The organism is Bordetella tumbae (assembly GCF_965139195.1).
Taxonomy (GTDB): Bacteria; Pseudomonadota; Gammaproteobacteria; order Burkholderiales; family Burkholderiaceae_B; genus Bordetella_A; species Bordetella_A tumbae.
Genome location: NZ_CBCSJH010000040.1, coordinates 4,727 through 47,531, shown reverse-complemented (window position 1 = coordinate 47,531; position 42,805 = coordinate 4,727). Strand labels below are relative to the sequence as shown.

The 42,805-nt window shown below is 60.5% G+C and carries 37 protein-coding genes and 3 tRNA genes; 22 read left to right on the top strand and 18 right to left on the bottom strand.

What is annotated here, in order from left to right:
• Positions 1 to 433: 433 nt before the first annotated feature.
• Together alr and ACNA0J_RS25690 are read left to right on the top strand one after the other, a co-directional pair.
• Positions 434 to 1,564: an alanine racemase gene (gene alr / locus ACNA0J_RS25695; RefSeq protein ID WP_415821735.1), complete on the top strand. Its 1,131-nt coding sequence runs from the start codon at positions 434 to 436 to the stop codon at positions 1,562 to 1,564.
• A 22-nt stretch (positions 1,565 to 1,586) separates the two neighbouring features.
• Positions 1,587 to 2,303 (top strand): SDR family oxidoreductase, encoded by a 717-nt coding sequence (locus tag ACNA0J_RS25690; protein ID WP_415821734.1) that lies wholly within the window; start codon positions 1,587 to 1,589, stop codon positions 2,301 to 2,303.
• A 5-nt stretch (positions 2,304 to 2,308) separates the two neighbouring features.
• Here the strand turns inward: ACNA0J_RS25690 and ACNA0J_RS25685 are convergent, their stop codons facing one another.
• From ACNA0J_RS25685 to ACNA0J_RS25675, 3 genes are all read right to left on the bottom strand, one after another.
• Positions 2,309 to 2,977: a hypothetical protein gene (locus ACNA0J_RS25685; protein WP_415821733.1), complete on the bottom strand. Its 669-nt coding sequence runs from the start codon at positions 2,975 to 2,977 to the stop codon at positions 2,309 to 2,311.
• A complete protein-coding gene (locus tag ACNA0J_RS25680; protein WP_415821732.1) occupies positions 2,974 to 3,528 on the bottom strand; it encodes an RNA polymerase sigma factor in 555 nt (184 codons plus the stop codon). The genes ACNA0J_RS25685 and ACNA0J_RS25680 overlap by 4 nt, the downstream gene beginning before the upstream one ends.
• Positions 3,529 to 3,727: 199 nt before the next feature.
• Positions 3,728 to 5,575, bottom strand: coding sequence for a vWA domain-containing protein (locus ACNA0J_RS25675; protein WP_415821731.1), 1,848 nt, complete (start codon positions 5,573 to 5,575; stop codon positions 3,728 to 3,730).
• Between the two features lie 203 nt (positions 5,576 to 5,778).
• Here ACNA0J_RS25675 and radA point away from each other — a divergent pair, with 203 nt between their 5' ends.
• The 3 genes from radA (at position 5,779) to ACNA0J_RS25660 (ending at position 8,438) form a co-directional block, all read left to right on the top strand.
• Positions 5,779 to 7,140 carry a DNA repair protein RadA gene (radA, locus tag ACNA0J_RS25670; protein ID WP_415821730.1) on the top strand — a complete coding sequence of 454 codons (1,362 nt, stop codon included), beginning with the start codon at positions 5,779 to 5,781 and terminating at the stop codon, positions 7,138 to 7,140.
• Between the two features lie 3 nt (positions 7,141 to 7,143).
• Complete coding sequence (locus ACNA0J_RS25665) at positions 7,144 to 7,923, top strand: sulfite exporter TauE/SafE family protein (RefSeq protein ID WP_415821729.1); 780 nt, start codon at positions 7,144 to 7,146, stop codon at positions 7,921 to 7,923.
• Positions 7,924 to 8,060: 137 nt separating this feature from the next.
• A complete protein-coding gene (locus tag ACNA0J_RS25660) occupies positions 8,061 to 8,438 on the top strand; it encodes a hypothetical protein (RefSeq protein WP_415821728.1) in 378 nt (125 codons plus the stop codon).
• A 43-nt stretch (positions 8,439 to 8,481) separates the two neighbouring features.
• Here ACNA0J_RS25660 and ACNA0J_RS25655 read toward each other — a convergent pair whose 3' ends face one another.
• The 6 genes from ACNA0J_RS25655 to radC all read right to left on the bottom strand — a co-directional run bounded on the left by ACNA0J_RS25655 (position 8,482) and on the right by radC (position 14,457).
• On the bottom strand, positions 8,482 to 9,903 hold the full coding sequence (locus ACNA0J_RS25655; RefSeq protein WP_415821727.1) for an MATE family efflux transporter: 1,422 nt from the start codon (positions 9,901 to 9,903) through the stop codon (positions 8,482 to 8,484).
• On the bottom strand, positions 9,900 to 11,630 hold the full coding sequence (locus ACNA0J_RS25650; RefSeq protein ID WP_415821726.1) for an ArnT family glycosyltransferase: 1,731 nt from the start codon (positions 11,628 to 11,630) through the stop codon (positions 9,900 to 9,902). Before ACNA0J_RS25650 ends, ACNA0J_RS25655 begins: the two co-directional genes overlap by 4 nt.
• A gap of 118 nt (positions 11,631 to 11,748) precedes the next feature.
• A complete protein-coding gene (locus ACNA0J_RS25645) occupies positions 11,749 to 12,015 on the bottom strand; it encodes a type B 50S ribosomal protein L31 (RefSeq protein ID WP_094822190.1) in 267 nt (88 codons plus the stop codon).
• A 148-nt stretch (positions 12,016 to 12,163) separates the two neighbouring features.
• A complete protein-coding gene (kynA, locus tag ACNA0J_RS25640) occupies positions 12,164 to 13,012 on the bottom strand; it encodes a tryptophan 2,3-dioxygenase (RefSeq protein WP_415821725.1) in 849 nt (282 codons plus the stop codon).
• A 57-nt stretch (positions 13,013 to 13,069) separates the two neighbouring features.
• The gene (gene kynB / locus ACNA0J_RS25635; protein ID WP_415821724.1) at positions 13,070 to 13,699 is read right to left on the bottom strand and encodes an arylformamidase; all 630 of its coding nucleotides are present in this window, start codon (positions 13,697 to 13,699) and stop codon (positions 13,070 to 13,072) included.
• Positions 13,700 to 13,779: 80 nt separating this feature from the next.
• Entirely contained in the window at positions 13,780 to 14,457 is a 678-nt protein-coding gene (gene radC / locus ACNA0J_RS25630; protein ID WP_415821738.1) for a RadC family protein, read from the bottom strand.
• A gap of 183 nt (positions 14,458 to 14,640) precedes the next feature.
• Between radC and ACNA0J_RS25625 the strand changes: the two genes are divergently transcribed.
• Genes ACNA0J_RS25625 through maiA form a run of 3 tightly spaced genes read left to right on the top strand, consistent with a single transcriptional unit; the run spans position 14,641 to position 16,774 of the window.
• Positions 14,641 to 15,120 (top strand): FKBP-type peptidyl-prolyl cis-trans isomerase, encoded by a 480-nt coding sequence (locus ACNA0J_RS25625; RefSeq protein WP_094822186.1) that lies wholly within the window; start codon positions 14,641 to 14,643, stop codon positions 15,118 to 15,120.
• A complete protein-coding gene (gene ispH, locus ACNA0J_RS25620; RefSeq protein WP_415821723.1) occupies positions 15,120 to 16,106 on the top strand; it encodes a 4-hydroxy-3-methylbut-2-enyl diphosphate reductase in 987 nt (328 codons plus the stop codon). Before ACNA0J_RS25625 ends, ispH begins: the two co-directional genes overlap by 1 nt.
• Before the next feature lie 23 nt (positions 16,107 to 16,129).
• Entirely contained in the window at positions 16,130 to 16,774 is a 645-nt protein-coding gene (gene maiA / locus ACNA0J_RS25615; RefSeq protein ID WP_415821722.1) for a maleylacetoacetate isomerase, read from the top strand.
• 27 nt (positions 16,775 to 16,801) lie between these two features.
• Here maiA and ACNA0J_RS25610 read toward each other — a convergent pair whose 3' ends face one another.
• The 4 genes from ACNA0J_RS25610 to ACNA0J_RS25595 form a co-directional block, all read right to left on the bottom strand.
• On the bottom strand, positions 16,802 to 17,101 hold the full coding sequence (locus ACNA0J_RS25610; RefSeq protein WP_415821721.1) for a putative quinol monooxygenase: 300 nt from the start codon (positions 17,099 to 17,101) through the stop codon (positions 16,802 to 16,804).
• A gap of 11 nt (positions 17,102 to 17,112) precedes the next feature.
• Positions 17,113 to 18,102: a Bug family tripartite tricarboxylate transporter substrate binding protein gene (locus tag ACNA0J_RS25605; protein WP_415821720.1), complete on the bottom strand. Its 990-nt coding sequence runs from the start codon at positions 18,100 to 18,102 to the stop codon at positions 17,113 to 17,115.
• Between the two features lie 99 nt (positions 18,103 to 18,201).
• Positions 18,202 to 19,287 (bottom strand): isocitrate/isopropylmalate dehydrogenase family protein, encoded by a 1,086-nt coding sequence (locus ACNA0J_RS25600; protein ID WP_415821719.1) that lies wholly within the window; start codon positions 19,285 to 19,287, stop codon positions 18,202 to 18,204.
• Between the two features lie 7 nt (positions 19,288 to 19,294).
• Entirely contained in the window at positions 19,295 to 19,972 is a 678-nt protein-coding gene (locus ACNA0J_RS25595; protein ID WP_415821718.1) for a GntR family transcriptional regulator, read from the bottom strand.
• 199 nt (positions 19,973 to 20,171) lie between these two features.
• Here ACNA0J_RS25595 and ACNA0J_RS25590 point away from each other — a divergent pair, with 199 nt between their 5' ends.
• The gene (locus ACNA0J_RS25590) at positions 20,172 to 21,104 is read left to right on the top strand and encodes a hypothetical protein (protein WP_415821717.1); all 933 of its coding nucleotides are present in this window, start codon (positions 20,172 to 20,174) and stop codon (positions 21,102 to 21,104) included.
• 53 nt (positions 21,105 to 21,157) lie between these two features.
• Here the strand turns inward: ACNA0J_RS25590 and ACNA0J_RS25585 are convergent.
• Positions 21,158 to 21,233 (bottom strand) — tRNA-Thr (locus tag ACNA0J_RS25585).
• 196 nt (positions 21,234 to 21,429) lie between these two features.
• Here ACNA0J_RS25585 and ACNA0J_RS25580 point away from each other — a divergent pair.
• The 3 genes from ACNA0J_RS25580 (at position 21,430) to ACNA0J_RS25570 (ending at position 23,105) form a co-directional block, all read left to right on the top strand.
• Positions 21,430 to 22,011 (top strand): YceI family protein, encoded by a 582-nt coding sequence (locus ACNA0J_RS25580; RefSeq protein ID WP_415821716.1) that lies wholly within the window; start codon positions 21,430 to 21,432, stop codon positions 22,009 to 22,011.
• A 228-nt stretch (positions 22,012 to 22,239) separates the two neighbouring features.
• A tRNA-Asn gene (locus ACNA0J_RS25575) sits at positions 22,240 to 22,315 on the top strand.
• Positions 22,316 to 22,688: 373 nt separating this feature from the next.
• Positions 22,689 to 23,105 (top strand): GreA/GreB family elongation factor, encoded by a 417-nt coding sequence (locus ACNA0J_RS25570; RefSeq protein WP_415821715.1) that lies wholly within the window; start codon positions 22,689 to 22,691, stop codon positions 23,103 to 23,105.
• A gap of 9 nt (positions 23,106 to 23,114) precedes the next feature.
• Here the strand turns inward: ACNA0J_RS25570 and ACNA0J_RS25565 are convergent, their stop codons facing one another.
• From ACNA0J_RS25565 to ACNA0J_RS25555, 3 genes are all read right to left on the bottom strand, one after another.
• A complete protein-coding gene (locus ACNA0J_RS25565; RefSeq protein ID WP_415821714.1) occupies positions 23,115 to 23,690 on the bottom strand; it encodes an N-acetyltransferase in 576 nt (191 codons plus the stop codon).
• Positions 23,691 to 23,697: 7 nt separating this feature from the next.
• Positions 23,698 to 24,570, bottom strand: coding sequence for a bactofilin family protein (locus tag ACNA0J_RS25560; RefSeq protein ID WP_415821713.1), 873 nt, complete (start codon positions 24,568 to 24,570; stop codon positions 23,698 to 23,700).
• A gap of 457 nt (positions 24,571 to 25,027) precedes the next feature.
• Positions 25,028 to 27,145: a bifunctional 2',3'-cyclic-nucleotide 2'-phosphodiesterase/3'-nucleotidase gene (locus tag ACNA0J_RS25555; RefSeq protein ID WP_415821712.1), complete on the bottom strand. Its 2,118-nt coding sequence runs from the start codon at positions 27,143 to 27,145 to the stop codon at positions 25,028 to 25,030.
• Between the two features lie 155 nt (positions 27,146 to 27,300).
• On the opposite strand from ACNA0J_RS25555, the gene ACNA0J_RS25550 reads away from it, so the two are divergent.
• Both ACNA0J_RS25550 and ACNA0J_RS25545 read left to right on the top strand, forming a co-directional pair.
• Positions 27,301 to 28,329 (top strand): CobW family GTP-binding protein, encoded by a 1,029-nt coding sequence (locus ACNA0J_RS25550; protein WP_415821711.1) that lies wholly within the window; start codon positions 27,301 to 27,303, stop codon positions 28,327 to 28,329.
• 56 nt (positions 28,330 to 28,385) lie between these two features.
• Positions 28,386 to 28,925, top strand: a complete 540-nt coding sequence (locus ACNA0J_RS25545; RefSeq protein WP_415821710.1) for an SMI1/KNR4 family protein — start codon at positions 28,386 to 28,388, stop codon at positions 28,923 to 28,925.
• A 950-nt stretch (positions 28,926 to 29,875) separates the two neighbouring features.
• Here ACNA0J_RS25545 and ACNA0J_RS25540 read toward each other — a convergent pair.
• Positions 29,876 to 29,952: transfer RNA gene (locus ACNA0J_RS25540), tRNA-Met, on the bottom strand.
• Positions 29,953 to 30,029: 77 nt separating this feature from the next.
• On the opposite strand from ACNA0J_RS25540, the gene scpB reads away from it, so the two are divergent.
• From scpB to typA, 8 genes are all read left to right on the top strand, one after another.
• A complete protein-coding gene (scpB, locus tag ACNA0J_RS25535) occupies positions 30,030 to 31,163 on the top strand; it encodes an SMC-Scp complex subunit ScpB (protein WP_415821709.1) in 1,134 nt (377 codons plus the stop codon).
• Positions 31,164 to 32,152: 989 nt separating this feature from the next.
• On the top strand, positions 32,153 to 34,021 hold the full coding sequence (gene rluB, locus ACNA0J_RS25530) for a 23S rRNA pseudouridine(2605) synthase RluB (protein ID WP_415821737.1): 1,869 nt from the start codon (positions 32,153 to 32,155) through the stop codon (positions 34,019 to 34,021).
• A gap of 306 nt (positions 34,022 to 34,327) precedes the next feature.
• Positions 34,328 to 34,834 (top strand): ribosome maturation factor RimP, encoded by a 507-nt coding sequence (gene rimP / locus ACNA0J_RS25525; RefSeq protein ID WP_415821708.1) that lies wholly within the window; start codon positions 34,328 to 34,330, stop codon positions 34,832 to 34,834.
• Positions 34,831 to 36,309, top strand: a complete 1,479-nt coding sequence (gene nusA, locus ACNA0J_RS25520) for a transcription termination factor NusA (protein ID WP_415821707.1) — start codon at positions 34,831 to 34,833, stop codon at positions 36,307 to 36,309. The genes rimP and nusA overlap by 4 nt, the downstream gene beginning before the upstream one ends.
• A gap of 81 nt (positions 36,310 to 36,390) precedes the next feature.
• Positions 36,391 to 39,516, top strand: a complete 3,126-nt coding sequence (infB, locus tag ACNA0J_RS25515; RefSeq protein ID WP_415821706.1) for a translation initiation factor IF-2 — start codon at positions 36,391 to 36,393, stop codon at positions 39,514 to 39,516.
• 29 nt (positions 39,517 to 39,545) lie between these two features.
• Complete coding sequence (rbfA, locus tag ACNA0J_RS25510) at positions 39,546 to 39,947, top strand: 30S ribosome-binding factor RbfA (protein WP_094822168.1); 402 nt, start codon at positions 39,546 to 39,548, stop codon at positions 39,945 to 39,947.
• Positions 39,948 to 39,987: 40 nt separating this feature from the next.
• Positions 39,988 to 40,740 (top strand): tRNA pseudouridine(55) synthase TruB, encoded by a 753-nt coding sequence (truB, locus tag ACNA0J_RS25505; RefSeq protein WP_415821705.1) that lies wholly within the window; start codon positions 39,988 to 39,990, stop codon positions 40,738 to 40,740.
• The gene (gene typA, locus ACNA0J_RS25500) at positions 40,737 to 42,557 is read left to right on the top strand and encodes a translational GTPase TypA (protein WP_415821704.1); all 1,821 of its coding nucleotides are present in this window, start codon (positions 40,737 to 40,739) and stop codon (positions 42,555 to 42,557) included. Before truB ends, typA begins: the two co-directional genes overlap by 4 nt.
• Positions 42,558 to 42,805: the final 248 nt, after the last annotated feature.

Sequence of the window (42,805 nt, the reverse complement as noted above, 5' to 3'; positions counted from 1 at the left end):
CCGGGCCGTTGAGCACGGATTTAGTCCGCGCAGCGGACCGAGGCCCCTGGTCACGGGCCGAGTCCGTGCGATAGGCCCGGCGCCACGCCCAGGCACGCGGCAGGGACGCCTCCATAGAGACAATCAAGAGCAGCAGACGCCGCCAACACCAACAGCGATAAAAAAAGCCCCCACGCTGCGCCTTCGGCCTGCTGGGCCCCGAGGGGGGGGCGTTTTTATCTTGGGGCGGCCCGGCGATAAAAAAATGCCACTCAGAGTTTGACTGACTGGCATTGCCCCTTGGGGGAAGCAAGCCTGAAGGCGCGGCGTTGCGGGATTTCCCCGGACGGGATATCGGCCGGTAACAGCCCAGACATATTGGTAATAGTAAGTCGGACTTCTCTGATCCGTAGCACCGCAGATCAGTTAGACTAAGCGCCACAGGAAATTACAGATGCCACGCCCGATACACGCCACCGTTTCCGTTTCTGCGCTCAGCCATAACCTGGACGTCGTACGCCGTCGTCTCGATCAGGCCGCGCAGACCGTTGGCGGCCGAGCGCCGTCGATCTGGGCGGTGATCAAAGCCAACGCCTATGGCCACGGCATCGATGCGGCCTTGGCCGGGTTTTCTGCCGCCCAAGGCTTGGCCATGCTGGACCTGGCCGAGGCGGTGCGTTGCCGCGAGGCGGGGTGGGGCGGCCCGATTTTGCTGCTTGAGGGTTTTTTCCAGCCCGCCGATCTCGAACTGGTCGATCGTTATCACCTGACCACGACCGTGCATACGCGCGAGCAGCTCGACATGCTGGCGCAGGCCCGATTGTCGCGGCGGGTCGATATCATGCTCAAGCTCAACAGCGGCATGAACCGCCTGGGGTTTGCGCCCGATGCGTACAGCAGCGCTTATATGCGGGCGAAGCAGTTACGCGAGCAAGGCGTGCTGGGCAGCATCGGCAAAATGATGCATTTCGCGTGCGCGGATGGCCCACAGGGTGTGGCGGGTCCGTTGCAGGTTTTTGAGGCTGTCACGCAAGGGCTGGGCAACGGCCCCGTCAGTCTCTGCAATTCAGCCGCGACGCTACGATATCCCGAGATTGCCGTGACGCGTGGTGACGAAGCCCATTGGGTCCGTCCCGGTATCTGTCTGTACGGTGCCTCTCCGTTTGACGACCAAAGCGCAGAGGCGCTTGGCCTGCTGCCTGCGATGTCGTTGCGCTCGGAGATCATCGGAATACAGGATTTGTCCGTCGGCGACGAGGTCGGATACGGTGCGACCTTTCGCGCCGATCGGCCGATGCGTATCGGCGTCGTCGCTTGTGGTTATGCGGATGGCTATCCCCGGCATGCCGGTACGGGTACGCCTATTGTGGTCGGCGGAGCGCGCACGCGTCTGGTCGGGCGCGTATCGATGGATATGCTGGCGGTCGATCTGACCAGTGTCCCGGCTGTCGGGGTCGGCACGCCCGTGTCGCTGTGGGGCCAGGATGGTCCGCACGTCGACGAGGTTGCCCAGGCGGCTGGCACCATCGGGTACGAATTATTGTGTGCGTTGGCACCGCGCGTGCCTGTCAAACGCACTCCTTGATCATTGTTTAGCGAGGCTTCCCATGAAAGATAAATGCGTGCTGGTTACCGGCGCCACGAAAGGTATTGGCTGGGCGTTGACCCAACGGCTGGCTGATCAGGGATGTCATGTCGTGGGGATCGCGCGTAACACGGATCACATTGATTTTCCAGGTTATCTCTACGCCTGCGACCTCGCTGACGCCGGTCGTACCGAGGAGGTCCTGCGCGAGATCCGCGAGAAATTTCCTGTCGATGCCATCGTCAACAATGTCGGCGTCGTACGGCCCCAGCCTTTGGGCGAGATTGACCTGGCGTCGCTGTACAGCGTGATGGATTTGAACGTTCGCGTGGCCGTGCAGGTCACGCAGACCTTTGTCGAGTCGATGAAGGTGCGCCGCACCGGACGTATCGTCAACGTGACGAGCCGAGCCATTCATGGATCTCTGGACCGCACCAGCTATTCGGCCGCCAAGAGCGCGTTGATCGGCTGCACCCGTACCTGGGCACTCGAATTGGCCGAGTACGGCGTAACCGTCAATGCCGTGGCTCCGGGGCCGGTCGAGACGGAGCTGTTCCGTCTCGCGCAACCCGCGGGCAGCGAAGGCGAGCGGCGCGCGTTGGCATCCATTCCGATGAAACGGCTGGGCACGCCTTCCGAGGTGGCTGCAGCCATCGCATTCCTGCTGTCGGATGATGCGGGATTCATCACCGGTCAGGTTCTGGGCGTGGACGGCGGCGGCAGTCTGGCAGGACGTTGAAGCGGCTACGGCTGTTTAGGCAATAGCCGCTGCAAATCGGCCGGTAACGTTACATCGGGCATATCGCGCCGCAGGTCTCGCAAGGCCTGTAGCGCTTTTTCGCGCTCGCCTTGTTGCAGCAGCGCTCTGATATGCGCGATACGCGGCGCGGCGTCGTCCGGCGCTGCCGTGACCTCGGCCGCAGCAGATTGATCGGCTGACGGCGCAGGAGCAGGCGCCACGGCCATCGGTGCCGATCTCTGTTTCAGTGTTGCCGCCTCCGGGTTGGCCGGTGTCCTGCGGTCTATTTGATTTGTGAACGCTGCGGATTCGTGAGGGCGTGAGGGAGCTGGCGGGGCGGACGCTGGCGCGCTGCGTTGCAGGGTTTCCGGTGGGGTTGCCAGCTGCTTATCGACCGGCGGCACCTCGGACAGACGAGCCCTATCCGGATGATTCAGATCCGTCAAAAAAAACAGGCCTGTGACCAGCACGACTGTCGCCGCGACGCCCCAGCCCGGATGCCAGCGGCGGCGCGGCTGTTGCACGTTGCGGTCGGCTGCCGCGGCGCGAGCCGCCACCTGTCGCACGGCTGCATCCAGCTTTTCGCTGGGCTCCGTGCTCGGCAGCGAGCGATAGAGCGCGCGCAGATCCTGATCGTCGTCTTCGTCGTGTGGGGGCAGGGGATGTGACGTCATGCGTCTAACTCCTCGCGAATACGTTGCGTGGCATAACGTATTCGCGATTTCACCGTCTCGCGCGGCGCGCCGGTCACGTCGGCGATTTCGTCCAGGCTGAGATCGTGTTCCAGTCGTAGCAGTATGGCATGGCGCTGCTCGTCGGGCAGGCGCTCGATCGCCAGTTGCAGTCGCCGCCGCATCTGAAAGTCGGACAATTGACGCTCCGGTTGCTCGTGCTCGTTGGCGGCCAGCGTCGCTAGCGCGGCGTCGCTTTCCTCTGGGCTGGCGTGCACAGGTTGTCGGCGATGCGTATCGACGGCCAGGTTGTGCGCGATTTGCAGCAGCCACGTGGTGAACTTGGCGCGGGGTTGCCACCGTGCCCGGGCGTCTACCACCCGGCTCCAGGTCTCCTGAAACAGGTCGTCCGCTGTATGCGGGTTGCGCGTGCTGCGCAGCAAATAACGATATAGGCCCGCCCGGTGACGGGCATACAAGGTCTCGAACGCCGACAAGTCGCCGGCGCCGTAGGCCTGCATCAAGGTTTCGTCATCCGCGCCCGAGGTGTCCATGGCGGGCGAGTGTATCCGTTTGGCCGCTTGCGGCCAACTTGGGACGCGAGGCCGGTCTGGTTGCAGGCAGCACGCGGGGTTTATCTGCATGGCTCATGTTCCAGCTTGGCGGCGGGTCCGAGGCCCGCTGCGACGGCAGGTCCGAATGCGGGTGACCTGCCGCCGCACAGACCGGCGGATGGCGAGTCCGTCGTGTTCCTCACGGCGTCGCCGGTGTACCCAGGCCCGACGCCAACTCGACCAGCGCGGCCAATTCAGCATTCAATCCGTAAGGATCGTCACCGCGTGCGCTGCGCGCGAGTGCGGCGATTTGCGTCGTGGTATAGCCGTCCAGATACTTGCCGCCTCGCAACCATTGCGCAAAGGCCGCCGCCGCAGCAGCCCGGCGCATGCCCTCCGAGCCGAAGGCATTTGCGCCACTCGGTGATTCTGTCGAAGGCGCGCTGGCGATCTTGATATCGTCACGTTTGACTGCCTGTTCGATCAATTTGCTGTCCGAGGCGCCCGGCAATTTATAGCGCACTCGCACAAAAGCCAACTCTTGACTCGAGTCCGACGCAGGCGTGGGTTTGCCGTAGCGCAAGGGGTCCAGCCTGGCTCCTTCAGCGCCAACCGGGGTGATCTCGTATAGCGCGGTCACGTTCGCACCTGCCCCGATATCGCCGGCATCGACACGATCGTTATTGAAGTCCTCTCGCGCCAATGCGCGTTTCTCATAGCCGATCAACCGGTATTCGGCTACCACGGCAGGATTGAATTCCACCTGGATTTTGACGTCCTGGGCGATGGTGAGCAGCGTGGATGACAATTCCGTCGCCAGGACCTTGCGCGCCTCGCGCAGGCTATCCAGGTAGTGATAGCTGCCGTTGCCGGCGTCGGCCAATTGCACGGCCAGCGCATCGTTGAAATTGCCGCCGCCTACCCCCAGCGTCGTCAGGGCGATCCCGCTTTGGCGCTGGCGCGAGATTTTTTCTTTCAGCGTTTCCAGATCGACCGTGCCGACATTGAAGTCCCCATCACTGGCCAGCAGAATGCGATTGACGCCACCTTTGACAAAGCCCTTTGCCGCTTGGGCATAAGCCAAGTCCAACCCCTCGCCGCCATTCGTCGATCCGGACGCTTGCAGTCCGTCGATGGCTGCGCGAATGCGGGCCTTTTGATCACCGGGTGTCGAGTCCAGGGTCATCGACGCCTGGCCTGCATAGGTGACGATTGCCACGCGATCCTGAGGGCGCAGTTCCGCTACGAGCTGTTTGAGCGCCCCCTTCAATAGCGGCAATTTGTCGCGAGAGCTCATCGAGCCGGAGGTATCGATCAGGAACACCAGATTGGCCGCGGGGATGTCCGCAGGGGCTACTTGATAACCCTGGACGCCGATTTTCAATAGCTGACGTTTCGGATTCCACGGCGCCGCAGCGACTTCGGTGGCAATGTTGAACGGCGTCTCCTTGTTCGTTGGCGCTGCGTAGTCATAGTCAAAATAATTGATGAATTCTTCCGCGCGCACTACGGCGGCCGGCGGCAGCTGTCCGCCATTCAACAAGCGCCGGACATTTGTATAGGCCCCTGTATCGACATCGACGCCAAATGTGGAAATGGGTTGTTCCTGAGCCGCGATGACCGGGTTGTCCTGGTAACGCGCATAGTTTTCACGATCCTCGATCTGCTGGGGATACGGTTCGTGTGCGGTGAAAAATGCCTGGTCCACCTTGCGCGAACCCAAGTAGGCCGGGGCGGCCGATTCGCTTTGGAGCGCTGAGGTTGGGGCCGGGCGAGCCCGCCGTGCATCCTCTGTATGGCGCGATAGTGTGGAGTTGCCCGTGTCCTGCTGCATTTTTGTCGGTGCAGTGGCCGGTGTCGCTGGCCGATTGGTAGAGGCTGTAGATGCAGTCGTGGCACTCGGCGCGCCAGTCGAGTTCGCGCTATAGGAGCCCGGCCGATTCGTGGCCGACACGCTGCCTTCGTTCGTCGTAGGAGAGCACGCGGCCAGCAACGCCGCCATCAGAGCCGTGCAGATAAAGCGCGTCGGTGTGTTGTGCAGGGTCATGGTTCCGATCCTTGTGTTGTTTGATGAGCGCTCCCAGGGATGGGCGGTGCGGTCCGGCGTTTCCTTGGCGAGTACTACGGTTAAACGCGCGAGTGGTGGGAACGGGGTTAAAACGCCGCCGCGACTTTGCAAACAAACGTATCCGTGTCGAAATAGCGCCTCCCGCCTGCGAGGCATATGCCGTTGCCGAGTAAACTTGCGCCATGGCCAAGTCTCGAACCGTATATGTCTGCGCCGAATGTGGCGGCACCAGTCCCAAATGGCAGGGCAAATGCCCGCATTGCGCTGCCTGGAACACTCTCGAAGAAACCATCGAATCCTCGGGGCCGGCAGCTGCCGCGCATCGCTATGCGCCGCTCGCCTCATCGAGCCCCGTACGCAGCCTGGCCGATATCGAGCCTCGCGAAACCCCGCGCCAGCCCACCGGGCTGGACGAGTTCGATCGTGTCTTGGGCGGTGGCCTGGTCGCTGGCGCCGTCGTCCTGATTGGCGGCGATCCGGGCATTGGTAAATCGACCTTGCTGTTGCAGGCACTGGCCGCCATGTCGGCCAGCACGCGGGTGCTGTATGTCACAGGCGAAGAATCCGCGGAGCAAGTCGCATTGCGAGCCCGCCGCCTGGGGCTGCAAACCGGCAACGTCAGCCTGCTGGCGGAAATCCGTCTCGAGTCCATCCAGGCTGCCGTCTCCGAACAGCAGCCTACCGTTGCCGTCATCGATTCGATTCAGACCTTATACAGCGGCGAGTTGACTGCCGCGCCTGGTTCGGTTTCCCAGGTTCGCGAATGCGCAGCCCAATTGACCCGCTTGGCCAAGCAGACCGGCATCGCTATCGTGATGATCGGCCACGTCACCAAGGACGGCGCCTTGGCCGGGCCTCGCGTGTTGGAACACATCGTTGACACCGTGCTGTACTTCGAAGGCGACACCCATTCGTCGTTCCGATTGGTGCGAGCCTTCAAAAATCGTTTCGGCGCGGTCAACGAGCTAGGCGTATTCGCCATGACCGATCGTGGCCTGCGAGGTGTGGCCAATCCTTCCGCGTTGTTTTTGTCTCAACACGAACAACAAGTGTCGGGCTCTTGCGTGATGGCGACCCAAGAGGGAACGCGGCCGTTGCTGGTCGAGATCCAGGCGCTGGTCGACAGCTCCCACGCGCCCAATCCCCGGCGCCTGACAGTTGGCCTGGAGGGCAATCGCCTGGCGATGTTGCTGGCCGTGTTGCACCGTCATGCAGGCGTATCCACATTTGACCAGGATGTCTTTGTCAATGCGGTGGGCGGCGTGCGCATTACCGAACCGGCGGCAGACTTGCCCGTATTGCTGGCCATCATGTCCTCGCTGCGTGATCGTCCCTTGCCGCGTGGACTGATCGCCTTTGGCGAAGTCGGCCTGGCAGGTGAAATTCGCCCCGCGCCGCGCGGGCAAGAGCGTTTGCGCGAAGCAGCCAAACTGGGATTCAGCATCGCCTTGATCCCCAAAGCCAATGCGCCGCGCCAACCTGTCGAGGGATTGGAAATCTGGGCAGTCGATCGCCTGGATGCCGCGCTGGACAAGCTTCGTTAAGCCATGAGTCTCTGGGTGATAGGCGTTTGCCTGATCTGCGGCGCGTTGATCGGCTTTCTGGGTGGCGTGTTGGGGATCGGCGGCGGCCTTATCGCTATCCCGGCGCTGGTCTTGCTGATGGATATGTCTCAGCAATTGGCTCAGGGCACGGCCTTGATCATGGTGTTGCCCACGATCGTCATGGCCGTACGCAAATATAACCAGAAGGCGCGTATCGATCGCCGAGTCGCCGGGGCAGGGGCGATAGGGGCGGTGCTGTTCACCTGGGTTGGTGCGCAACTGGCGTTGGGAATCTCATCCAGTACGTTGAGGATCAGTTTCGCAGTCTTCTTGTTTTTTGTCGCCGCGTTCTACGTCTATCGAATCGTGAAGCCGCCGCGCGCGGCCGTGGTGAAAAGCGAGACACCGGGCCGCCTTGTCCCGCAACTGACGCCGGGACGTTCGGCTGCTCTGGGTGTGGTGTGCGGCACCTTGGGAGGCTTTTTCGGTGTAGGAGGCGCGGTGTTGGCTGTGCCCATTTTGACTGCCGTCTTCCGCCTGCCGCAGACCTCTGCGCAGGCATTGGCGCTCACCATGATCATTCCCGGCTCCACGATTGCGCTGATGACGTACAGTTGGGCCGGGCAAGCAAATTGGTGGATTGGTTTGCCATTGGCGGCCGGGAGCTTGTTGTTCGTGCCGGTGGGCGTGCGTCTGGCTTATCGATTACCCGAACGCAAATTGCGCGCATGCTTCGCCGCCATGTTATTTGCGACGGTGGTGCTATTGATCTTTGAGGCATGACGCCGTGTCACGCATTATTTCGGTAGTTATGACTATTCGTGAGCGGGCGCAAAATTTGCGAAAGACGGCGAACCAATTTCCCCCAGGTCCCTCCAACGAACACGAGCTATTGGCTCGGTTTGCTTAGGAGTACCTTTATGACAACGCCTACTCGTATTGCCACTTTTCTGTTCCAGTCCGCACTGTGCCTGGGACTGGCCGCTGGCCCGGCTTTTGCCAGCCAGAAAGACGTCAAGACGCAGAGTGATGCTCACACGCTGACGCGAGACAGAGGAACGGCTGAACACGTTTCGTCGACGCAGCCTGCTGCCAAGGCATCCGCGTCGCACGCGGCAAAGACCGGTTCACATGTCGCTCATGCCAAGGCATCGAAGTCCGTCGCTTCCAAGGAAACGGCAACCAAGACTCAGGCATCAAAGACCAGCGCTGCAAAGACCGAGTCGTCGGCGAAAGCACATGCTAGCGCACACCAAACCTCCAGCGGTACATCGACGACTCACGGCAACAGCATGTAGACAACGGATTCGCCCGCCGGTCCAGGTTTGTTCCCCAGAGGAATCAGGCAGGTCCCGGCTCGGAAATCACCCGAAAATTGCGCACGACTCTCCAATACCACGCGTGTAGCAGCATCGCCGACAGTGCCAGACCCATCATGGCCATTAGCCACATGGTGCCGGCGCCCGTCGGCGAGCCGGGCAGCAGTAGCGTACGCAGCCAGTCCAGGCCACCGCGTCCCGGCCCGAAACCCAACCACCATCCGCCCAACAGGCCCACGCCCGCCAGAGCGACAACCTGCAGCAACAGTGGTACGACCGCGACCTTGTAGGCGCGCAGCACATACGAGTTGATGCATTGCATCGAGTCGCATAAATGGAATAGCGGAATGATCGTCAATAGTGTGCCCGCCACCGCGGCCACCTGCGGGTCATCCGTATAAGCCGCCAAAATCAACGGCCGTCCTACCAACAGCACGGTGGCAGTCAGCAACGCACCCAGCAATCCCAGCGCCATGCCGGCGAGGCTGTTGCGCTGCGCCTGCCCCAGGTCTCCTGCGCCGATGGATTGCGCGGTCAGCGCAGCGGTGGCAACCCCCAGTGCCATGGGCATCATGTAGCATAGGGCAGCGAGATTTGACATGATCTGGTGGCCACCACTGACATAAGTCCCCTCGCGAGCAACCAGCAGCGCCATGAACGTAAAGGCCGACACCTCGACGAGATACGACCCGCCCATAGGCAGTCCCAGGCGCAGGAGTTCTTTCTGTGCAAGCCAGGCAGGACGGCCCAACGTCAGCGCAAAGCGGCTGAAGTACCGGTCGTGCGTAATGACCCACAGGCCAACACTCAGGCTCAACCAGGATGTGAGTGCCGTCGCCATGCCAGCGCCCGTCGCACCCATTGCAGGCAGTCCCAGGTTACCGTAGATCAAGACCCAATTCAGGAACGCCTTGACTCCTACGGCAGACAGGTTGATCACCATGACGATCTTGGGGCGAGAGACCGCCGTCCCCAATGCATAAATCGTGCGAAACACCAGTGCGGCCGGCAGTGCGAGCGCCAAGGCGCGCAAGTATCCGGCCACGCGTTCGCGCACCTCGGGTGCAACGTCACCCGACAGGGACAGCCAGACATCCGGAAACATCATCAGCACGGCGCCGACAAAGGCCAGCCCCAGTGCGAGCCAGACACCTTGACCCCAACTGCGTCCGACTTCGTGATAGCGTCCTGCCCCAAATTGCTGGGCCTGGATCGGAATCAGCGCATGCACCACGCCCATCAAGCCCACGAAAACCGTGATGTAGACCGAGATCGACAGTGACATCGCCGCCAGGTCGGCGGCGCTGGCGTGTCCGGTCATGGCGGTATCCAGTACGCCAAACGCAATGCCCGCCCATTGGCTGATCAGGACGGGCCAGGCCTGCCGGACGATGCGCAGCATGGAGGCGCCAAACCCTCCGGTGATCGGGACAACGGCAGTCATTGTGAGCGATTCACGCGCAGTAGGCGGAAAATCTCGTGGCGATCTGCCTGTCGGCCCCCGCGCCAGAGCTCCGTCGCGCCGTCGCTGTAGGCGGCATTACCGTCTCGCAGGCGTTCACGCGTCGTTTGTTGCAACACGAGCGGGCATTTTGAGTCGTAGCTCAGCGTCAGATTATCGAAAATCAATAACGAGGCACGCTGACCGCTACCCACACTCAGTCCACGGACGCATTCGTCCGGTTTGCGATGTTGCGCCAGGGCGGTATTCAATTCGGCCGACATGTCACGGTAACTGCGCGCGTAGTCCACCGCGGGTTGCCACAACAGCACCAGCAAAATCCACGTCGCCGTCAGGCCGCTGGCCGACAGGACGGTGCCGCGCCACAGGGCTGACGGATGCGAACGCAAGCGCCACACCACCAAGGCCGCCCAGGCCAACGTGATGACCAGGGCGATGGCGAACGCCACCCACGAAATCGACGGTTCATACCCCGTGGTTTGCCGTGCGATATTGCGGGAAATCTGGGCGGGCCAGCCGAAATGCAATGCTACCCATCCCAGCCAGGCCGTCGCGAGCGTGAGTGAAAAACACATCACGGCAAACCAGTCCAGGGTATTGACCACGCCGCGGCGCAATGTCGGCAGCGAGAATGCTCCCAGCACGGCGCAGGGCACTGCCAGCATGATGAATTCGGCGTCGGTGGGTTCTTCCAGGAATACCAGTTCCAGCGCGGCAAACGCCGCGAGTCCCAGCGCGAACCAGATGTGCGGCGCGTAGAGCCATTCGCGCCAGCGCCATACCGCCAGCAGGGCGAGCGGCCATGTCGGCCACAAATACCAGGGCAGATCGCGCACCGTCCGGCCGAAATCCGACAGACTGGGCCAGCTAAAGGAAGAAAGATTCCAGGTTTTCCAGTTGCTGATCCAATATTCGCTGCCTTGCGACGCGGGGATCCACCAGGCCAGTGTCAGGACTGCGGTGACCCCTATCGCCAATGGCAGCCATTGACGCCGTGCCCACAGCGCGCCGCGAGGGTGAAAGGCTACCAGCGCGGCCAACATAATGGGCAAGGCGCCTACCCAGCCTCGGGTCAGAAACGCCGCAGCCAGGGACACACCCAGGGTGATCGCGCCCGATGTGGGGCGATCCAGCGTCCGTGCCAGGGCATAAAAGGCCAGCGCCTGCCATGCCATGATCGCCGGAACCACCGAGGTCTCATGGGTGCGTTGCAGAATTCCCACCGTGGCCAGCAGCAGCAGCAATGCCGCGTCGGCCAACATGCGCCCGTAGTCGCGAGACGAGGGCTCGCCACCAAAAGGCAGCGCCAGCGGCTGCGCCTCTGTGCGGCGTCCAACCAGATAGGTTCCGTACCAGACACTGCCGGTCGTGATGGCAAACCACAGCAAATTGGGCAGCCTGCCGGCCGTGATGTCGCCCAGCCAAGGGCCGAACAACTGCATGCATATCGCGCCAGCCCAGGTGATGAGCGGACCTTCTTCTGCGTAGGCCAGTTGGCCGACCTGCGGCCACAACCAGGTCGTGCCACCTTCGCGCAGGGCGGTGATCATGGTGGCCAAGCCGACAGCATCGTCCGTTTTCCAGGGGTCGCGCATGAACAAGCCGGCCAGAATATAGGCCAGCGAGAGTCCCAACAGCACTAACCGAGGTAATTTGGCGGTGGCCGAGGCAGTGAGTCGGGCTGGAGTCGAACGCGTTATCGGAGACACGGAGCTAATGTAACTGAGCAGTCCGGGCCTGTGGCCCTGAAATGGGGATGGATCGGATCAATATGGAAAAAAAAGCAGCCCGAAGGCTGCTTTTTTGAGCATCTTGGGAGACGCCAGTTTACGACGCGGATTTGACCGTGCCAGCCGTACGGGCGAAACGGGCGCGGAATTTTTCAACGCGGCCGGTTTCGACGATACGGGTTTGCGCACCCGTGTAGAAGGGGTGGGACTCGGACGTCACGTCGCACTTGAAGAGCGGGTAGGTCTTGCCGTCGAGTTCGATGGTTTCGCGGCTGTTGAGCGTCGAGCGCGTGATGAATTTGTTGCCCGTTTGCAGGTCAACGAACACCACGTCACGGTATTCGGGGTGAATGCCTTCTTTCATGATTAATTCCGGTTCTTCCGGTCTTGCCGGGGGGTTAGCGGGTCGCCAGCCTCGCGGGGGAATGCGCACTCAGGGCAGTAAATCCCTGGCGCAGCCAACCCATTCGCAGGCCACGTATCCAAAAAGCAACTTCGTATTCTAACACGCCCTAGAGGTTCGTGCGCAATGTCCAGATTTCGGGAAAGAGCACGACGTCCAGCATTTTGCGCAAATAGCCTACGCCCGAGGTGCCGCCGGTCCCTCGTTTGAACCCGATCACCCGTTCGACCGTGGTTACGTGTCGAAAACGCCACAAACGAAAGGCATCCTCCAGATCGGTGAGCTTTTCCCCTAATTGATACAGATCCCAATATTGGTCGGGCTGGCGATACACCGTCAGCCACGCCGCCTCAACGCTCGGGTCGGCCTGGTAGGGCTGTGTCCAGTCGCGCTCCAGGTGGTTTTGCGCAATGTGCAGGCCATTGCGGGCCAGCAGGCGCAGCGACTCGTCATAGAGAGACGGGGCTTGATAGGCCGATTGGACCTGCGCGAGCAGATCCGAGCGATGGGCATGTGGTTTGAGCATGGCGCCGTTCTTGTTGCCCAGCAAAAACTCGATTTGTCGATATTGATAGCTTTGAAAACCGCTGGAGCGGGCCAGATAGGGGCGCAACGCAGAGTATTCCGGCGGCGTCATCGTCGCCAGTACGTCCCAGGCATGTACCAGTTGCTCCATGATTTTGCTGACGCGGGCCAGCATCTTGAAGGCTGGCGGTAAATGATCCTGGGCGACATGAGTGATTGCCGCTCGCAGTTCGTGCAGCATCAGCTTCATCCAGAGTTCGCTGGTCTGGTGTTGCACGATGAACAGCATTTCGTTGTGCTCGGGTGAGAGCGGATGCTGAGCGCCCAGCAACTCGTCTAAATGGAGGTACTCGCCATAGGTCATGTCCTTGGAGAAATCGAGTTGCGCGTGTTCGTCGCGAACAATGTTCTCGGGGGTTTCAGACGGATTCATAGTGCCTGACCTGAAAGGAAGCCGTTGCTGGATGGGGCAACGGGCTTGAATGGGAAATCAGCCCAGTTCGCGCAGAACGGCACGCACCGGACTGGCATCAGCCTGGATCAGTGCCAACGGCAGGGCGATCAATTCGTAATCGCCAGGCTCTACATCATCGAGCAGCAGGTTTTCAAGGACCCGTATGTCGCGCCGCAGGATGACGTGATGGCTGTCCAGGGTCTTGCTGGAGGCGGGGTCTATGCTGGGCGTGTCCAGCCCGATCAACATGACGCCGCGCTCGGCCAGCCATTCAATCGTATGCGGCGCATAGGCCGTGAAATCGTCCGTCCACCATTCGAGCGAGGCATGACGCGCCGTACGCACCAGTACTCGTGGCGGCAGATCGTCGATCGCGTGCATCAGGTGTTCAGGCAGGATGAGCGGCCCGCAGTCAAACGCGTGGATCACGCGACAGGGGCCCAGGAACGGCTCGAGTGGTACCTTGCCGATGGCCGGCGCATCATTGCCATAATGCAGCGGCGCGTCGGCATGGGCGCCGATATGCGGCGACAACGTGATTTCGCTGACATTGACCGGACAATCAGGCGTCAGCGTCCATTTCCATTGCTGGCGATATGGCGTATCACCGGGGAAAACCGGTGAATTGGCCGAGACCGGCGGCGAAATATCCCAAAGACGCTTCATGGGGCGGCAGATATGGAAAAGGTGTCACGTAATAGGAGAGAGCATACCGCAACCGGGCGTGGTATTTATCCGCGCCGACACTACAACAGTCCCAGCTCCGCCATGGACACAACGCTGTTGCCGGCGACGATCAGGTGATCGATCAATCGGATATCGACCAGGGCGAGCGCCTGTTTCAGCCGATGGTTGAATGCCCGATCGGCTTCGCTGGGCTGGGCGGAACCCGACGGGTGATTGTGGGCCAGGATCAGCGCGGCGGCGTGATGGCGCAGTGCCTCGCGCACGACTTCGCGCGGATAGACCGATGCCTGGTTGAGTGTGCCGCGCGCCAACTCACCGGTAGCGATGAGATTGAGCTGATTATCCAGGTAGAGGGCCAAGCAGTGCTCTACGGTGCGATGCGTCAGCGCCATCTGGAAATATTGTTTGACGTTTGACGGCTGCGACAGCGCGTGTTTGCGGGTCAATTGCTCTTTCGTGACACGCTGCGCCAGCTCCAGGATGGCGGCCAGGGAGCCTGCCTTGGCTGAGCCGAGTCCCGGCAGCGACATCAATTCCTGTGGCGAGGCAGCAAACAGGCCCCGCAGTCCGCCATATTGGCGTATCAATAGATTACCCATCTCGATGGCCGTGTGGCCTCGCGTACCGGTGCGCAGCGCGAGCGCCAGCAGTTCCGCGTCACGCAATGCACAGGCGCCATGGCGCAGCAGGCGTTCGCGAGGGCGTTCGTGTTCAGGCAGATCGTGAGGCAGACTCATGGCAAGGCGGGCAAAAATCATAGAACTCTCAGCATGCCAGGCAAGCCGCTGCTCCGGGGCGGGAGTGAACGTTTTTGCCCACTCGTATAAGTACGCACGGGTCGAGTGGGGGACAGTGCCAGCCCGATCAGGCTAACTCGTTCTAAAATCGGGGCTTACCGTTACTATTTTTGGTGATCCATTTTGACCGCCACGACTGCCGACCAGACGACCCCTGTCGTCCGCCCTGATTCGTACTTGACGCTGCACTATCGCATTGTGTTGGCATCCGGCCCCGCCGAGGGCTCCATATTTGCCGATACCTTCGACGGGCGTCCGGCCACGTTGCAGATGGGCAGCGGCCAATGGGCGCCAGGTCTCGAGACGGCCTTGCTGGGCCACGCCGAGGGTGAAAAATTCAGCATCACGCTAACGCCCGCCGAGGCTTATGGTGATCGCAACCCCGATTTGATCCAAAAGGTCACGCGCACCATGCTGGCCGAGCATGCCGGGGCCGATGCCACCTTCGAGCCCGGCGATCTGGTTGAATTCACCGCCCCCAATGGCGGGCGTTACTCCGGCGTGCTAAAGCAGCTCGAGCCCGATTACGCCTTGTTCGACTTTAATCACCCCCTGGCGGGAACATCGCTGCGTGTCGATGTCGATATTTTAGGAGTGCTGTAATGACTCATCCGGTCACTGACGCCAACGCCGAGGTTGTGCTGGCTCAGCCGCGTGGCTTCTGTGCGGGGGTTGATCGGGCCATCGATATCGTCGAACGCGCCATTGAATTGCACGGCGCGCCTATCTATGTGCGTCACGAAATCGTGCACAACCGCTACGTCGTCGAGGATTTGCGGACCAAGGGGGCGATCTTCATCGACGAGCTTGATCAGGCGCCTGCGGGATCGATTGTGGTGTTTTCTGCGCATGGCGTGTCCCAGGCCGTGCGCCGAGAGGCCGAAGCACGTGGTTTGCAGGTATTCGATGCGACCTGCCCCCTGGTAACCAAGGTGCATATCGAAGTCTCGCGCATGCGCGCCGCTGGCCGGGAAATCATCATGATCGGTCACAAAGGCCATCCCGAAGTCGAGGGCACCCTGGGCCAGGCCCAGGGCGGGATGTATCTGGTCGAGACCGCCGAAGACGTGGCAAACCTGCAAGTCACCGATCCATCGAACCTCGCGTTCGTGACGCAGACCACCTTGTCAGTGGACGATGCCGCGACGGTGTCGGCGGCCTTGCGCACCCGCTTTCCGGATATCGTCGAGCCCAAGAAAAGCGACATTTGCTACGCCACGCAAAATCGCCAGGACGCCGTCAAGATCCTGGCGCCCGAATGCGACCTGATGTTGGTGGTGGGCAGCCCCAATAGCTCCAATTCCAATCGTTTGCGCGAGGTGGCCGAGCGTATTGGCATCGACGCCTACCTCGTGGACGGCGCCGACTCTATCGATCCCTCATGGTTGGCGGGGCGCCGGCGTATTGGCATCTCTGCGGGGGCTTCCGCCCCAGAGGTCCTGGTGCAAGAAGTCGTACAACGCTTGAAAGAACTGGGCGCGCTGTCGGTGCGCACAATGCCCGGTCTGGAGGAAAACATTGCGTTCCCGCTGCCCAAGGGCTTGTCGCGCAAAGCCGCGCCCGCGGCGGACGCGGCATCAGCCACCTGAGTTTGCGTGTATGAGGAGACAACATGCAGTTGTATAGCTATTTTCGCAGTTCGGCCGCGTACCGTGTGCGGATCGCATTGAACCTGAAAGGCCTGTCGTACGAATACCTGGGCGTGCACTTGCTGAAAAACGGGGGAGAGCAGCTCTCCGAATCGTATCGCGAGCTGAACCCGACCGCCTTGGTGCCTACGCTGATCGACGGCGATGTGGTGCTGGGGCAGTCGATGGCCATCATCGAATACCTGGACGAGACTCACCCGGATCCCGCGCTATTGCCCGCTGATCCAGTGGGCCGTGCCCGCGTCCGCGCCATTGCCCAGACCATTGCATGCGACACGCATCCGCTGAACAATCTGCGCGTGCTCAAATACCTGAAGCGCGAATTGAAAGTCGACGATGCGGCAAAGGATGCCTGGTACAGGCACTGGGTCGATCTGGGTTTGGGGGCGGTAGAGACCATGTTGGCCAACTCGCCTGCGACAGGCAAGTTCTGCCATGGGGATACCCCCGGCTTGGCCGACCTGTGCCTGGTGCCTCAGGTTTACAACGCACGCCGTCTGCAATGTGATCTATCTGCGATGCCGAACGTCGTGCGCATCGATGCCGCCTGCCGCGAGTTACAGGCTTTCGATCTGGCTGGGCCGGACAAACAGCCAGATACCGAATAACAAACCGTCTCGCGAGGATTGACCCGCCTACTGCAGGCGGGCAAAAATCCGAACGGTCTTGGACAGTATGTCCGATGCCGTCTGCCGGTCGAATTTGAGAAAGTGCTCGGTCTTCAGATGAAGCTGAAAGGCGGCTTCATCGTCATAGACCTCATACAGCAAAAATTGCGCTTCATCATCGGGTGCCTGGCATACATCGAATACCTGGCACCCGGATTCCTGCCGCAGTGATGCCGTCGCATTTTCCAGTATGAGAGGCAAGAATTCCGCTACCCGTTCTGGTTTGATCACGATCTCGACTGAGACGACATAGGGTGGGTTTGGCATAGTGTTTTGATTCAATCCAGTTCCAGGTTGATTTTCTTGGCGAGCGCGGAAAAGCGCTGAATTTCCGCGTCAATCTGACTGCCCATCTGCTCGGATGTGCTGCCCACGGGCTCGGCCCCCGCGTTGCTGAGTTGCTGCCGTATTTCCGGCACCGCAAGTATGCGCGCAATCTCGGTCTGCAGTTGTGCAATGATTGCTTTAGGCGTGCCTGCCGGTGCCATCAGGCCAAACCAGGTGGCGATGTCGAATCCGGTCAAGCCCGATTCCGAAAGCGTAGGCACATCAGGCAAAGCAATCGATCGTTTGCCCGAGGTGACGGCCAGCGCGCGGACTTTTCCCGACGTGATGTAAGGCAAGCACGACGACGCCGTGTCGAACATTGCATGAATCTGCCCGCCCATCAAGTCCGTGATTGCTGGCGCGCTGCCTTTATAAGGAACGTGCAGCAACTGTGTGCCCGCCATGTCATTGAATTGCTCGCCGATCAAGTGGTGTGCGGTGCCGTAGCCGGTGCTGCCATACGAGATTTTGCCCAGCTGGGATTTGGCCAGCGCAATAAATTCCTGCACATTCTTCACCGGCAGTGACGCGGATACGATCAGCACATTCGGAACGTTAGCGATGATGCTGATGGGGACGAGATCCTTTTGCAGATCGTAGCTATTCTTTTTATATACCGCCTGAGCGATCGAGTGATGAACGGCTGCCATCAGCAGCGTATAGCCATCCGGGGCAGACTTGGCCACATAGTCGGCGCCCAGACGCAAGCCCGCTCCTGGCTTGTTCTCTACCAGTACCGGCTGCGTCCACGCGGCCTGCAACTGGTTGGCGATGAGGCGGCCAATCAAATCCGTCGTGCCGCCAGGCGGCGAGGGGACGACGATTTTGATCGGACGCGATGGGTAATTCTGCGCAAAAGCACTTACAGAGGGCAGCATCAGGCATGCAGCGGCGGCCGGCAGCGCCACAAACTGTCGGCGTGACATGCGAGGGTCGGTCATGGGTGTTCCTCCTTGGGGCACCTCGAGGGTGCGTTGTCTCCAGAATGGGAGTGGCCTCCCATTTATTCTTTGAACAGACTGCCGCGTGGTAATGCGGCCTTATAGATGGCGCAACACGGCATTGGCGATATCCGCCGTCGTGCTTTTGCCGCCAAAATCAAACGGCAAGACTTCTTTATTGGCGAACGATGTTCGCAGGGCTTTTTCTATGGCTTGTGCCCCATCGGCCAGGGCGGCATCCGCATGGCGGTCTGCCAGCCATTCCAGCATCATGGCCGCCGAGAGCAGCATGGCGCTCGGGTTGGCTATGCCTTGGCCCGCAATATCTGGCGCCGTGCCATGAGCAGGTTGAAAGACGGCGTGGTGATCACCGATATCCGCCGAGGGCGCCATGCCCATGCCGCCCACGAGCGCTGCGATCAGATCGGACAGAATGTCGCCGAACATGTTTTCGGTCACCAGTACGTCGTATTGCCAGGGCTTCATGATCAAGTTCAGCGCCATCGCATCGACATAGGCATTTTCTGTCGTGATGCCTGGAAAGGCTTGAGCGCGCTGTTCGAAAATCTGCCGCCAGTACGCCATGGACGTAAAGACGTTCGCCTTGTCCACATTAGTGACGTGGCCCCGCTTGCCCGCGGCTTTTCTTTGCTCGGCGAGCCGCAGCGAAAAATCGCACACTCGCGCGGTTCCCTGGTGCGTGATTTTCATCGTATCCAGGGCGTGGGCCTGTTCGCCGGTGCCTTCAATCGTTCCGCGCCCACGCGCATAAAACAAGCCTTCGGTACTTTCGCGGACCAGCACCAGATCGATTTGCGCAGCACGCGGATCGCGCAGCGGGACGGGCAGGCCGGGCCAGGTCTTGATGGGACGTACGCCCGCATACAAGTCCAGCGCAAAGCGCAGATCGAGTTGCGGAATGACTTCAGTGCCGTCCTTTGCGCGCACATGAGGCAAGCCCATTGCACCAAACAGAATGGCATGTGCATCGCGGCATGCCTTCAGCGTGGAGTCCGGCAAGGCATTGCCCGTATCGGCATACAGTTGCGCGCCGGCCGGGTGCACCGTCAAGGTGAATTTGCGGCCGATGCGCGGCTCGAGCGCCCGCAGGATCTCCAGCGCGGCGTTCATGACTTCCACGCCAATTCCATCACCCGGCAATACTGCAATATCGTAACTAGTCACTTGTGCCTCACATCTGTGCGAGTTTGAATTGATCGAAAATGGCTAACAGCTCACGGCTGGCGCGTTCGCGATGCGCGCGGTTTTCCCGGGAGGCGCCTTCGGCGTCGCCCTCGCGCAAGCGGGCTACCAGTGCGCGATGCTCGCGCGTCGAATTAACTGGCTTGGGACGCAAGCGCAGAGAAAACATGCGCGCGCGATGGGCGCGATCCCAATGCTTCATGACGCCATCCGCCAGCAATTGATTGCCGGCCAATTCCACCAGCGCCATGTGAAATGTTTCGTCCGCTTGCGCCCATGCATCGAGATCATTGCGTTCCAGCGCGATCTCCATGTCATCCGTCGCTTTGCTCAGCGGTGCGAGCATGTCGTCTGTCGGCTTTTTGCGTGCCAGCAATTCCGCCGCCATGCATTCCAGCGCAGTCAGCACCTCATAAATTTCGCGCATGTCGTTCGGGGACACCGGCAATACCAGCATGCCGTGACGCGGCACCAGGTCGATCAGGCGCTCGGCATGCAGGCGAATCAGTGCCTCATGCACAGGCGTGCGGCTCATGCCGAGTGCGAGGGCGACCTCCTGTTCCAGAGCGCGATGCCCGGGCGGCCAGGCGTTATCGAGAATGCGTTGGCGAATCTGTTCGTACGCGGCATCGGCGAGTGATGTGGTGGGCTGGGGTTTGGCGTTCATAGGGGTAAAGAAAATTCAGTTTTGCGCATGCGTTAATTAATACGTTAATGTATACGTTGTTTGTCGGGATAGCTGGGGAAAACCCGCGGGCGAAATAAGTCATCGCGGCAATCACGCCGCGTCTGCAGCACCCCATCTCCATCGGCTGCATCTCGCGATGCTATATAGTCACCGCTCACTACCCGACCGGAGGCAGAGCATGGTGAAGCAGGGGTGGCAATGGTTGACGGCTTGCGCGATTGCGTTCGGGCTGGCCGCGCCAGGCGCGACCGAGGTGCTATACGACCGGGATGGTTTGCGCGGTGAGCGCGTCCCCTACGGCCAAACCAATCCTGCTACGGGTCAACGCCAGAGCGGCTACACCTATCAGGTCACGTTCAACGGTGCCAAACTTTGTGGTGACGACGTGAGCCTTCTGCTGTTTCCCGGCCGCGATTTCAAGCGCTTTTACTGTGCCGGCCCGATTCAGCCTCTGCCTGACGGTATGTTGGTGTTCTTTACCGGCGGCGAGACGGCTTTGGCGCGTGTGCGCGTGATGCAGGGCCGATTACAGGTGCAACGTATTTCCATGTCGAGTGACGCCAAGCGCGACAGCTTGCATGAGACCCGTTTCCTGGATGCAGGCATGGCTGGTTGGACGCGCATTCAGACGGCCTGGGAAGACACGGTGATGATTCAGCATATGCCGTTTCAGGTGGTCTATCTGGGCGAAGGGCGTCTACTCGATATTTCTGATGGCGTAGCCTATTTGGCACGTGCGCGCCGTACGCAGTACGTCCAGATCGAGCCCGATAAATGGGTCGACTTGCCCAATATCGGCAGAGTTTTCAGCCGCGGTCGCGAACAGAGCTATCAGGTAGGACCGACATTTCGTGCCGTGCGCTGGCCAGAGGGGCGCGAGTTGGCCAGGCTTGACCTGGACAGTTGCACCGATTTGCCCAAGCTCGAGTTCAGTCCTGGCGATGGGCCGTCGGATGCGTTGGTGAAATATGCAGATCTCTCTGCGTGGCGCGCGCAGACGCTGGTCTATGCTGCGGCCGGCAAGGGCAGTACCTTGCGTCTTGCGGCGAGCACCGATGTGCCTCGACGCGCTGGTTGTACACCAGACAAGCCACCCAAGCACGCCAAATAAATCAGGCTCAGAAAAGAAAAAAGGCCGACGCAAGGTCAGCCTTTTTTGAATCCTGGTGCCGGCAAGAGGAGTCGAACCCCCGACCTTCGCATTACGAATGCGCTGCTCTACCAACTGAGCTATGCCGGCGTGCATTAGCGCTAATGCGCCTTTGCCAGTAGCGCCTACGCCCGTGGCGCAGCACCAAAGACCGAAATCATATCAGAAATTTTTGGCTCCTGTCGAGACGAACGACGAATTTGTTCTTGCGTCGCGCGAACGGTTGCAGTATTTGTCAGTCAATCTATGAACGCCGCATCCGCCGGTTCATTAATCAGGAGTCCATATGCACACAGTCAGAGCCCTTACGTTCGCTTGCACCATTGCGCTGAGCGCTGCGGCGGCCGCCGAGCCGGTCACCTACGACCTGGACCCGGACCATACGTATCCCAGCTTTGAGGCCGACCATATGGGTGGGTTATCGACCTGGCGCGGCAAGTTCAACCGCTCCAGCGGCACCGTCGTGTTGGATCGCGCCGCGCGCACCGGCAGCATCGATGTCACCGTGGATATGAAATCCGTTGATTTCGGGCATGACGAAATGAACAAGCACGCGATGGCGGCCGATATCCTCGATGTAGAGCGTTATCCCACCGCCGTCTTCAAAGGGAAGTTCACCGAGTTTGACGGCGACGTGCCGGACAAGGCCCACGGTGAGCTGACTATGCATGGCGTGACCCGGCCCATTACGCTAGACATTGATGACTTCAAGTGCATCATGCACCCCATGACCAAGCGCGAGGCCTGCGGTGCCGATGTGTCGGCCGAGTTAAATCGTGCGGATTACGGGATCGATTTTGCGTTGAATATGGGATTCAAGCCGGAGGTAGAGTTAAAAATCCAAGTGGAAGCCCAACGTCGGCAATAGCTTTGCGCGGGTTTCGGCCAATACGCTCCCACCTTGCACAACAGCGGTCCGATCGAATTTTTTCACGGGCTGCTGGCTTGATTGTTGATCGTGGATAAAACCCGCCGACCGGCCCTTTAAGGATCGATAAACTCAGCGCGAAAAGCGCGGAGCAAAAAATATAAACTTTCTTGCCCCTCGACTTGCACACTTCCAAAAATTCGTTCATAATCTCGTTTCTTTAGCAGTTCCCCGATAGCTCAGTCGGTAGAGCGACGGACTGTTAATCCGCAGGTCGCTGGTTCGAGCCCAGCTCGGGGAGCCAAAAACGCTAAAGAGAAGTACCGACACAGCAAATTCGACGCCGCCTTTCAGGTGGCGTTTTGCTTTTCCGGTTTTCGTTTTTTTGCGTTGAGTCCAGCGCATAGGCTCCAACTCTCTCATGGTTGCTCCTGTCTTCAGTGGGCAGCACATATGAGGTACCATTCCCTACATGAACGCGGCTGCTCGATTTGCCTTCGCTATCGTTGCTTTTGCGCGCACTGGACGCCGGTGCGCCGTTGGCGCGCGCTCGTTCAACAGGGCTCATAACACCGACGCAGACTCCTAAGCCCGGCAGCAGATCAGAACTCCATCCTCAGGAGTTTGCTGCCGGGCCAAGCCAGACATCCCTATTTTTTTCTGTCTGTCAGGAGTCCATGATGACCGCTGTTTCTAATACCGAACGTATTTTCTCTGAGCTCGATCGCGTCCGCGTCGAGCGTCTTGCCGCACGATTCCCCACGCCGGATGGTCTGGCCCACACGGTGCTGGAAGGCTTTGACGAAGGCGACTTCATGATGCCTAGCGATATTCCCGATGATGTCGTCACCGTGAATTCGCGTTTGCGCGTCCGTGATCAGGATGGCAATGTCCGCGAGATCACGATTTGCTACCCAGGCGAGGCCGATGCCACCAAGGGATTTTTATCAGTGCTGTCCCCGGTCGGCGGTCAGTTGCTGGGTCATCGCGCGGGTGCGACGGTGTCCTGGGCCGATCCGAGTGGCGCCACGTCGAGCCTGCACATCGAGGCTCTGCTGTTTCAGCCTGAGGCCAGCGGCGAGCTCGCGCTTTGAGGCACGTCGCTAGCGTGACGGATTGCCGGCTGCCAGCGCGAGCAACCGTTGCGCGCTCCAACCCGCGCCGCATAGTAATAGCCGGGTGTGCAGGTCTTCGAATGTTCTCCATTCGATAGATCTGCCCAGGTCGATCAGGCGTCTGTCCTGCAGTTGCACGTGATGCAATGGGTAGTGCTCGCTCAATGATCGCCAGAGCTCCAACGCGCCTGGTGATTGACGGGCGCCGCTCAGCAGGCACAGGCCGGCGTCCAATGCTTCTAAATAGAGGCGCTTGGCGAGTCCTCTGCGTTGATAAGGCTCTCGGTAACGAGAATGTGGGGATCGTATGTATTGATCCAGTCTACGATCCAGCCCTGTCACGCGATTGAAAGTGGTGCTGCCGGCCAGCCAGCGTTTTGCCGGATCTTCTACATACAAAAAGGTTTCACCCGATGCGGTGCGGCGATAGCGGGGCAGGGGCTTGTCGCGCAGATTGGGTAAAAATATTGTCCCGTCTACTGCTGCGTTTCGCAGGCAATGGGGGTACAGCGAGTCCAGCTCAGCCTCCAGCCGGGTGCCTCCGCGGGCTACATCGATTCTCATGTCGCCTCTACCTTTGCGTATCGTCAACCGAGGTCCAATGGCCGCTGCGCAGGCTCCCGGGCCGGCGGCACGCGTGAACGTTCGCGCTGCTTTCCCATGCGTGTTCGGGCACCTGCAGGCCAGCATAGATGCCGTAGCCTTCGCCCGCGCAAATCTCGCCTTCGGTATACAGGCTTTCTCCGGCGCTGATGGCGTTGGCTGCCGATATTTCCGTTAGCGCCTTGATGCCCCAGCCTGCATAGAGGTGTCCGCCGCATTGCAGCGATCCGCCGCATTCGACACCTTGGCGCGTGACAATATCTGCCTCGCTGGTAACGTTCCCGGCCACGCGAATGCTTTTTTCGCAATGCAGGGTGTTGACCTGCAGGTCCTGACCGGCGTGCACTGCGCCCCGCACTCGAGCGGGGCCGGTGCATGTCAGGTCCCAGCCTGCGCGAATGCTTTCGCAGTCGACCTCACCCTGGACAAGGATATTCCACGCAGCGTGAACACGGCCGTTCACGTGCAGCGTGTCGCCGCAAAATATCGCGCCGGAGCAATGAATATCGTCGCCTGCCTGCAAGCGATCTTGAACCCGCATTCCGCCGCCCACGCGAATGCCTCGTCCAGTACGCAACGTGCCGGTGACCTCCAGCGTGCCTCGGACTTCTATGGCGCCTGCAAAGACAAAGTCTTCTGCATCCAGGTGATCCAGTTTCAATACTGCGTCCGTTGGGCCAAATTGATCCAGCAGCCAGCACGCATCCTTTGTGCGGCCATCGGCAACGAGCGCGTCCAGCAATTGTTGGTAGGTGCCTTGCGGTGGCGCATGGCGCAGATACCAGCGAAAGCCGTCAGCGCAGGGCTGTTTGAGTTTGATGAAGTCCTTGGTGATGTCCATGCGAGTCCCTGGGCTGGCCTATGCCGTGTGGTGGCTGGCCATAGGGGTGTGCTCGTGCGGCCTGTACGCCGGTGCATACCGCAACGTTGCGGCAACGCCATCCGCGTTGGGATGGCCGTGGTTTCCAGAGCAGTATCGTAAAAACGAGCAACACCTATTCGCGCGGCTGATGCCCGACGACCTAGGAATTGCGCAAAAAAGATAAGTGGGAGGTCGCCGGGCTAGTCAAGTGCGGCGAAAGCCGCGGCTGGGCCGGCGCTTGTGGGTAGTGGATGTCGAGCACGCCAGATCGGCCACCGGGCGGTGGCTGTCGCACGCAGCAGAGTGCGTGAATAGGTGAGGCGGCTATGCATGGAGCCGAATTGTAGGCCAACGCCAGCAGGTTTGCACATCCGCTGGCGTTTGCGCCTGTTCTGCCGGTGCGACGGGGAGCCGGCCCCGCCGCGTTGCTTCCGGGTCAGTTGGTCTGCGACAGGTCAATGTCATAGACCGCACGTCCCTCGCCAGATCCATCATCCGCGTTGATCAGCGCGATTCCTGTCAGGCCAGCTGCTTGGGCGACACTCAATGAGTCTTTGCCGGATTTGAACAATACGGCGCCGGCGGTTTTTACGGGAGTAAATCGCCAGCTGCGCGCCGAGCCATTTGCGCTGCGGGTGATTTGCGGATTGCTCTTGATGTAGTTGATCACCACATCGCGATTCGCATCGGGTGATGCGTAGACAATGTCGAACGCCTTGCCTTCACCCAGGATGTAGCGAGCGCTGCTTTCGGCACGATAGTTATTGGTGGCGACGATGAAATCCTTGCCATCTGCCGGTGCATCGAGATACGTCAGATTTTTGATGCGGCTGCCCTGGGGCTGGGTGACGTCGATCTCATATCGCAGATCTGGTGTGGTGAACATATCAAAGTTATAGCCGGCGAAAGCGGATTGTCCCGAAGGCACTTGCCCGGTTTTGGTGTCTTTGATCAACCACTGATCTTGTGTCGATGACGGGTCAATCCGGTTAAAGCGCAAAGCGGCATTTTCCAGCCAGAGTTTGAGCTCTGCGCCTGTGACCTTCACGGCATACACCGTGTTGGGGTACAGATACAGATCCGCAGCGTGATAAATGGCGAGCGCGCCTGGCGCGACATCGGTGTAGTCGCCGCCGCCCTGAAATCCCGCCTTGAATGGCGCGCTGATCGACAGGATGGGCAGGTCGGCATACTGTGGCAGATTGGCGGTCACATAGTCGCTGACATAGGCCTGCTGTGCCTGATTGACCAACTGAATCGCCCCCGGATCTCCGACATCAGCAAACAGTGTGCTCATGCGGAAGTTCGAGTTGCCTATGGGTGTTTTGACATATTCCACCGCGGCTTCGTGTTGTGTCTGCACGGATGCTGCGACAGCTGAGTCGGCTGCGACATATTGCGTGCCGCCATTGGCGTCGGTGCTTTGAATGGTGCGTATTTCAGCGGTGGTTTTCGAGGTGTCGATGCTCCACGCCTGGCCATCCCATTGCAGGGCGTAGTCAATCACGCCCAGGCCCTTGCCCCAGGAGCTGGCCATGACGGCCGGCACGCCGTATACCGTGCCGACGGCATTGTCCACGCCGGGATAGGTATAGGCGGGGTTCGTGCCGCGATCGGGGAATGTGCTGTGCTGATGCCCCATGATCAGGCCGTCGATGCCGGCGACCTGTGCGATGTACAGGCCGGGATTTTCCATGTCCGCGGAATAATTCGCATCGCTCATGCCGCCGTGCAGCAGTACGAAAACGAGATCGGCGCCCTCGGCGCGTGCTTGGGTAACTTGGGCTTGAACGGCGGCGCGGCCGTCGCTGATCGTGACCTTGTTTTCCAGATAGCGTTTGTCCCAGTTCATGATGCCAGGGGTGGTCAGGCCGATCACGCCGATCTTGATGGGTAGCTTGACGGGGTCGCCGTCCTCCTGCGTGGCGTTGACTTCGCGTTCCAGAATGACATGGGGCGGCAGCAGTTCCTTGCCGCTTGCGACGCTTTGCACGTTGGCCAGCGTCATCGGGAATCCCGGGCCCGTGCATGACAGGCTGGCGTCTACGCCTTCCACGTTCAGCCCGCCGCCCAGCACTTGATTCAGATAGGGCAGCCCGTAGTTGAATTCATGATTGCCCAGCGTGCCGGCATCGTATTGCAATACCGCCATGGCCTTGTACATCGAGGATTGCTGGCTGCACGTGATGGGCGAGACCTGGGCCTCGTAATCGGCCAGCGCCGTTCCTTGAATCGTGTCGCCGTTGTCCACGAGCAACGTATTCGGGAATTCCTGGCGGGCGGCTCGGATCAATGTGGCCGTACGTTCAAAGCCGTAGGTAGGGTCTTCCGCGAGCTTGAAATAGTCGTAGCTGCGAACATTGAAATGCAGATCGGTCGTCGCCAGCAGGGCCAGATTTGCCGAGGCTTTTTCTTGGACCTCTGGTGGCGATGCATTATCGTCGTCAGAGTCGTCACTGTTGCTGCAAGCGGAAAGGGAACCCGCCAAAACCAGCGCAAGCATCGCTCGCGGGAGGGCTCGGCGAGGGTTCAGGAACGGCACGCGCACAGACATCGGAAACTCCTGATGTAGTTATAAATAGAGTCGCCGAGTATTGCGGGTGTTGCTGACCGGGTTGTGACCAATGGATGTCTGGGAGATGACAGTATGTCGTATGGTGTCGCTGCTTTTCTCTTTCTTTTATGGCGCTGAGCCGTCAGAATTTCGTCATGTCCGCCTCTGAGCAATCTCCTCATGACGCCGCCGATCATCGCATCGGCGTGACGGTGCTGACCGGCTTTCTGGGTAGCGGCAAAACCACGCTGCTCAATCGCCTGGTGCGCGAGCCTGCGTATGCGGACGCGGCCATCATCGTCAACGAGGTGGGCGATATCGGTGTCGATCATCATTTGTTGCGCCATGCGGATGGCCGTATCGCTCTCATCGAAGGCGGCTGTATATGTTGTTCCGTCAATGGGGACCTGGTGAACACGTTGCGCGAACTCTTCATGTCGGCATTGCGCCGGCAGATTCCGCGCTTTCGCCGGGTGGTGATTGAAACGACGGGGTTGGCTGCGCCTGCAGCGATTTTGTTCACGCTGCGTCATGAACACTTTGTCGCTGAGCGCTATGTTTACCGCGGCACCATCACGGTCGTAGACGCGAAACACATTCGAACCCAGTTGCTGGAGCAGCCCGAGGCAGCGCAGCAGGTGGCCGCGGCGGATGTGATCGTGTGCACGAAAGCCGATCTTGTCGAGTCCGTGGTGGTGGAGGGGGCTATACAGTCGGTCCGGCAGGTCAACCCTGGCGTGCCCGTCCTGGTGCAGCAGGCTGATATGCCCTTGGATGGGCTCCTGACAGCCCCCGAGCTCCAGCGCCCGCAGACGGATCCGGTTGAATCGAATCGCTGGCTATTGGGTTTTTTGTCGATGGGCGGCGTCCGCCATCCTCAAATCAGGCATGCCGTATTGCAATGGTCAGCGTCAGTCAGCCGGGCCGTATTTCTGACAGGCATGGCGCAACTTCAAGAATCCCATCATCGCGGCCTGTTGCGCATCAAGGGCGTGGTCGGATTCGAGGGTGAACCTTTGCCTTGCGCCATTCATGGTGTGCATCGCGACCTTTATCCCTTTGAGCCGTTGGCGGCCTGGCCTGACGGCGGGCATCGTTCTTGGTTGGTGTTGATCGTCCGCGAATTGGATCCTGAAATCCTGATCCGACAGCTGCGTACCTCGCTGCGGTTGCCCGTGTTTTGAAGACTGGTTGCTAAAGTTGTCTCGAGTTTTGGGAATTTTGCGAAAGGAGCGTTTCCGTGGATAGATTGATCAGGCCTGCCGGCGAAGGCTGGGAAGCAGGAGAAACTGTAGCTTCGACGATCTCTAGTTGGGAACAGACGACCGGTCGCGCCTTGTCAGCCGATTATCGCGTCTTCTTGATCAAATATAATGGCGGCCGACCATATCCGAATATGTTCAGACATACTGCGCTGCTCCCCGAGGAAGGGAGCGCGAATCCGACCGAGCATTTTGTTGATCCTTTCTATTCTTGGGATCGGGCTGTGGACTGGAGCCATGAACTAGGGGACCGATTGCCCGCCGGGTGCCTCACAATCGGAGCTGATCCCGGTCTTCTCGAAATCGTTCTTTCGCTACGCGCCGACGACTTTGGGGCGGTCTATAGCTGGGTGCGAAATTGGGCGAGTTGGGGAAGCGCCGAAAACAACTATCTGTGTCCTCAGGCATCGTCCTTCGGTGCGTTCATCGCTGCGCTTTTCGATGACGATGAGCAAAATGGCTATGACTATTGGCACACGCCGGGCCAAGATAGTTTGAAACTCGTGTTCAATATCTAGCCTAGAAAACTGTCACGCAATTCCTGGAGGCTGTCTCAAAACCCAAGCCGTGATCGTGCGCTCTCGTGATCTACTTCAAACCCAGGCCGTCAATGGGATCGGCCCGACCGATGTGAACCAGAGCCGAAAGGTAGACCTCAAACCTCCACGATCAGCAAATGCCGGTCTCGATCAAAACCTGCCCGGGTCCGAAGGATTCGCCGCACAATCGTAGTGGCCGATTGTCGCGCTATGCTTTGTCTGCGAGGGCATTGTGGGTATAATTGTGGAACTGTCTTCATGTAGACCAACGTCACTCCAGCTGCCAGCCTCATGGGCCGGCAATGTGCTCCGGTATAACCGTGTTGCCTAGCTGGGGGTGCAGGCAAAGTCGCGGCGGGTATTTCCGCGGCGGGCCGTCCGACAGCCGGTGCCGTTACAACGGTTCCAGCGCTGGTCGTGGGGTCGCCGGATGAGTTGGCAGGCCGCCCGTGCTGGCCGGTCATGCAGACAGATGGTCGTCCCATATGTCTAAAAATCGTCGGCTTAGTATCGCTGTCAGACGAGTTCGTCCTGTGCATGGTCACAGGGTGTCATCGGTCTGATATGTGTATCGCTCCGGGGTGGGGGTGTCCTGTGTCTCCGTCCTGTGCTTTGGGGCCAGGCGATTCAGGTTCATTTTTTCAGCAAATGCCGCTGGTGCGGCGCTGCGCACTGATACGCGCGGCATGGTGCGAGCCCAAGGCGCTTTTCGGTGCAGGGCGGCACGGTGCCACGTCTAACAGGAACGTCGTGAACATTACGCAAGTCCACGCTACATTGGTTTTTCCGCTACAGGGGCTGTATAGCCCCTGCGGGCGGGCGGGCGCCGATCTTGGCGCTGCCGCCGGAGCCTGTTTTGCCGAGCGAGCTTGTGACGATCATCACAACAAACAAAAAGGCCCGGCGGTAAGCCAGGCCTTTATGAAATTTGGTTGCGGGGGCAGGATTTGAACCTACGACCTTCGGGTTATGAGCCCGACGAGCTGCCAGACTGCTCCACCCCGCGTCTGAGAGAACGAAATCATAGCGTCTTTTCAGACTCGATGCAAATTTGCCCTTTTTATGTAGGTAGACAGAAGCTCAATGGACAATAGCGAGGCAACTTATGTGCTGGAAGCTGCGCTGCTTTGCGCCAGCCAGCCCATGCCATTGACCGAAATGCGCAAGCTGTTCGGCGAAGACCCCGATTTCGATAACGATCGGCTGCGGGCGATGCTGCAGGAACTGCAGGAGCACTGGGCGAATCGCGGAATGGATCTGGCGCAGTTGGCGACGGGATGGCGTTTTCAGAGCCGTCCGCAAATGCAGCGCTATCTGGAACGCCTGAATCCCGAGCGGCCGCCCAAGTATTCTCGCGCCGTGATGGAAACGCTGGCGATCGTGGCCTGGCGCCAGCCGGTGACGCGGGGTGACATCGAAGACATTCGTGGCGTGACGGTCTCGTCTCAAATCGTCAAGACTCTCGAGGATCGTGGCTGGATCGAGGTCATCGGTCATCGCGACGCGCCGGGGCGGCCGGCATTGTTCGGAACGACGCGGCAATTTCTCGATGATCTGGGGCTGCGTGCGCTGGATGAGTTGCCGCCATTGGATAGTGCGCAGGCCGCCGCGGCGTTGCATGGGCTGGATCTGGGGGGCTCTGAGGTCACCCTTGAGGTCAGTGATCCTCAGGCGCCGGAGTCCGGCGCGGACAATCCCGAGTCGCTGGGCGCTGAGGCAGATAATGCCAGCGCAGGTGCTGCCGAAGGCGACGCTGCTGTTCAGGCTGAGACTGCGGAGCCAGTCGAGAGTGCATCTGTCGATGAGTCTTCTGGTTCTGCGTCAGTGTCCGGCGAGGAGGCGAATGCCGAGCTGGACGCAGTGTCTGTATCCGATACAGAGGGCGCGGCAGTTGTCGACGACAATGCCATTGATGCCGAGGTGGCGCTTGAGCCTGCCGCGGTAGAGGCGCAAGCCGATGTGGCGTTTGCGTCAGCCCAGGAGCAGGCGGAAACCGAAGCCGTCCGCGATGATGTGGCGGTGCTGGATGCAGATCCCGCCGTGGCGGATGAGACGGGGCTGGAGACGCCTCGCGTCGATGCTGAATCAATAACTACCGAAACTACCGAAGCGGAATCGCAAGAGTCTGCGCCCGAGACCGAAGTCTCCGAGGCTGACGATTCGCCATCCGCTGATGATGAAGACCAATCCGCGCAAGGCGGATTGGCGAAAGCTTAAAGAATTCTGGAGCTGTCTCCGTGACAACCGAAATGACGCGTAAAAAAATGCAAGACGATTCCCCTGTTTCTGATTCGCTGGCCGGCGAGTCGCCTGTTGCGACGAAAACCCGAGCGACCAAAAGCGCTGCCAGTAAGTCTGCGGCGGCCAAGTCGACGGTAAAAGTGCCCGCCAAGAAGGCGACGGCAACGAAGACCGCGGCCAAGTCTGCGGCGACCAAAGCGGCGACGAAGACGGCAACGAAAACGGCTGCAGCCAAATCCGCCGCCAAATCGGCAGAGGGCAAGCCGGCATCGTCCAGGGCTAAAGCCAAGCCGGCAGAAGACAAGCCCGCAGTGGTCAAGACGGCGGCGGCTAAACCGGCGGCAAAGACTGCAGCCAGAAAAACGGCAGCAGCCAAGTCGGCGGCCGATAAAGCGGTGGCAGACAGTTCGACGGCAGGCTCAGCACCCGAATCCGCCACGCAGGCTAAAGTTGCTGCCACCAAATCGGCGGCAAGCAAGTCGGCCAAACCCAAGGCGGCAGCCAGCGGCTCGGCCGAGGCAGTTGCAGCAGAACCGGCCGCCAAGCGCACGCGTACCCGCAAAGCCGCCGCAGGCGCGGCATCGGCTGATACGGTGACGCCTGCGGTGGCAGAAAGCGCCATCTCGTCTGGTGTTGCGGCGCCTGTCGCCAAGGCAGTGCCGAGCGTGTCCGCAGCGGCAGTTGAGCGTAACGCGCCTGTTGTTGCAACTGAACGGGCTGCCTCGCATGAGGCGGCGGCTGGATCTTCCTCTGCCGGCTCTACGCCATCTGAGGCGCCCTTCGTGCCCGCTCGACCAGTTGTGAGAGAAACTCGCACATCTACGCAGGCGGATCTGTTTGAATCGGCCGGGCCTGCTGCTCAGTCGGCGGCCGAGTCTTTTGCGTCGAGCGGGTCTGCGGGTGCGGCGTCGGCAGGGCCCGTCGTGACCGAGGGCCGTCCGAATCGCCGGCGCGGCGGAAACGCCATGGCAAATCAGCGGCCGGCGTCGGAGTCTGGCGAGGCATCGCCCGCTACCGCCGAATTTGCGCAGGCCGCGGCAGCTCAGGCCAATGAAGGGGATCCCAATGCGGCGCGTGGTGGCCGTGGCCGTAAGCTGCGCACCCCGTTCCGTCGCCGTCGTGGTGATGCGACGGGTGTCGCGGGGGCACCGGGATCGGTGGAGGGCGCGCCGGCCGCGCCGTCGGGCGAGGCGGTTGGCGGTCGCGGCGCTGAGCGCGAGGCCGAGCAAATGCTCTCTTATTTAGAGCATGCCGATCGCAGCGAGCAGCGCCTGGGCAAATATCTGAATAGCGATGCAGCGATGCCCAAGCTGCACAAAGTCCTGGCGGACGCGGGCGTTGGTTCGCGCCGCGAAATGGAAGAATTGATCACTGCCGGCCGCGTGTCGGTCAACGGTGAGCCCGCGCACATCGGTCAGCGCGTCTCGCCCTCGGACCTGGTCCGGGTCAACGGCAAGCCGGTTGCTCGCACCAATACGCGAAAACCGCCTCGTGTCATCCTGTATCACAAGCCTGCAGGCGAAATCGTGAGCCACGACGATCCTGGTGGCCGCGCCAATGTGTTCGCGCGTTTGCCCAAGCTGCGTACTGGCAAATGGCTGTCGGTCGGCCGTCTGGATTTGAACACCGAAGGGCTGCTGATTTTCACCACGTCAGGCGACATGGCCAATCGCATCATGCATCCCCGTTACGGTACCGAGCGTGAGTACGCGGTGCGTGTATTGGGGGAAATGGACGACGCCACCCGCAAGTCCCTGGTCGAGGGTATTCAGCTCGACGACGGCATGGCTGCCTTTGGCTCGCTGGATTATCTGGGCGGCGACGGCAGCAACCGGTGGTATCGCGTTACGCTCCAAGAAGGGCGCAACCGCGAAGTCCGCCGGATGTTCGAGGCGGTAGGCGTGACGGTCAGCCGTCTGATCCGCACTCGCTTTGGTGATTTGGTGTTGCCGCGTAATTTGCGCCGCGGTCGTTGGGATGAGTTGGACTCCTCCTTGGTGACGGCGTTGATGGTGCAGCTGGGTCTGTTGCGCGAAGACGACGATGCCGACGGTGGTCGTCATGCGCGTCAACCGCGTTCGCATGACAGTGCTTTGCCTCCCGGGTTTGGCACGATGGACCGCAACGGCATGAATGGTGCGCGCATCGGTCGCCGCGGCAAATTGCAGGGCGGACGTCCGGGCAGTGCCGGCCAGGTGGCGTCCTCGCCGTCCGACCCTTTTGGTACTGGCTTGATGTTCACGGGTGGATATGCCAATGGACATCCGCTGGGTAAAGACGGCGGGCGTGGCGGCAAGGGCGGCAAACCCGGTGGCAAGCCGGCAGGTATGCAGGGTGGTCACAAGCCAGGCGGACGGCGCGGCGGCAAGGGGCCGAGCGCCCAGTTCGGCGGTGGCCACGGCAACGTGGGCGGCAATCCGGCAGGCGGGCAGGGCGGTAGCGGTGGCTATGGCAATGCCGGGCAGGGCGGCAATAGTGAAGGCGGCTATCAGGGCGGCAACAAGCGTGGCGATGGCAAGTTTGCAAAGCACGGCAAGCCGCGTCGCCCCACGGGGCCGGCCGGCGAGGGGGCTGCATCGGCACCGGGCGCTCCCGGCGTTGCCGGCAATCAGCGCAAAGGCCCGAATCGGCCCAATGGAAAACCTGGCGGCGGCCAGGGTGGGCCGCGTGGTAATCAGGCGGTCCGCAACGGCAAGCCGCAAGGCAACAGCGGTGGTGGCAAAGGCCGTCCGCAGCGCGGCCCCAAAGGCGACGATTGGCAGCCCAAGGGTGCCTCGGCGCACGAGTCTCGCCTGGGCTTTCTAGGCGGTGGCCGTGGGCGTGGCGACCGTTGAGTTGTGCCGGCGCGACGTCAAGGGCACCGTCCTGGTGCCCTTGACGTAAACCCGCGACATAGCAGGCAATTTTCGCAATTATCTGGTAAAATCATTGGTTTTCATGGCGCGCATGGACCTGCGGGTGACCCACGGGTGCGTCTTTGCCGTGTGCCGCAGCATATGCTGTCGCCTGGATAGGTATTCGGGTGTGCTTCTTTTGGGCTTGGGTTCGGTATTACGTGCTGGTGGGGTGTCCCATCATCAGATGATCCGAGGGCCGGGCGATACAGTGGGCTGGGTTTGCAGCCCATTTTTTTTGAGTGTATGGCAGATATTTACGCATTGACCCAACAGGCATTGGCCGGCATGGACGTCGAATTGGTCGACGTCGAACGTGCTGCGCTGGGCCTATTGCGCGTCACCATCGATAGGGTCGGCGGCGTGCGCATCGAGGACTGCGAGCAGGTCTCGCGCCAGTTGTCGCGCGTCTACGAAGTCGAAAACATCGACTACAAGCGGCTCGAAGTCGGCTCGCCGGGCACGGATCGCCCGTTGCGCACCGAGGCCGAGCTGCGCCGTTTCGTGGGCGAACGTATCGAGATCAAACTGCGCGAGCCGCTGGATGGACGAAAGGTGTTTTCCGGCATTCTGTCTCTGCCTGAGGCAGAGCAGGGCGCAGCGGGCGACGCGGCGGCCACTGCGCAGCAGGCCGTATTCGGTCTCGAATTTGAGGCAAAAAAGAACGACATTCAGGTATTGAGTTTCACGTTCGGTGATATCGAGCGTGCCAAACTGGATCCCGTTCTGGATTTCAAGGGCAAAAAGCGATGAGTCGCGAAATTCTTCTGTTGGTCGATGCCTTGGCGCGTGAGAAAAACGTCACGCGTGAAGTCGTATTCGGAGCGCTCGAGAGCGCGCTGGCTTCGGCCATGAAAAAGCGTTTCAAGGACGACGCCGAAATCCGCGTCTCCATCGATCGCGAGACTGGCAGCCACGAGGGTTTCCGCCGGTGGCTGGTGGTGCCTGACGAGGCCGGCCTCCAAGAACCGGACAAACAGGAAATGCTGTCCGACGCCATCGAACTCCTGCCCAATATTCAGGTCGGCGAATACATCGAAGAACCGCTCGAGCCGATCGAATTCGGCCGTATCGGCGCCCAGGCTGCCAAGCAGGCCATCCTGCAAAAAATCCGTGACGCCGAGCGCGAGCAGGTCCTCAACGACTTTCTGGATCGTGGCGAGACCATCATCTCCGGCACGATCAAGCGCATGGACAAGGGCGACATCATCGTCGAAACCGGCAAGATCGAAGCCCGCCTGCCACGCTCCGAGATGATCCCGAAGGAAAACTTCCGCGTCGGTGATCGTCTGCGCGCCTATGTGCTAAAGGTCGATCACGCTGCGCGTGGCCAACAGGTCATCCTGTCGCGTACCTCGCCTGATTTCATTCGCCAGTTGTTCGAAAACGAAGTCCCCGAAATCGAACAAGGCTTGCTCGAGATCAAGGCCGCCGCTCGCGACCCGGGTGTACGCGCCAAGATCGCCGTGATCGCCTACGACAAGCGCATTGATCCCATCGGGACATGCGTCGGGATGCGCGGCTCGCGCGTGACCGCTGTGCGTAACGAGCTGGGTGGCGAACAGGTCGATATCGTGCTTTGGTCCGAAGACCCTGCGCAATTCGTCATCGGCGCTCTGGCGCCGGCCAATGTCGAATCGATCCTGGTCGACGAAGACAAACACGCAATGGACGTGGTGGTCGACGAGGAAAACCTGCCCAAGGCCATTGGCGCCAAAGGCCAAAACGTGCGCCTGGCTTCCGAGCTGACCGGCTGGCAGATCAACATCATGACGCCAGAAGAAAGCCTCAGCCGCCAGGAATCCGAGCGCGCCGGCCTGCGTACTACATTCATGGACAAGCTGGACGTCGACGAGGAAGTCGCCGACATCCTGATTGATGAAGGGTTTACCGGTATCGAGGAAATCGCTTACGTGCCCCTGCCTGAGTTGCTGGAAATCGAAGCGTTTGACGAAGACACCATCAACGAGTTGCGCGCCCGTGCCCGCAATGCGCTCTTGACCGAGGCCATCGCCCAGGAAGAACGCCTTGAAACGGCTCAGGACCTGCTCGAGCTCGAAGGCGTGACGCCCGAGCTGGCTGCCAAGCTGGCCGAGCGACAAGTGCTGACCCGTGACGATCTGGCAGAGCTGGCTACTGACGAGCTGGCGGAAATTGCCGGGATCGACGAGCAACAGGCCAGCGACTTGATCATGCGTGCCCGGGCTCATTGGTTCAACGAGGAATAACCGGCGGCATCCTGCCGAGCGTTTGATTCAAAACCCATTCATCGTTGTTGTAATCGCTGCATATAGAGGGAAGATAGCCTAATGTCGAGTAATACTGTCGCCCAGTTCGCTACCGAGCTGAAAATGCCAGCCAACGTGCTGCTCGAGCAGCTGCGTTCGGCCGGTGTTGACCTCAACTCGGTGGACGACGCGGTAACCGACAGCGACAAGGCGAAGCTGCTCGACTCTCTGCGCCGCGCTCATGGCGCGACCGAGGGCAAGAAGATCACCTTGACGCGTCGCCAGACCTCCGAGATCCGCCAGGCAGATGCCACTGGCCGTTCTCGTACCATCCAGGTCGAAGTCCGCAAAAAACGCGTGTTCGTCAAGCGGGATCCGTCCGAGATCGCTCAGGAACAGGCTGCTGCACAACAGGCCGAGGCCGCCGAGTCGTCGGTATCGACGACTGCGCCTGCGCCCGTTGCGCCCACGCCTGCGCCTGTTCAAGAATCGAACGAAACCGTGACGGCAACCGCCGTTCCCGCCGCTGAGCCCGTTGTTGCTGAGCCTGTGGCTGAGCCAACGGTATCTGCCGAGGAACAAACGAGCCAGACGGCCAACCCCGTGGTCGAGCCGGCGTCTGCGCCCGCATCCGACGAAACCCAGGTCGAGGCACCGGCCGCCAAGCCTGCAGCGGAAACGCCTGACGTGGCTGCCGAATCTGGCGCCGAGAGCGTCTCCGAACCCGAGGCTGAGCCGAGCGTTGAGCCTCAACCTGCTACCCCCGTGGCCCAGGCCGAGCCTGAGTCCCAACCCGAACCGGCACCCGTGCCGGCAGAACAGCCGGTTGCCTCGGCTGAGCCTGCCGCTGGACAAGCCGCTCCCGAGCGCGAGGCCCCGTCGGCCCCGCCGGAACCTGTTGTGCAAGCTGAAATCGATACTGTTGCCAAATCTCCCGCCGAGTCTGCCAAACTGACTCCGCCTGCTTCTTCGTCCAAGTCCAACGCTGCTGCGCCTCGTATGACGCGCGCCGAGCGCCGTGCGCCGCCGCCATTGGCTCAATCTGCTGGCGATAACGCTTCGCGCGAAGACGCGCGTCGTGCCGCCGAGGCCGAGGCCGCTGCCTTGCGCGAGATGTTGAATCGTCCTCGCAAAGTCCTGCGTGCGCCCGAGCCGGAAGCCCCCGCTCCCTTGTCGGGTACATTGCACAAGCCCAGCGGCAAGGCTGCGGCGGGCGCGAAAAAAGACGCCAACAAGCCGAGCGCCGGCGCGGGCTCGAAGAAAACTATCAAGACGGCAGAGGTATCGTCGTCCTGGAATGATGATGCGTCGCGCAAGAAACCTGCCGACACCAAGTCTGCTGCCCCCAGCCGTGACGGCTGGCGCGCCGGTGGCAAGGGTGGCAAAGGTGGCAAGGGCGGTCGCAATCAACAAAACGATCAGCGTCGCCAAGAGCCCGTGCAACAAGAGTTCATCGCTCGCGAAGTGCACGTTCCCGAGACCATCAGCGTGGCCGACCTGGCACACAAGATGTCCGTCAAGGCCGCAGAAGTCATCAAGCAATTGATGAAGCTCGGCCAGATGGTCACCATCAATCAGGTGCTGGACCAGGAAACCGCCATGATCGTGGTCGAGGAACTGGGCCACGTGGCGATCGCCGCCAAGCTCGACGATCCGGAAGCCTTCCTCGACGAAACTCCGGGTGCCGTCGAAGCCGAGGCACTGCCTCGTGCACCGGTCGTCACCGTGATGGGTCACGTCGATCATGGCAAGACCTCGTTGCTGGATTACATCCGCCGTGCCAAGGTCGCTTCTGGCGAAGCCGGTGGCATCACCCAGCATATCGGCGCCTATCACGTGCAAACCGATCGCGGCATGGTGACCTTCCTGGATACCCCGGGCCACGAGGCGTTTACCGCCATGCGTGCCCGTGGCGCCAAGGCCACCGATATCGTGATTCTGGTGGTCGCCGCCGACGACGGCGTCATGCCGCAGACTCGCGAGGCCATTCACCACGCCAAGGCTGCCGGTGTGCCGCTGGTCGTGGCCGTCAACAAGATCGACAAGCCCGAAGCCAACCCCGACCGCGTCAAGCAAGAGCTGGTCGCCGAGGAAGTCGTGCCCGAAGAATACGGCGGTGACGTTCCGTTCGTCCCTGTGTCGGCCAAAACTGGTGCCGGCATCGACGATCTGCTCGAAAACGTGTTGCTGCAAGCCGAAATCCTGGAACTGACCGCGCCCGTGGACGCGCCAGCCAAGGGGCTCGTCATCGAAGCCCGTCTCGACAAGGGGCGTGGTCCGGTTGCCACCATCCTGGTGCAGAGCGGTACGCTCAAGCGCGGCGATGTGGTTCTGGCGGGTGCCAGCTTCGGCCGCGTTCGCGCCATGCTGGATGAAAACGGCAAGCAGATCCAAGAAGCTGGTCCGTCCATTCCGGTCGAGATCCAGGGCCTGACGGATGTGCCGGCTGCTGGTGACGAGTTGATGGCGCTGGCCGACGAACGCAAGGCCCGCGAAATCGCGCTGTTCCGCCAAGGCAAGTTCCGCGACGTCAAACTCGCGCGTCAACAGGCTGCCAAGCTCGAGTCCATGTTCGACAACCTAGGCGAGGGTACGCAAACCTTGGCGTTGATCGTCAAGACCGACGTCCAAGGCTCTCAAGAGGCCCTGGTGTCTTCGCTGACCAAACTCTCGACCGACGAAGTCCGTGTCCAGGTTGTGCATGCGGCCGTGGGCGGTATCTCGGAAAGCGACATCAACCTGGCTATCGCTTCGAACGCCGTGGTGATCGGCTTTAACGTCCGTGCCGAGCAAAGCGCCAAGAAATTGGCCGAGAACAACGGCATCGACCTGCGCTACTACAACATCATCTACGACGCTGTGGATGACGTAAAGGCAGCCATGTCGGGCATGTTGGCGCCCGAGAAAAAAGAAGAGATCATCGGCTTGGTCGAGATCCGCGAGGTCTACTCGATTTCCCGTATCGGCAACATCGCTGGTTGTATGGTGCTCGACGGTGTGGTGCGCCGCGATTCGCAGGTCCGTCTCTTGCGCAACAATGTGGTTCACTGGAACGGTCAGCTGGATTCGTTGCGCCGCTTCAAGGACGACGTCAAAGAGGTCAAATCCGGCTTTGATTGCGGTCTGACGCTGCGTGGCACCAACGACATCCAAGTGGGCGACCAACTGGAAGTCTTCGAAATCAAGGAAATTGCGCGTACGCTGTAAAAAGCGATCGTGAATTTCATACGTGTTACATGAGCCGTCACAAATCTAAATCCATCCCCGGCCGCAATTTGCGGCTGGCCGACCAGATCCAAAAGGATCTGGCTGGCCTCATTCAGCGCGAGATCGACGTATCCCGCGCTGGATTGATCACGCTGTCCGGTGTGGAGCTGTCGGCTGATTATGCGCATGCCAAGGTCTATTTCACGGTGATGGGCGCCGAGCCCGACACCGCGGCGGCGCTGCTCAACGAAAAAGCCGGCTGGCTGCACTCCCTGCTGTACAAGCTCCTGCACATCCACACCGTGCCCCGATTGCGCTTCGTCCATGACGAGCAAATCGCGCGTGGCATCGAAATGTCGGCATTGATCGACCGCGCAAACCGGCCTGGCCCGGTCGCGGAAGAGCCCGACGAACCTGAAGACCAGCGCTGATCGGCTGTCGTCTACTGCTGCTTTTTTCCCGGATTCGACGATGGCTAAACGACGCGGGCTTGCGCTCGACGGTGTCCTGTTGCTAGACAAACCTGTGGGTTTGTCCAGTAATCACGCCTTGCAGCGCGCCAAACGCACCATGGATGCCGCCAAGGCAGGGCATACGGGTACACTGGATCCTTTCGCCACTGGTTTGCTGGTGTGCTGTATGGGGCGTGCGACCAAGATCTCCGGCGCGATGCTTAACGCCGACAAATCCTATCGGGCGACGCTGCAGTTTGGCGAGGAAACCGATTCCGGCGATTTGACCGGCATCGTGACAGCACGTGCGACGGACGCGGTGAGTGTGACCGAGTCTGCCTTGCTCGACGTGTTGTCACGCTTTCAGGGCATCATCGAGCAAATCCCGCCGATGTATTCAGCGCTGAAGCGGGACGGCAAGCCGTTGTACGAATACGCACGCCAGGGTATCGAGTTGGACCGCCCCGCGCGTCAAGTCAAGATTTACCGCATCGACCTGTTATCGCTGAATGGCAGCCAGGCCGAGATCGATGTGGCGTGCAGCAAGGGGACGTACATACGAACCCTGGCTCAGGATATCGGCCGGGCACTGGGGTGTTATGCCCACCTGGCGGCGCTGCGGCGCACGCACGTCGGGCCGTTTTCGCTGGATCGCGCCATTACGCTCGAGGCCTTGCAGGCCATGACTGATCCCAAGCAGGCTTTGCTTGCATTGAATGAATTGCCGGCGGGCCTGCTGCCCGCCACACCGACCTTAAAGGACCCGCTATGACTCGCGCCTTGCGCAACGTCGCCATTATTGCCCACGTTGACCACGGTAAAACTACCCTGGTCGACCAGTTGCTGCGCCAATCCGGTACCTTCCGCGAAAACCAGGCGGTTTCGGAACGGGTCATGGATTCGAACGACCTCGAAAAAGAACGCGGCATTACGATTCTGGCGAAAAACTGTGCTGTTGAATACGAAGGCACGCACATCAATATCGTCGATACCCCGGGACACGCGGACTTCGGTGGCGAAGTCGAGCGCGTGCTGTCCATGGTGGACGGCGTGTTGCTGCTGGTCGATGCGGTCGAAGGCCCGATGCCGCAGACCATTTTCGTGACGCGCAAGGCCCTGGCGCTGGGGCTGAAGCCCATCGTCGTGGTCAACAAGATTGATCGCCCGGGCGCTCGTCCGGATTTCGTGATCAACGCGACGTTCGATTTGTTCGACAAGCTTGGTGCGACCGAAGAGCAACTGGATTTCCCCGTGGTGTACGCCTCGGGTCTGTCGGGTTACGCCGGTTTGACGCCGGACGTGCGCGAAGGCGACATGCGCCCGTTGTTCGAAGCCATCCTGCAGCACGTGCCGCAGCGTGACGACGATCCCAATGGTCCGCTGCAAATGCAGATCATCTCGCTGGACTACAACAACTACGTGGGCAAGATCGGCGTGGGTCGCATCAACCGTGGACGTATCCGTCCTGGCATGGATGTGGCTTTCCAATTCGGTCCCGAAGGCTCGATCTCGAAAGGCCGCATCAACCAGGTGCTGAAATTCAAGGGCCTGGAGCGTGAGGTGGTCGAGGAAGCCGAAGCCGGCGACATCGTCCTGATCAACGGTATCGAAGACATCGGTATTGGCTGCACGCTCATGGATCCGGCGAACCCCGAAGCATTCCCCATGCTGCGCATTGACGAGCCGACGCTGACGATGAACTTCATGGTGAATACGTCGCCTTTGGCTGGCCGTGAAGGCAAGTTCGTCACCAGCCGTCAGCTGCGTGACCGTCTGGACCGCGAGCTGAAGTCCAACGTGGCGCTGCGTGTGCGCGATACCGGCGACGATACCGTGTTCGAAGTATCGGGCCGTGGCGAATTGCACTTGACCATTTTGTTGGAAACGATGCGTCGCGAAGGCTACGAATTGGCCGTGTCGCGTCCGCGTGTGGTGTTCAAGGAAGTCGACGGCGTCAAATGCGAGCCGTTCGAGTCGCTGACCGTCGACGTCGAAGACGCTCACCAAGGTGGCGTCATGGAAGAACTCGGCCGCCGCAAGGGCGACTTGCAAGACATGCAGCCTGATGGGCGCGGCCGTACCCGTCTGGAATATCTGATCCCGGCCCGTGGCCTGATCGGTTTCCAGAACGAGTTCCTGACCTTGACGCGTGGCACGGGCTTGATGAGCCACATTTTCCACGAATACGCACCCTTGCGCGAAGGCAGCATCGGCGAGCGTCGCAATGGCGTGCTGATCAGCCAGGACAACGGCGACGCGGTGGCTTATGCGCTGTGGAAATTGCAGGATCGTGGCCGCATGTTCGTCAACCCGGGCGAGGCCTTGTACGAAGGCATGATCATCGGTATCCATAGCCGCGATAACGACTTGGTCGTCAACCCGATCAAGGGTAAGCAACTCACCAACGTGCGTGCATCGGGTACGGATGAGGCGGTGCGTCTGGTGCCGCCGATTCAGATGTCGCTCGAGTATGCGGTTGAGTTCATCGATGATGATGAACTGGTGGAAATTACGCCGAAGTCGATCCGGCTGCGTAAGCGCTATCTGCAAGAGCACGAGCGTCGTCGTGCGGCGCGTGAAAGTGCTTGATAGCCTAGCTTATCCTAGCTAGTTAGTGTGAAGAACGGGCGCCTGAGGTTGGGCGCCTGTTTTGTTTTGGATCGGTGATTGTTTTTGCTTTGGTGTGGGTGATGTTGGGCGAGATGGGGGCTCTTGTGCTGGCGCAGAGATTCTCTATTGAGCCGTCCCTTGCGGGTGCCGGGACGCCANGCCAGCCCGTNGAGCGGCGGGCAGTCCCCGAAGGGGACCTCGGCGCCTGGTCTTGCGCCGAGCCGCTG

Bases quoted from the DNA above. Each gene is read 5' to 3' on its own strand.
- alr (WP_415821735.1), top strand. From the start codon at position 434: ATGCCACGCCCGATACACGCCACCGTTTCCGTTTCTGCGCTCAGCCAT.
- ACNA0J_RS25690 (WP_415821734.1), top strand. From the start codon at position 1,587: ATGAAAGATAAATGCGTGCTGGTTACCGGCGCCACGAAAGGTATTGGC.
- ACNA0J_RS25685 (WP_415821733.1), bottom strand. From the start codon at position 2,977: ATGACGTCACATCCCCTGCCCCCACACGACGAAGACGACGATCAGGAT.
- ACNA0J_RS25680 (WP_415821732.1), bottom strand. From the start codon at position 3,528: ATGGACACCTCGGGCGCGGATGACGAAACCTTGATGCAGGCCTACGGC.
- ACNA0J_RS25675 (WP_415821731.1), bottom strand. From the start codon at position 5,575: ATGACCCTGCACAACACACCGACGCGCTTTATCTGCACGGCTCTGATG.
- radA (WP_415821730.1), top strand. From the start codon at position 5,779: ATGGCCAAGTCTCGAACCGTATATGTCTGCGCCGAATGTGGCGGCACC.
- ACNA0J_RS25665 (WP_415821729.1), top strand. From the start codon at position 7,144: ATGAGTCTCTGGGTGATAGGCGTTTGCCTGATCTGCGGCGCGTTGATC.
- ACNA0J_RS25660 (WP_415821728.1), top strand. From the start codon at position 8,061: ATGACAACGCCTACTCGTATTGCCACTTTTCTGTTCCAGTCCGCACTG.
- ACNA0J_RS25655 (WP_415821727.1), bottom strand. From the start codon at position 9,903: ATGACTGCCGTTGTCCCGATCACCGGAGGGTTTGGCGCCTCCATGCTG.
- ACNA0J_RS25645 (WP_094822190.1), bottom strand. From the start codon at position 12,015: ATGAAAGAAGGCATTCACCCCGAATACCGTGACGTGGTGTTCGTTGAC.
- kynA (WP_415821725.1), bottom strand. From the start codon at position 13,012: ATGAATCCGTCTGAAACCCCCGAGAACATTGTTCGCGACGAACACGCG.
- kynB (WP_415821724.1), bottom strand. From the start codon at position 13,699: ATGAAGCGTCTTTGGGATATTTCGCCGCCGGTCTCGGCCAATTCACCG.
- radC (WP_415821738.1), bottom strand. From the start codon at position 14,457: ATGAGTCTGCCTCACGATCTGCCTGAACACGAACGCCCTCGCGAACGC.
- ispH (WP_415821723.1), top strand. From the start codon at position 15,120: ATGACTCATCCGGTCACTGACGCCAACGCCGAGGTTGTGCTGGCTCAG.
- maiA (WP_415821722.1), top strand. From the start codon at position 16,130: ATGCAGTTGTATAGCTATTTTCGCAGTTCGGCCGCGTACCGTGTGCGG.
- ACNA0J_RS25610 (WP_415821721.1), bottom strand. From the start codon at position 17,101: ATGCCAAACCCACCCTATGTCGTCTCAGTCGAGATCGTGATCAAACCA.
- ACNA0J_RS25605 (WP_415821720.1), bottom strand. From the start codon at position 18,102: ATGACCGACCCTCGCATGTCACGCCGACAGTTTGTGGCGCTGCCGGCC.
- ACNA0J_RS25595 (WP_415821718.1), bottom strand. From the start codon at position 19,972: ATGAACGCCAAACCCCAGCCCACCACATCACTCGCCGATGCCGCGTAC.
- ACNA0J_RS25590 (WP_415821717.1), top strand. From the start codon at position 20,172: ATGGTGAAGCAGGGGTGGCAATGGTTGACGGCTTGCGCGATTGCGTTC.
- ACNA0J_RS25580 (WP_415821716.1), top strand. From the start codon at position 21,430: ATGCACACAGTCAGAGCCCTTACGTTCGCTTGCACCATTGCGCTGAGC.
- ACNA0J_RS25570 (WP_415821715.1), top strand. From the start codon at position 22,689: ATGATGACCGCTGTTTCTAATACCGAACGTATTTTCTCTGAGCTCGAT.
- ACNA0J_RS25565 (WP_415821714.1), bottom strand. From the start codon at position 23,690: ATGAGAATCGATGTAGCCCGCGGAGGCACCCGGCTGGAGGCTGAGCTG.
- ACNA0J_RS25560 (WP_415821713.1), bottom strand. From the start codon at position 24,570: ATGGACATCACCAAGGACTTCATCAAACTCAAACAGCCCTGCGCTGAC.
- ACNA0J_RS25555 (WP_415821712.1), bottom strand. From the start codon at position 27,145: ATGTCTGTGCGCGTGCCGTTCCTGAACCCTCGCCGAGCCCTCCCGCGA.
- ACNA0J_RS25550 (WP_415821711.1), top strand. From the start codon at position 27,301: ATGTCCGCCTCTGAGCAATCTCCTCATGACGCCGCCGATCATCGCATC.
- scpB (WP_415821709.1), top strand. From the start codon at position 30,030: ATGGACAATAGCGAGGCAACTTATGTGCTGGAAGCTGCGCTGCTTTGC.
- rluB (WP_415821737.1), top strand. From the start codon at position 32,153: ATGGCAAATCAGCGGCCGGCGTCGGAGTCTGGCGAGGCATCGCCCGCT.
- rimP (WP_415821708.1), top strand. From the start codon at position 34,328: ATGGCAGATATTTACGCATTGACCCAACAGGCATTGGCCGGCATGGAC.
- nusA (WP_415821707.1), top strand. From the start codon at position 34,831: ATGAGTCGCGAAATTCTTCTGTTGGTCGATGCCTTGGCGCGTGAGAAA.
- infB (WP_415821706.1), top strand. From the start codon at position 36,391: ATGTCGAGTAATACTGTCGCCCAGTTCGCTACCGAGCTGAAAATGCCA.
- rbfA (WP_094822168.1), top strand. From the start codon at position 39,546: ATGAGCCGTCACAAATCTAAATCCATCCCCGGCCGCAATTTGCGGCTG.
- truB (WP_415821705.1), top strand. From the start codon at position 39,988: ATGGCTAAACGACGCGGGCTTGCGCTCGACGGTGTCCTGTTGCTAGAC.
- typA (WP_415821704.1), top strand. From the start codon at position 40,737: ATGACTCGCGCCTTGCGCAACGTCGCCATTATTGCCCACGTTGACCAC.